General features: G+C 59.6%; 54 protein-coding genes, 2 pseudogenes and 1 other annotated feature (2 of these 57 running past the window's edge). Of the genes and pseudogenes, 36 read left to right on the top strand and 20 right to left on the bottom strand.

Going from position 1 to position 56,401, the window contains the following annotated elements:
* Positions 1–623, bottom strand: the 5' portion of a protein-coding gene (locus SBC1_RS21660; RefSeq protein WP_165096545.1) for a Crp/Fnr family transcriptional regulator. It extends 82 nt beyond the left edge of the window; 623 of the gene's 705 nt are visible here — the first part of the coding sequence; its start codon is at positions 621–623; its stop codon lies beyond the left edge, outside the window.
* 175 nt (positions 624–798) lie between these two features.
* On the opposite strand from SBC1_RS21660, the gene SBC1_RS21655 reads away from it, so the two are divergent.
* The 3 genes from SBC1_RS21655 (at position 799) to SBC1_RS21645 (ending at position 3,280) form a co-directional block, all read left to right on the top strand.
* Complete coding sequence (locus SBC1_RS21655; protein ID WP_165096548.1) at positions 799–1,563, top strand: class II aldolase/adducin family protein; 765 nt, start codon at positions 799–801, stop codon at positions 1,561–1,563.
* Positions 1,564–1,698: 135 nt separating this feature from the next.
* Positions 1,699–2,742 carry a 2-dehydropantoate 2-reductase gene (locus tag SBC1_RS21650; protein ID WP_165096551.1) on the top strand — a complete coding sequence of 348 codons (1,044 nt, stop codon included), beginning with the start codon at positions 1,699–1,701 and terminating at the stop codon, positions 2,740–2,742.
* 163 nt (positions 2,743–2,905) lie between these two features.
* Positions 2,906–3,280: a glutathione S-transferase N-terminal domain-containing protein gene (locus SBC1_RS21645; RefSeq protein WP_165096554.1), complete on the top strand. Its 375-nt coding sequence runs from the start codon at positions 2,906–2,908 to the stop codon at positions 3,278–3,280.
* Between the two features lie 118 nt (positions 3,281–3,398).
* On the opposite strand, the gene SBC1_RS21640 is transcribed toward SBC1_RS21645, so the two are convergent.
* Entirely contained in the window at positions 3,399–4,541 is a 1,143-nt protein-coding gene (locus SBC1_RS21640; protein WP_165096557.1) for a sterol desaturase family protein, read from the bottom strand.
* A gap of 648 nt (positions 4,542–5,189) precedes the next feature.
* Here SBC1_RS21640 and SBC1_RS21635 point away from each other — a divergent pair.
* The 3 genes and pseudogenes from SBC1_RS21635 to SBC1_RS21620 all read left to right on the top strand — a co-directional run.
* A complete protein-coding gene (locus SBC1_RS21635) occupies positions 5,190–6,608 on the top strand; it encodes a cytochrome P450 (RefSeq protein WP_165096560.1) in 1,419 nt (472 codons plus the stop codon).
* 223 nt (positions 6,609–6,831) lie between these two features.
* Positions 6,832–7,788: a phosphotransferase family protein gene (locus SBC1_RS21630; RefSeq protein ID WP_165096563.1), complete on the top strand. Its 957-nt coding sequence runs from the start codon at positions 6,832–6,834 to the stop codon at positions 7,786–7,788.
* Positions 7,789–8,629: 841 nt separating this feature from the next.
* A pseudogene (locus SBC1_RS21620) lies at positions 8,630–8,749 on the top strand (sugar O-acetyltransferase); the annotation flags it as partial.
* A gap of 54 nt (positions 8,750–8,803) precedes the next feature.
* Here the strand turns inward: SBC1_RS21620 and SBC1_RS21615 are convergent.
* Positions 8,804–9,715, bottom strand: a complete 912-nt coding sequence (locus SBC1_RS21615; protein WP_165101365.1) for a CHAD domain-containing protein — start codon at positions 9,713–9,715, stop codon at positions 8,804–8,806.
* 241 nt (positions 9,716–9,956) lie between these two features.
* On the opposite strand from SBC1_RS21615, the gene SBC1_RS21610 reads away from it, so the two are divergent.
* Positions 9,957–10,325: an NUDIX hydrolase gene (locus tag SBC1_RS21610; protein WP_165096569.1), complete on the top strand. Its 369-nt coding sequence runs from the start codon at positions 9,957–9,959 to the stop codon at positions 10,323–10,325.
* A 356-nt stretch (positions 10,326–10,681) separates the two neighbouring features.
* Here SBC1_RS21610 and SBC1_RS21605 read toward each other — a convergent pair whose 3' ends face one another.
* Together SBC1_RS21605 and SBC1_RS21600 are read right to left on the bottom strand one after the other, a co-directional pair.
* Positions 10,682–11,026, bottom strand: a complete 345-nt coding sequence (locus tag SBC1_RS21605) for a DoxX family protein (protein WP_165096572.1) — start codon at positions 11,024–11,026, stop codon at positions 10,682–10,684.
* 2 nt (positions 11,027–11,028) lie between these two features.
* Positions 11,029–11,952: an NAD-dependent epimerase/dehydratase family protein gene (locus SBC1_RS21600; protein WP_165096576.1), complete on the bottom strand. Its 924-nt coding sequence runs from the start codon at positions 11,950–11,952 to the stop codon at positions 11,029–11,031.
* 130 nt (positions 11,953–12,082) lie between these two features.
* On the opposite strand from SBC1_RS21600, the gene SBC1_RS21595 reads away from it, so the two are divergent.
* Together SBC1_RS21595 and SBC1_RS21590 are read left to right on the top strand one after the other, a co-directional pair.
* Positions 12,083–12,688 (top strand): TetR/AcrR family transcriptional regulator, encoded by a 606-nt coding sequence (locus SBC1_RS21595; RefSeq protein WP_165096579.1) that lies wholly within the window; start codon positions 12,083–12,085, stop codon positions 12,686–12,688.
* 577 nt (positions 12,689–13,265) lie between these two features.
* Positions 13,266–13,769 (top strand): lipocalin-like domain-containing protein, encoded by a 504-nt coding sequence (locus tag SBC1_RS21590; RefSeq protein WP_165096582.1) that lies wholly within the window; start codon positions 13,266–13,268, stop codon positions 13,767–13,769.
* Positions 13,770–13,954: 185 nt separating this feature from the next.
* On the opposite strand, the gene SBC1_RS21585 is transcribed toward SBC1_RS21590, so the two are convergent.
* Positions 13,955–14,713, bottom strand: a complete 759-nt coding sequence (locus SBC1_RS21585; protein WP_165096585.1) for an SDR family oxidoreductase — start codon at positions 14,711–14,713, stop codon at positions 13,955–13,957.
* Between the two features lie 75 nt (positions 14,714–14,788).
* Positions 14,789–15,538: an SDR family oxidoreductase gene (locus SBC1_RS21580; protein WP_165096588.1), complete on the bottom strand. Its 750-nt coding sequence runs from the start codon at positions 15,536–15,538 to the stop codon at positions 14,789–14,791.
* 103 nt (positions 15,539–15,641) lie between these two features.
* On the opposite strand from SBC1_RS21580, the gene SBC1_RS21575 reads away from it, so the two are divergent.
* The 3 genes from SBC1_RS21575 (at position 15,642) to istB (ending at position 19,813) form a co-directional block, all read left to right on the top strand.
* A complete protein-coding gene (locus tag SBC1_RS21575; RefSeq protein WP_165096592.1) occupies positions 15,642–16,559 on the top strand; it encodes an AraC family transcriptional regulator in 918 nt (305 codons plus the stop codon).
* Between the two features lie 997 nt (positions 16,560–17,556).
* Positions 17,557–19,059 (top strand): IS21 family transposase, encoded by a 1,503-nt coding sequence (istA, locus tag SBC1_RS21570; RefSeq protein WP_165989005.1) that lies wholly within the window; start codon positions 17,557–17,559, stop codon positions 19,057–19,059.
* The gene (gene istB, locus SBC1_RS21565) at positions 19,046–19,813 is read left to right on the top strand and encodes an IS21-like element helper ATPase IstB (protein ID WP_165989003.1); all 768 of its coding nucleotides are present in this window, start codon (positions 19,046–19,048) and stop codon (positions 19,811–19,813) included. The genes istA and istB overlap by 14 nt, the downstream gene beginning before the upstream one ends.
* An 11-nt stretch (positions 19,814–19,824) precedes the next feature.
* On the opposite strand, the gene SBC1_RS39650 is transcribed toward istB, so the two are convergent.
* Positions 19,825–20,001, bottom strand: coding sequence for a hypothetical protein (locus SBC1_RS39650; protein WP_207958446.1), 177 nt, complete (start codon positions 19,999–20,001; stop codon positions 19,825–19,827).
* Between the two features lie 693 nt (positions 20,002–20,694).
* Complete coding sequence (locus SBC1_RS21555; RefSeq protein ID WP_165101368.1) at positions 20,695–21,735, bottom strand: GlxA family transcriptional regulator; 1,041 nt, start codon at positions 21,733–21,735, stop codon at positions 20,695–20,697.
* 109 nt (positions 21,736–21,844) lie between these two features.
* Here SBC1_RS21555 and SBC1_RS21550 point away from each other — a divergent pair, with 109 nt between their 5' ends.
* The 8 genes from SBC1_RS21550 to SBC1_RS21515 all read left to right on the top strand — a co-directional run bounded on the left by SBC1_RS21550 (position 21,845) and on the right by SBC1_RS21515 (position 28,618).
* On the top strand, positions 21,845–22,378 hold the full coding sequence (locus tag SBC1_RS21550) for a tautomerase family protein (RefSeq protein ID WP_165096595.1): 534 nt from the start codon (positions 21,845–21,847) through the stop codon (positions 22,376–22,378).
* 85 nt (positions 22,379–22,463) lie between these two features.
* Entirely contained in the window at positions 22,464–22,886 is a 423-nt protein-coding gene (locus SBC1_RS21545) for a hypothetical protein (RefSeq protein ID WP_165096598.1), read from the top strand.
* Complete coding sequence (locus tag SBC1_RS21540) at positions 22,831–23,358, top strand: MarR family winged helix-turn-helix transcriptional regulator (RefSeq protein WP_241202240.1); 528 nt, start codon at positions 22,831–22,833, stop codon at positions 23,356–23,358. Before SBC1_RS21545 ends, SBC1_RS21540 begins: the two co-directional genes overlap by 56 nt.
* A 78-nt stretch (positions 23,359–23,436) precedes the next feature.
* Positions 23,437–24,429, top strand: coding sequence for a carbon-nitrogen hydrolase family protein (locus SBC1_RS21535; protein WP_165096601.1), 993 nt, complete (start codon positions 23,437–23,439; stop codon positions 24,427–24,429).
* 105 nt (positions 24,430–24,534) lie between these two features.
* Positions 24,535–25,560 carry an alpha/beta fold hydrolase gene (locus tag SBC1_RS21530; protein WP_243830315.1) on the top strand — a complete coding sequence of 342 codons (1,026 nt, stop codon included), beginning with the start codon at positions 24,535–24,537 and terminating at the stop codon, positions 25,558–25,560.
* An 86-nt stretch (positions 25,561–25,646) separates the two neighbouring features.
* Positions 25,647–26,582, top strand: a complete 936-nt coding sequence (locus tag SBC1_RS21525) for an NAD(P)H-binding protein (RefSeq protein WP_165096605.1) — start codon at positions 25,647–25,649, stop codon at positions 26,580–26,582.
* A 99-nt stretch (positions 26,583–26,681) separates the two neighbouring features.
* Entirely contained in the window at positions 26,682–28,034 is a 1,353-nt protein-coding gene (locus SBC1_RS21520; protein WP_165096608.1) for an epoxide hydrolase family protein, read from the top strand.
* Positions 28,035–28,279: 245 nt separating this feature from the next.
* Entirely contained in the window at positions 28,280–28,618 is a 339-nt protein-coding gene (locus SBC1_RS21515; protein ID WP_165096612.1) for a hypothetical protein, read from the top strand.
* Between the two features lie 144 nt (positions 28,619–28,762).
* Here the strand turns inward: SBC1_RS21515 and SBC1_RS21510 are convergent, their stop codons facing one another.
* Entirely contained in the window at positions 28,763–29,236 is a 474-nt protein-coding gene (locus SBC1_RS21510; RefSeq protein ID WP_165096616.1) for a DUF6130 family protein, read from the bottom strand.
* 721 nt (positions 29,237–29,957) lie between these two features.
* Here SBC1_RS21510 and SBC1_RS21505 point away from each other — a divergent pair.
* Both SBC1_RS21505 and SBC1_RS21500 read left to right on the top strand, forming a co-directional pair.
* Positions 29,958–31,181, top strand: coding sequence for an IS110 family transposase (locus SBC1_RS21505; protein ID WP_165988999.1), 1,224 nt, complete (start codon positions 29,958–29,960; stop codon positions 31,179–31,181).
* A gap of 23 nt (positions 31,182–31,204) precedes the next feature.
* Positions 31,205–32,436, top strand: a protein-coding gene (locus SBC1_RS21500; protein ID WP_370469656.1) for an IS3 family transposase whose coding sequence is annotated in 2 segments (ribosomal slippage) — positions 31,205–31,496 and positions 31,496–32,436 — 1,233 coding nt in all. Because the reading frame shifts where the segments join, the coding sequence is not laid out codon by codon here.
* Positions 31,483–31,599 (top strand) — a sequence feature (AL1L pseudoknot). (Overlaps the previous gene by 117 nt.)
* 525 nt (positions 32,437–32,961) lie before the next feature.
* Here the strand turns inward: SBC1_RS21500 and SBC1_RS21495 are convergent.
* Entirely contained in the window at positions 32,962–33,333 is a 372-nt protein-coding gene (locus SBC1_RS21495; protein ID WP_165096625.1) for a YciI family protein, read from the bottom strand.
* Between the two features lie 947 nt (positions 33,334–34,280).
* Here SBC1_RS21495 and SBC1_RS21490 point away from each other — a divergent pair.
* From SBC1_RS21490 to SBC1_RS21470, 5 genes are read left to right on the top strand one after another with little or no spacing between them, the layout of a single operon-like run.
* Positions 34,281–35,165, top strand: coding sequence for an oxaloacetate decarboxylase (locus SBC1_RS21490; RefSeq protein WP_165096633.1), 885 nt, complete (start codon positions 34,281–34,283; stop codon positions 35,163–35,165).
* The gene (gene leuC, locus SBC1_RS21485; RefSeq protein ID WP_165101377.1) at positions 35,165–36,571 is read left to right on the top strand and encodes a 3-isopropylmalate dehydratase large subunit; all 1,407 of its coding nucleotides are present in this window, start codon (positions 35,165–35,167) and stop codon (positions 36,569–36,571) included. The genes SBC1_RS21490 and leuC overlap by 1 nt, the downstream gene beginning before the upstream one ends.
* Complete coding sequence (gene leuD / locus SBC1_RS21480; RefSeq protein ID WP_165096638.1) at positions 36,564–37,184, top strand: 3-isopropylmalate dehydratase small subunit; 621 nt, start codon at positions 36,564–36,566, stop codon at positions 37,182–37,184. The genes leuC and leuD overlap by 8 nt, the downstream gene beginning before the upstream one ends.
* A 42-nt stretch (positions 37,185–37,226) precedes the next feature.
* The gene (locus SBC1_RS21475) at positions 37,227–38,693 is read left to right on the top strand and encodes an MmgE/PrpD family protein (protein ID WP_241202242.1); all 1,467 of its coding nucleotides are present in this window, start codon (positions 37,227–37,229) and stop codon (positions 38,691–38,693) included.
* A gap of 58 nt (positions 38,694–38,751) precedes the next feature.
* Positions 38,752–40,188, top strand: coding sequence for an MFS transporter (locus SBC1_RS21470; RefSeq protein WP_165096641.1), 1,437 nt, complete (start codon positions 38,752–38,754; stop codon positions 40,186–40,188).
* A gap of 28 nt (positions 40,189–40,216) precedes the next feature.
* On the opposite strand, the gene SBC1_RS21465 is transcribed toward SBC1_RS21470, so the two are convergent.
* Positions 40,217–40,801, bottom strand: a complete 585-nt coding sequence (locus tag SBC1_RS21465) for a YbhB/YbcL family Raf kinase inhibitor-like protein (protein ID WP_165096644.1) — start codon at positions 40,799–40,801, stop codon at positions 40,217–40,219.
* A gap of 36 nt (positions 40,802–40,837) precedes the next feature.
* Positions 40,838–41,698, bottom strand: coding sequence for a GntR family transcriptional regulator (locus SBC1_RS21460; protein WP_165096648.1), 861 nt, complete (start codon positions 41,696–41,698; stop codon positions 40,838–40,840).
* 239 nt (positions 41,699–41,937) lie between these two features.
* Here SBC1_RS21460 and SBC1_RS21455 point away from each other — a divergent pair.
* The 3 genes and pseudogenes from SBC1_RS21455 (at position 41,938) to SBC1_RS21445 (ending at position 43,894) form a co-directional block, all read left to right on the top strand.
* A pseudogene (locus tag SBC1_RS21455) lies at positions 41,938–42,488 on the top strand (tyrosine-type recombinase/integrase).
* A 111-nt stretch (positions 42,489–42,599) separates the two neighbouring features.
* Positions 42,600–43,334, top strand: coding sequence for a peptidase E (locus SBC1_RS21450; protein ID WP_165096653.1), 735 nt, complete (start codon positions 42,600–42,602; stop codon positions 43,332–43,334).
* Between the two features lie 188 nt (positions 43,335–43,522).
* Positions 43,523–43,894 carry a VOC family protein gene (locus SBC1_RS21445; RefSeq protein WP_165096656.1) on the top strand — a complete coding sequence of 124 codons (372 nt, stop codon included), beginning with the start codon at positions 43,523–43,525 and terminating at the stop codon, positions 43,892–43,894.
* Between the two features lie 451 nt (positions 43,895–44,345).
* Here the strand turns inward: SBC1_RS21445 and SBC1_RS21440 are convergent, their stop codons facing one another.
* From SBC1_RS21440 to metC, 4 genes are read right to left on the bottom strand one after another with little or no spacing between them, the layout of a single operon-like run.
* Positions 44,346–45,116, bottom strand: coding sequence for an amino acid ABC transporter ATP-binding protein (locus tag SBC1_RS21440; RefSeq protein WP_165096660.1), 771 nt, complete (start codon positions 45,114–45,116; stop codon positions 44,346–44,348).
* Positions 45,113–45,763: an amino acid ABC transporter permease gene (locus tag SBC1_RS21435; protein WP_165096664.1), complete on the bottom strand. Its 651-nt coding sequence runs from the start codon at positions 45,761–45,763 to the stop codon at positions 45,113–45,115. Before SBC1_RS21435 ends, SBC1_RS21440 begins: the two co-directional genes overlap by 4 nt.
* A gap of 2 nt (positions 45,764–45,765) precedes the next feature.
* Complete coding sequence (locus SBC1_RS21430; RefSeq protein ID WP_165096667.1) at positions 45,766–46,605, bottom strand: transporter substrate-binding domain-containing protein; 840 nt, start codon at positions 46,603–46,605, stop codon at positions 45,766–45,768.
* A 39-nt stretch (positions 46,606–46,644) separates the two neighbouring features.
* Positions 46,645–47,808, bottom strand: coding sequence for a cystathionine beta-lyase (metC, locus tag SBC1_RS21425; RefSeq protein WP_165101383.1), 1,164 nt, complete (start codon positions 47,806–47,808; stop codon positions 46,645–46,647).
* 101 nt (positions 47,809–47,909) lie between these two features.
* Here metC and SBC1_RS21420 point away from each other — a divergent pair, with 101 nt between their 5' ends.
* From SBC1_RS21420 to SBC1_RS21405, 4 genes are all read left to right on the top strand, one after another.
* Positions 47,910–48,902 (top strand): LysR substrate-binding domain-containing protein, encoded by a 993-nt coding sequence (locus tag SBC1_RS21420; protein WP_241202243.1) that lies wholly within the window; start codon positions 47,910–47,912, stop codon positions 48,900–48,902.
* Between the two features lie 419 nt (positions 48,903–49,321).
* Entirely contained in the window at positions 49,322–49,948 is a 627-nt protein-coding gene (locus tag SBC1_RS21415; RefSeq protein WP_165096670.1) for a tyrosine-type recombinase/integrase, read from the top strand.
* Between the two features lie 238 nt (positions 49,949–50,186).
* Positions 50,187–50,780 carry a TetR/AcrR family transcriptional regulator gene (locus SBC1_RS21410; protein ID WP_165096673.1) on the top strand — a complete coding sequence of 198 codons (594 nt, stop codon included), beginning with the start codon at positions 50,187–50,189 and terminating at the stop codon, positions 50,778–50,780.
* Positions 50,781–50,795: 15 nt separating this feature from the next.
* Positions 50,796–51,656 (top strand): SDR family oxidoreductase, encoded by an 861-nt coding sequence (locus tag SBC1_RS21405; RefSeq protein WP_165096676.1) that lies wholly within the window; start codon positions 50,796–50,798, stop codon positions 51,654–51,656.
* 174 nt (positions 51,657–51,830) lie between these two features.
* Here the strand turns inward: SBC1_RS21405 and SBC1_RS21400 are convergent, their stop codons facing one another.
* Complete coding sequence (locus SBC1_RS21400) at positions 51,831–52,436, bottom strand: TetR/AcrR family transcriptional regulator (RefSeq protein WP_165096679.1); 606 nt, start codon at positions 52,434–52,436, stop codon at positions 51,831–51,833.
* 171 nt (positions 52,437–52,607) lie between these two features.
* On the opposite strand from SBC1_RS21400, the gene SBC1_RS21395 reads away from it, so the two are divergent.
* Positions 52,608–53,378, top strand: a complete 771-nt coding sequence (locus SBC1_RS21395) for an alpha/beta hydrolase (protein WP_165096682.1) — start codon at positions 52,608–52,610, stop codon at positions 53,376–53,378.
* 507 nt (positions 53,379–53,885) lie between these two features.
* Here SBC1_RS21395 and SBC1_RS21390 read toward each other — a convergent pair.
* A complete protein-coding gene (locus tag SBC1_RS21390; protein WP_165096685.1) occupies positions 53,886–54,719 on the bottom strand; it encodes an oxidoreductase in 834 nt (277 codons plus the stop codon).
* 166 nt (positions 54,720–54,885) lie between these two features.
* Between SBC1_RS21390 and SBC1_RS21385 the strand changes: the two genes are divergently transcribed.
* Positions 54,886–55,797 carry an AraC family transcriptional regulator gene (locus SBC1_RS21385; RefSeq protein ID WP_165101386.1) on the top strand — a complete coding sequence of 304 codons (912 nt, stop codon included), beginning with the start codon at positions 54,886–54,888 and terminating at the stop codon, positions 55,795–55,797.
* A gap of 227 nt (positions 55,798–56,024) precedes the next feature.
* On the opposite strand, the gene SBC1_RS21380 is transcribed toward SBC1_RS21385, so the two are convergent.
* Positions 56,025–56,401: the 3' portion of an FMN-binding negative transcriptional regulator gene (locus SBC1_RS21380; RefSeq protein ID WP_165096688.1), read on the bottom strand. 268 nt of this gene lie beyond the right edge of the window; 377 of the gene's 645 nt are visible here — the last part of the coding sequence; its start codon lies off the right edge, out of view; the stop codon is at positions 56,025–56,027.

The raw sequence follows: 56,401 nt of genomic DNA, 5'->3' as shown, positions 1-56,401 counted from the left end.
ATGTGTTGATTTTCGAGGTTCCTGAGCAACTGGTTGGTGGTTTGCCGCGATAACGACACCATGGAAGCGAGGCTGTCCTGCGAGATCCTTATCTTGCTCTGCGCGGCATTGAGACCGCCATAACCTCCGGCGATCATGAGCAAACGGTTCGCCACGCGCTGTGCCGCGGGCAACAGCGTTATCGCTTCAGCGTTCTCGAACAAAACCCGGAGTCTTTGCGCCATCAACAACGCAAAATCGCGCCAATAGCGGGGCGTGGACTCGAGCAGGCTTTGCAGGGCGGCCTCGGGCACGTGCAGCAAAAGTGTCCTGCTGACGGCTGCAGCATTGTTCGGACGTGGCAGACCATCGAAAAGCGAAATCTCGCCCAACCACGCAGTCGGTCCGAGCACCGCGAGCAACGCCTCTTTCCCGTCCGCCCCGACGGTGCCAATTGCGAGTGCGCCACCCAGTACAGCGTACAGGCCATAAGACCGTTCGCCACGTCGATACAGGAACTCGCCCTTTTCCACCGTGACCAAAGTGGCATGGCTAATGAGGTAGTCCCCCAGCTCAACGGGCAGGCCCCGGAACCACGGAGTCGTTTCGAGCTGTGACCGGTAGCGGTGCTGGCTGGATTCCATTGGCGTGTCGGCTTGTCGGGTATCTGACAGATTTTAGGCAGGTTCGCGAACATCATGGGGACTCGCATCTGATCCGTGACGACTTTGGCCCTTGACGCACTCACCGTGTGAGTGATTCGCCAAGCGTTGTCTCAGTTATTCCATTGCATGAATCCATCGAATAAGGAGTGTTGACGTGGCCTCATCTGATATCAGTCTGAAGAATGACGTATCACTTGCCGAATGGGAAGCGCGAGTCAATCTCGCAGCGGCGTACCGTCTCACGGCGCTGTTTGGATGGGACGATCTGGTATTTACCCACATCTCGGCGCGCGTGCCCGGCCCCGAACACCATTTCCTGATCAACCCGTACGGTTTGATGTTCGACGAAATCACCGCGTCGTCACTGGTCAAGATCGACCTGCAAGGCCGCAAGGTTGCCGAATCGCCATATGACGTCAATCCGGCCGGCTTCACGATCCATAGCGCCGTGCATGCGGCACGTGAAGACGCCGGCTGCGTGATGCATGTTCACTCTATCAACGGTGTTGCCGTGTCGGCGCAGGAGAAGGGGTTGCTGCCGCTCTCCCAGCAATCACTCGGTGTGCTGGCGTCGCTCGGCTACCACGACTACGAGGGCATCGCACTCAATGAAGCCGAGAAGCCCCGTCTCGTTCAGGACTTGGGAAGCAACAATTATCTGATGCTGCGCAACCACGGCTTGCTGACGGTCGGCGAGACAGCGGCGGACGCCTTCGTTGCGATGTACTTCTTTGAAGCGTCTTGCATGATTCAGGTGCGTGCCCAGGCTGGTGGCGGCAAGCTGATTCCGATCGCGCAACCGATTCTCGACGGTATCAAGGATCAGATCCGGACCGTAACGAAAGGCTCTATTGGGAAGCTGGTGTGGCCCGGGCTGCTACGTCGGCTCGACCGACGCAATCCCGGATACGCTGACTAAGGCTGTCCGTTCGCAATATCCACGACGCACGACGCACGATGATATGTGCTGAGCGAACGGTGTTAAGCATCATGGGCCGCGTTGACCGATTCAACGCATCGCGGACGGAACTGGGTAGGTCACCTGAGAATCTGTATGGCAAAAATCTTTATCTATGGCGCCGGTTCGATCGGTTGCTATGTCGGCGGACGGCTTCTTGCCGGCGGCAGCGACGTCAGTTTTATTGGGCGTGCTCGCGTGGCTGACCAGTTACGAGATCGCGGCATCACGTTGTCGCGGCACGACGATAGCCGCTGGCATGCACCGGCAGAGCGTATTGACGTCTCGACGGATGCGGCGAGCGCCGCCGAAGCCGATCTCGTGCTCGTCACCGTCAAGTCTGCCGCGACGCCCGCGGCGGCGGCGGAACTGGCGAACGTGCTTCGCCCCGGTACGATCGTTGTGAGCTTCCAGAACGGCATTGGCAATGCGGACGTGCTGCGCGCCGCGCTGCCGCAGCACACGGTGCTGGAAGGGATGGTGCCATTCAATGTCGTCGAACGCGGCCCTGGGGCATTTCATCAGGGTTCAGCGGGCGAGCTGGAGATCAGGCGTGCGCCGGCCATGCAGCCGTTCGTCGAAGACTTCCGGAAAGCGGGCCTGCCGCTGATCCAGCACGCCGATATGTTGCCGGTGCAGTGGGCAAAGCTGTTGCTTAACCTCAACAATGCCATCAATGCCTTGGCGAATCGGCCGTTGAAAGAGGAGCTCTCGCAACGCGCCTACCGGCTCTGCCTTGCCATGGCGCAGAAAGAAGCGCTCGCGTTGTTGAAGCGAGCGGGCATACGGCCAGTCAAGGTGACGCCGCTTCCAGCCACGTGGATACCGCTTGTTCTCAGCGTACCCGACGGGTTATTCGAACGGCTGGGCCGCACGATGCTGACGATCGATCCGCTCGCGCGCTCGTCGATGTCCGACGATCTGGCGGCAGGGCGCGCCACCGAGATCGACTGGATCAACGGCGAGGTCGTGCGCCTCGCACAACGCCTTGGGCAAACGGCGCCGGTGAACCAGCGGCTATGCGAACTCGTGCGGGAAGCCGAACGAGCCGACGTGCGCCCGTCATGGTCGGGCGAAGCACTGCTGGCTGAGCTACGGGCTGCAACGGGTGCCTCGTTGCCTGTGCCCGCCGGAATCTGAACGGGCGATGATGCCCGTGGCCGGTTCCCGGCCACCACGGCCGGCCCGGCTTGCGTCGGGTCGCTCGCTTGGTTATCGCGATCGCCGTGGATGTGCCCGGCAGCAGTCGGATCTTGGAGAGAGTAGACTTGCGCGCTCCCATTCGCCGTTCAAGGTAGTCCCTATGTTGATGAAAGCCGTTCGTGTTGGTCTCGGCCAGTTGATTTTACTCAGCGACGCCGTTAGTCGCCCGCGCCCGCAACGTCGCGCAGCGCAAGGCCAGGCGATTGTAGAAAAAGAAGCGAAGGGGCTATCGCTGTATCAGTTCCACGCATGCCCCTTCTGCGTCAAGACCCGGCGCGCCCTGCATCGTCTGAATGTGCCGATGACTCTGCACGATGCCAAAAACGATCCCGTCGCACGGGACAGTTTGCTGGTTGGCGGTGGCAAGATTAAAGTGCCTTGCCTGCATATTCAGGAGGAGGGCGAGTCGCGCTGGTTGTACGACTCCAACGCCATCATCGCGTACCTGGAGCAACGTTTCGCCGGGATCGCGTGATCCGTCGCGCGGAGTCGTGAGGCGTTTATGAACCCGGAGTTGAACACCTCGTCATTGCGAAGCTAGCGGGCAAGCAAGCACTAGGGCATTCGCCTTTAAACCGCCGCGTACATGACACTCAAGGCCTGAACATCAGGACCGCGGCCGCAACGCCCGCAACGTCGACCAGAATGACCGGGATCATGCTCACACGGCCTTGCAAGTACGCGCCCAAAGCCCAAAGTCCTGCGACGATAACCGCGGTCAGCCCCAGCTCCGTTGGATATGAAAGTTCTTCCGCGTACCATAGATAACCCGCCGTCGCTGCCATCATCAGGGCGAATTGCACGACTGCAAATATCGCCGTGCTGCGGGAAAGTGGCTCTCCGTACCGCTGCCTCGCCGCCTCCAGGTCGAACATTGGCGCGGAGGTCTCTGCCTGAAGGTGCCCGCTGGAGTCGGCTGGTCGCCAGCCCGGAGGTTTGAGCCAGATGCGCCACTTGTCTGCCCACGATTTCGCTTGCCGCGTTGCCTGCACGAGCGACCAGTATTCCGCAAAGATTGCCCAGCCAGGATCCCAGCTTCGCAGAGGCGTCCTCGTTCCGTAGACGCAAGGCTCCTCTTCCTCGGCGAACGTTCCGAACATCCTGTCCCAGATCACAAACATGCCGCCATAGTTCTTGTTGATGTACTGGTCATTGACCGCATGATGCACACGGTGGTTTGAGGGCGAAGAAAACACGCGATCGAACCAGCCGAGTTTGCCGACGTGTTCAGTGTGAATCCAGAATTGATACAAGAGGACGATGAGCCCGGCAAGGCCAAACTGCTCGGGCGGAACACCTATCACCGCAATGGGCAGATAGAAGATCCAGCCAATAAGCACGACAGTACTTTCCTGCCTCAAGGCGGTCGAGAAATTGAAATGCTCGCTTTGATGATGCACGACATGGGCAGCCCACATGACAGCGCACTCATGCCCGGCGCGATGCAGCCAATAGTCGAAGAAGTCGAACAGGACGATGGCGATCAGCCAGCCGTACCAGGTGTCCCAAAACTTGACGTTGGGGGTTGGCATCAGCGCATTGAACACAATCACATACAAACCAATTTGAAACAGCTGCGTGACCAGCGCCAGCAACTGGCTTATTAAGCCTTGGCTAAGACTGCTCAGCGCATCGTTCAGTCGGTAGGTATTACGTTGCCTGAACCAGCCGTAAGCGAATTCGGCGCCGATCAGAACAACGAAAACAGGAAGTATGAAAACAATGATCTTGTCCATTCACAATCTCAGCAATGTGGTCCCGGCTATATGAAGCGTCGAGGTTTGTGCAGCCAATGATTCGATGGCAGCGTGAACAAGCGGTCAGGCACGTCGGCTTCGCAAGATCTTGCTGACGCATAACTTACATAAATACTACGTAATGCTTGCGTGATATGGTTTTGTCAGCGCTGGAGGTGACAGGGTAAGGCATAACGACGAAAACTCGAATTGCTTTATGACGGATGCTGGTCTCGAGCGACGGAAATAAGGAGGAGTTCGAGGGATCGGAGCGTTGCATTGCGCGTGAGGGGCGTTTCGCGGTAACGCTGGAGGAACTAACAAATGCAATACATTAGGATGCCTTATAAAGCTAGTGGATGGAACTGTGAGGCATCGGATGGCGGGACATTGCCCAGGCATTTCATCCCGTCTTTCTTGATAGTGTGCACAGTCTCAATCCTGCTGAGAATAACGCGTAAGGCGGCAACCGCTAAAACCTGCCCAAGGGTTGACGCGTGACCCGGTGCCGGAATGCACCGAATATTCGCCTTACGCGTGCAGAAGCAGCGGGTCGCAACCCGCGTTCCGTCATATATAGGTGGCCGCGCACGGTGGTATTCTTCAATGCATTCCGGGTCGCTGATGTTCGCCTCTGGAGGGTCCCAAATGGAAGTCCGATCGAGTACGTTTCCGGCACCGCCCATTGAGCGCGCGACAGGTTGCCGACCGCTGTTCGTGCCGCCATTGCCGGACTACCCTTCGCGGGACCTGTCGTCGCTCGCATTCGTGCATCGCGTCAGTCGAAACGGCTTGCGGGTGTGGTCGCATCGCACCTATGAGCTGGATTGGCTGGAGCAGGGATTCTTCGGCCGCAAACGCCTGTTGCTGAACAAACCCGAAATGATTCACCGCGTGTTGGTGGAGAACCATATCAACTATCGCCGCACAGACACCGCGATCCGGCTGCTCCGGCCATTGGTCGGAGACGGTTTGCTGTTGAGCACCGGCGAAAACTGGAAATACCAGCGGCGCACGATCGCGCCGGCCCTCGCTCCGAAAATGCTGCCGCTCCTTGCACGCCATGTAGCGGCTTGTGCGAATGAAGCCGTGCAGTCGCTGGCCTCGCGCAATGGGGCGCCTTTCAATCTCCTGGCCGAGATGCAATCGCTTGCGCTGAAGATCGCGGCGCGTTCAATGTTCTCGCTCGAAACGTGGGAATTCGGGCCTGCCGTACGCACCGAAATAACGCGCTTTTCGCAGCGGTACGGCCGCGCCCATCTACTCGACCTGATCACGCCGCTTCCCATTCCGACGCTTCACGATTTTGCACGGGCGCGCTTCCGTTCCAGATGGTCCTTGCTGCTGGATCGCATTATCGATGCACGCGAGCAGGTCCCCGATGAAGGCGGCCCCCGCGATCTGTTCGACCTGCTGCGCGCTGCACGCGACCCGGAAAGCGGGGCTGCTTTCAACCGGGCGGAGTTGCGCGACCAGGTTGGTACGATGATCGTCGCCGGCCACGAAACAACGGCGCTAACGCTGTTCTGGTCGCTCTATCTGCTAGCCAGTGCGCCCGAGGAACAGGCTGCTGTGGCGACGGAAGTGGCCGATGCCGACCTGAGTGCAGCGCATGCCGGCGAGACATTTGCGTCGTTGTCCTACACACGTGCCGTCGTCAGCGAAGCGTTGCGTCTTTACCCGCCGGCCTGGGTACTGTCGCGTCAATGTGTCGAGCCTGATCACGTGGAAGGGTTGACCATTGAGCGCGGCACGCTGGTGATGATCAGTCCGTGGGTGCTGCATCACCATCGGCTGCATTGGTCGAACCCGGACGCCTTCGATCCTTCGCGTTTCTTACCGGATGCGGCGCCGGCACCGCGTTTTACTTATCTGCCGTTCGGCACCGGGCCGCGCGTTTGTGTGGGCGCTCAGTTCGCGATGGCCGAAGCAACGCTGGTGCTCGCGCGTTTGATCCAGGCGTTCACCGTCGAACTCGCCGACGACGAACCCGTACGTCCGATGGCCATTGTGACGACCGCGCCAGATCGGGCCGTGCCGTTCTGGTTAAGGCCGCGTAAACACTAACGTTCGGCCTTGGAGCTGAGCTGCGCGCAACTCTTGTACTAAATACAGCCTCATTCCCTTCCAGGATATTTCCGTCGATTACGTTTCATGACGGCGCGGCGGTCCCGCGTTGCCTACGCTGCATTCCCGGTTACGCCGGAAACATTGCCCAATAATCGCTCAGTTGCCGCGCGCATTTCACCCTGCTGTAATCGGCCGCTGACGATATATAGCGGGTGGGCAGATGGGCGGGCAGGGCGGCAACGACGATGCGGCGATCGCGCAATGCATGGCGGATGTGATGTGCGAGCGGCCGCTGCAGCTCGAACGCCAGGCGTTCACCCATAGCGGCAACGCCGTGTACCGCGCACGCATGGCCGATGGTCGTTCGCTGGCGGTGCGTGTCAGCCCCGAAGCGCAAACGTTTTTGCACACCCGCTCGAATCTCGCCATGCTGCGCGACATCGGCCTGCCGGTGCAGAAGCTGCTCGCGCAAGGCGCGATGCCCGCAGGCGGCGATTTCGTGGTGCTCGATTGGCTTCCCGGCCGCGATCTCTTCTATGTCTTCGATTCGATAAACGATAGGCAGTCCGAACAGATTGCCGAAGCGGTGGTCGCATTCCAGTGCAGGGTAGCGCAGCGGCTGCCCGCTGCCACGCATGGCGGTTTCGGCTGGGGCGCGATTGGCGCTCACGCACCGCATGTGCGCTGGACTGACGTCTTTGGGGAACCTGTGCCCTCCGCGTTTCACGTCGCGACGCTCGCGCGCACGGACGCCTCCGCGCTCGAACGCTTTCGCGCGCGCCTCGGCCTCGCGCGTGCCTCGCTCGAGGATTACTTCAACACACTGCGTCCGGTCTGCTTTCTCCACGACCTGACCATCAAGAATGTGCTGGTGGACGAAGGAGAACTGAGCGGCCTGATCGATTTCGATACGGTGTGCTATGGCGATCCGCTGCTCGTGCTGGGCACGACGCTCGCGCATATCGACACTTTGGTGGGGGAGCGCGGCCGCCCCTATGCCGCGGCACTGCTGCGCTGTTGGGCGCCACAGGGCGAGCGCAGGCGCGCCACGGGCTTCTACGCATCACAGTGGATCATCGGCTTTCTGTCGGTCGCCATCGAACAGGGCAACGCCGCGAGCGTGCGCTTCCTCACGCCGGTTCTCGACCAGCTCTTGAGCGTGGCGGAACGCGCGTAAGCGGCGGCTAGGGCGGTGTATTTTCGGCCCTTAATCGGGGGGATATGACCGTTCGGCTTCGATAAAGCCGGCGGTCTGTTTGGTGTCGTCTCCGGTCCTGGCTTTCTCCCGGATGATCGCGCGGTACTGAATGAATCGACGCGATAAACGTGGCTCACGTAGGCGTGGTCTTCCTACGGCAAGCCGAAGAACCTGTGCGGCCTTGCACCGCTCTATATCCACCTACCGAGGATCAGCACGCAGGCAGCAGGCAGATCGGCAGTGTCATTCTTTTTTCGGCTTCGGTTGTTGGGGTCGCTGCTGCGGGTCAGATCCGCGTTGCGTCGGCTCCCTCGTACATGCGTCCGGAGGCGTTATATAGGGCACGTCTTCGCAGCAGCATGCATAAACCGGAAACCCGTACGCGTTCGTGCGGATGATCGTTGTTGGTCCGTGCAGCGGGCACACCGCTTTCATGGCGCTCCTGAAACTCGTTGGTTATCTGGTTCTATCGTACACGCGGCTCTCTAGTTCGACATGGCTAAATACCGGTTCGCGCGTGCGGCAACCGATTTGTCTGACACATTGTTTTTCGACGGTCGTTTCAAAACTTTGATCCCGGAATCCAATCACCAACTTAACGAGTGCCAGTGCAGCTATCGCTCGCAGTCAACGTGCGTGGTACCGCTAATCTCGATCAATCGACAGAGAGGGCTAGACCGTCGACAATAGGACCGGCCGCTTGGGTACTGGAGGCATTAGCCTTTGACCTGCATGAATACCTGGATACGGTTGGGGTTTCAACGCCATTCATCGCTGAAAGTCACGGGTAGCAACTGGAGGAAAATAACGAATGGCGAATGGCGTAACAGTAGGCGAGAACTCGGTTGTCGCGGCAGGGTCGGTAATCACCAAGGACGTTCCCCCGAATACTCTTGTCGGTGGCAATCCGGCGAGGGTCATTCGTTCGATTGCCGATTAACATGTATAGATGACTCAGTCACTGTTGCACTGGGTGCTGGCGGTCTCGCCAGGCTTAACTTGCGATGGCTCGAACACGCCGCGATGCTGCACGCATTCGCCGGCACTTCTGCTTTTCAAGCCATTGCAGCGACTCCTGCACCACTTCGGGTGGAACGTCGTTGAATGACGCGCCCCGAATCAAGGTCTCACTTGCGGCAATGTCGTTGAACTGGCCGAGCTTGTTCTGCACGGACGTCAACTCTTTTACGGTGCGGTCGTGTCCGCTCTTGATGACAGGTTGAAAAAACTCAAGCAGATACCTCAGCTTCTTGCCGGCCTTGCGAACATCGTGGAGATCTTCTTCGTGGGCAGTCTCGTTACGCGATGCATACCTGCTGCGCTTCTTCAGTGCGCGCTGCGCGCGACGAACGCGATCCTCGGCGAACTCCTGAATGGGAAGATCGTTGCAGCTGGACTCCAACGTCGCCTGCGCGTGAAGCAAGACGTCGTTCAAGAACGCCTCCACATCGTCGCTTTTTATCATCGTCTGGCTATGCACCACTGCCTGCGCGCGCTTTTCGCTCGCGGCGGCCACGAGCAGTCCCATTGATGCGCGCGACGCTTGTGCGGCTTTCAAAAGATCGCCAGCGATGTCCCAGTCACGCGTTCCGCCGGCTACCGCAGCAAGGCGCTTGAACTCTTCCGTGGCCTGCGCGGTCGCCTCTTCACCGAGGTAGGGGGAATAAGCCCAGTACAAGGCACGCAGCTTTCTGAATGCAACGCGAAGCTGGTGGAATCCTTCAGCATCGCAATTTGTAGCCAGCTCTCGCGCACGCCGCACAGCCTCGGCGACAACGGGAGTCGCCAGTGATGAGAAGGTGCTTGCGATTGAACCAGTTCTGGATGGCGTTGAAACAGCTGGCCGCCGATCTTCCTTAAAGAAATTGATTGGCCGCGGCAAGGGCCAGTCAGCATCCATATCCACCATTGAAGCCTCGAGTCGGACAAAAATATGTTTCGCCCCGACATTACCACAGTGATATTCTCGGTTCCCAATTTCTGTGACGATTTGATGAACGGCTTTCAAGTTGTCGCATGTAGACCGCTCTCACGTCGAGACGTTGCCGAGCATCGACGCTTTTGTATTAGCATGCTCCGTTATATCAAACATTGCGCAATACGCTGGCGCATCGAAGATACCTAGAAGAGATAAGTGGGAGTTCAGTTTGAAGACACGCGCCACCGTTATCTGTCGCCGAGGTAAGCGAATTCTCCTGGTCTCACGTAGTCAGTCGAAGTGGGCTTTGCCGGGCGGGATCCTGAAGCGCGGGGAGCATCTCTCGGCCGCCGCACTTCGGGAGCTCAAGGAAGAGACGCGGCTTTCCGGAAAGTCAGCCAGATATCTCTTCGACTTTCGTGGCAAGCAAAAGCACCATCACGTGTTCTCCTGTGAAATCTCGAATCGCGCCAAGGCTCGCCCAAGCAACGAGATCTCCAAATGCCGCTGGGTCCACCTCGAAGACATCCCTCGCCTCTTAACCAGTGCGCCGACGACCGACATCGTGAAGCTCATGGGTCAACGGCGTAAAAAGTAGCTGCGCCGGGTTGGCGCAGGCACGAGTCGTCGATTTAGCGAGGGCACCTCAGCCTGACGTCGGTGTCGCGCCGGTCATTCGTGCTGCCAGCGAACCACGGTACGGGACAGGCCTAGACGGTTGAAAGTATTGCGCGCCTACCGCGATCCTGGGCATCGATTCCCGCAATGGCCGCAGTGATGCGCTGACGATTCAGTTGAAACGCAAGATAGAGTTACGACGCTGACAGATCCTTGGCGCCGAGGCGCTGCATGGCCACTCCAGCTATCCATATGCGTATTTCAAGGACTTGCAGAACAGATTACCCGCGCGGCATGTTAGCGTCCCGGGCTCACTCGCCTGGTGGCGAGCAAGCCTCAACCGCGAAGCGCCACCGTAGCCACAACGAGAGCCGAGAAGATCAGCGCCGGGGCGAGATGCTGGAACGGCTCCCGATTTCGTAGCAATGTGAAGAGCGCGCCAATCATGATCGCACCGGCCAGCGTCAGGCCTAAAACTCTGGTTTGTTGTCCAAGAAGAAGTGCAGCGCTGAGCAGCTCGAGAGCGCCACAGAGCAACCGAAACCATGCCGGGTAACCCCAGCGTGCGAAGTCGCGCTTCGCCGCGCCGCGTCCTGCAAGATTGACCACCCCAGCAACCGCGAACAGAACCGCTACGATCGTCGCGAGAATCGATTCGAAAGATGCAGTGTCTATCGCCATCGTCATGCTCCGTTGTTTTGCTGAAAGTGCTTCTGTTCAGAGAGGTCCGCAATCAGGCCGGGGCCATGGGGCTTCCACGCAAGAACTTCCCGGGCATGCTGGCCGCTTACCGTCTGGTCGAGCGCCAGTGCGTCAGCGAATGGCCCAAGCGATTGGCGAGCATCGTCGAGCGGCCAAAATTCGACGCGGCCGGCCCCAACGGAGGCCCGAATCGCTTCACTCATTCCGGCAATGGCAACGGCGTCTTCCGCGACCACGTTGAAGATCTGTCCCGCGACTCGACCGTCCCCGCTTGCCGCCCGCTCCACCGCGCTCAGGTAGGCCGTGGCGAGATCATCGACGTGAACGGCAGGCCAGTGGTTGCCACCATCGCCGACGACCCTCACGCTGCCTGTCTGACGGACCATGCCGGCAAGCATGCCGAAGATGCCGCCGCCGTAGCCGTGCACCATCGCCGGCCTGAGGATCACCGCGGCAATCGAGCGGCGTGCTGCCAGCGCCAGCACTTGTTGCTCCACTGCGGGACGCCAGGCGACAAGTGGTGTCGGGTTCAGCGCCGATGCTTCAGTCGCGGGCTCGCCCTCCGTATTGCCGTAGACCCACGTGCCCGACGTATAGATAAACGCCGCGCCCGGATGCAAATGCGAAAGCATCGCTACAACCGCAGCCTCATCGGCAGCAGCGGCGGAAGCATCGTTGGTCGACGCCATGTGCATCACGCCATCGGCTGCACCGGCCGTCGCAGCGAAGGACTGTGGCTCGCGCAAGTCGCCGACATGCAGTTTCACTCCGAGACGTGCCAGCGCGCTCGCCGCCGCCGAGCTGTCCTGACGCACCAGCGCCGTCACCTGATGGCCCAGGCTGATTGCCTTGCGCGCGACCGCTTGCCCGATGTAGCCCGTACCACCTGTAATGAATAGTTCCATAGCGTTTTCCTCGATGATTGCCTGCGAAGTTGATAAGTCACACAAACGAGACTCATCGGTCTCGTTATGGCAAATCTAAACGAGACTGACCAGTCTTGTCAACTACCTGGCGATCTGTTATTTATCTGGCATGAACACTTCCTCTCTCCCCGGCCTGAGCCCGTTGCAACGCCGTAAGCGGTCCGCCATCCTCGACGGCGCGAAAACCGTTTTTTTAAGCCAGGGTTTCGGCCTGGCAACGATGGACGACGTCGCCGCGGCCGCTGGCGTCGGCAAACAGACGGTCTACCGCCACTTCAAGTCGAAGGAGGCGCTCTTCTTTGGTCTGGTCAGCGAGATGTGCGCTCAGGTGGGCGCGCTGCTTGCCAGCGCTCAGGGCGAGCAAAACGATGGCGCACCCGAAGTCGAGTTGCGCGAGTTGGGATGGTCACTGGCACGAAGCCTTATCACGCTGGATAATCTGCGGCTTTACCGGGCCATCGTTGCTGAGGCCGAACGTCTCCCGGAACTGGGCCAGGTGTTTTACGAAAATGGTGCAAAGGTCGTGCGTGCCTTCGCCGCAAAAATTCTGCTAAAGCGATTTGACAAATCGACTGCTGCATTGCGGGCAGCGACATTCGTTCAGTTGGTGCTTGGCGACGCGTATCTGGAACTGTCAATTGGCTTTACGGTGCCCAATGTTGAAGCGCGCTTTGCGCTGCAGATTGACGAGGCGGTGGCGGCTGCACTTCGCTAAGGAGCGCCGCATAAGATGTCGAGCCACTGCATCCGGAGCGCCGCCGCATGTAGCGCGGGAAGCAAGACACCGCGCTTCCCATTCCAAACGTATTTGCGCGCCGGTTTCTGCACGATCCAAAATGGAACGGTCGGCATGATCGGCAGTTGCTCGGCCGCGTCCGGCAAATTTCGACCTTGAGCGACATTCGTCCTCACTCTCATCGATCGTCCTTTCTCGCACATACCGAGGAAATATCAGGTTCGGCATCCATGCAAATTGGAAGTCGTGCCTGAGAAAGCTATCCTATAAGCATGTCTTCTGTTGGTCGAAGGCGAACCATGCATCGCACGCCGACGATAGAGGGAAATAGTTCCCATACCGTCAATCTGCCGCAATTCCCGGCGTGGATTACGGCACAACCGTGTACCTATGCGGAGAGCCTGCAGCGGACCTGACAGGGTAGTGGGAAGACAAAGAAAGGAAAACGATCTGTTGGGGAATCAGTTTCTCCCAGGCGAATTCGAGTGGATCGGGGAAAGTGCGCCGAGGTGTTTTGCCTTCGCACCATCGCGCGCTCACTTTGTTGGAGAACGCCATGAAGTCCATGCTCCAAACCCTGCCGGTCGCCGCGCTGGTGGTCCTTGCACTAGGTCCTGGCACCCCAAAGACGTTTGCCCAGGCGGCGCCCGACTTGGTGGGTTCGTGGTCTTTGGTCTCGTTGACCGTCACGACAAGCGGCAGCGAAGTCGAGGTGCTCGGTCCACATCCGCACGGCCAACTCATCTTCGGTAGCGACGGCCGCTACGATCTGGTCGGAGTTCGTGCCGATTTGCCGAAGTTTGCAGCGGATAGCCGGTTGTCGGGTACCGCCGAAGAGAACAAACGCATCGCCCAGGGTAACTTCGCGCATTTCGGTACTTATACCGTCGATCCAGCCGGACAAGTGATCGTTTTCCACATTCAGAACAGTACCTTTCCGAACTGGGATGGCGATGTTCAACGGCGCCCATACACCCTTGATGGCGATCGGCTGACTTACATCACGCCCGGAAGCTTTGGATATGGGGCTTCGAAAGTTGTGTGGCAACGGATGAAGTAAGCACCTTGCTGCCGCGCCGCCGTCAGCCACGAGTACGCTACGCAATCGTTGGCTATCGCCTTGTCGGATACCCATTTCAACAACGGTGAAATTTAACGCCATTACCAAGGCTCAGGCGAACCGTCTGGTCTCACGCGCTCGGACCCAATCCATCTATCCCTCCGAACGCGCGCATTCGACTTAAATCACCATGGGATCGTTTCACCGTTCCAGCGCGTGAACGTCCCTGTGGGGCCGTCCGGACCCAGCAACGCAACGCGCACCGCTTCGCGAGCGCCTTCCTCGACGGTCTCGGTGCCCGCATATCCATTGAGGTTCGTCCTGGTAAAACCCGGCGAGACGGCATTGACCTTGATACCTTCTGACTCAAGTTCGATAGCCATAGCGACAGTCAAAGCGTTCAGAGCCGTCTTGGACGCCGGATAGACCGGGCTGAAGATCGCGCGGTAGGGGAAGGCCAAGTCCGAGTTCGTCGTCAACGAGCCGACGCCACTCGATACATTGACGATGCGGGAGCCCGGCGTCTTGCGCAAGAGTGGCAGCATCGCCTGGTACACAGCGAGCACGCCAAACACGTTGGTGTCCCATACCGCGCGCATTTCATCGAGAGCCACGTTGCTCGGGCGCGTTGTCTTTGTGTACTCCTCGACGGACTGACCGGGCTGCCTCTTCGTATTCGAGATGGCCGCGTTCTGGATGAGCACATCAAGGCGGCCAAACTCGTTTCGAATGCGCTCCGCCGCAGATGTGATCGAAGCCTGATCCGTCACGTCGAGTTGGAGCGCGAACGCACCCAGCCCAACTTCCCTGGCTGCAACCTCGCCGCGTTCGAGGCTGCGCGACCCTACCAACACAGTCAAGCCGCGTGCCGCGAGATCCTTTGCAATCTGAAGACCGATTCCTTGATTAGCCCCAGTGACGAGAGCAACGGGTTTGTCCTGCATAGCAACCTCCTTATCGTAGTGCGCACCGTAGTGCGCTCGCGCGCGTACAAGACATGTTCAATCCGTGTCGCCCGGTCAGCGAACCTCAGCCGCCCATGCTTGGGCATCAGCGCCGGCCGGGATGCGCATTGGCGATGACGGGTCCGTCGCCGCGCGCCACACGGCTTCCGCGACATCCTGTGCCCGGGTGATTGGTGCAGAGGTGTCCTGGAGCCGCGCGAAGACATCCTTGACGAGGCCCGCGTAGGCCTCATGGTCGAGGCCTTGCATTCGGGCACGGGCGTTTTCTCCGAACCGGGTGTCGGGCGCGCGGCCCGGCAGCACCAGGCGCGCTCGCACGCCGAACTGTTCGAGTTCCAGCGCCATTGACTCGGTAAATGCGTTCACCGCCGCCTTGCTGGCGCGGTAAGCGGCGATCAGAGGCAGCGCCTTCAGCGTGACGCTCGACGTGACATTCACTACGACGCCGGCTTTACGCTGCCGAAACTGGGGCAACACCGCCTGCGTCAATGCGATCGTGCCAAAGGTGTTGGTCTCGAAAATCTCGCGCACCGTCGTCATCGGGACCCGTTCCGCGGGGGAAGCCGCGCCGAAGCCCGCGTTATTGACAAGCACGTCGATCGGGCCGGCCGCCTCGACAGCCTTGCGGATGCTTTCCGGATCCGTGACGTCGAGCGCCAGCACGCGCAAGCGCTCTGAAGGCGGCAGCACGCTGGCGCTCGGCGTGCGCATTGTCGCGACGACTTGCCAGTCGCGGGCCAGAAAGTAGCGGGCGATCTCGAGGCCAAATCCGGAAGAACAGCCGGTGATCAGCACGGTCTTCATGGGAACTCCTATGTGAGGTGGTTTGTGTGTACCCCCACGATAGACCGCGAAGATCGTACTTACTACAATCTAGAATCCAAATTTCATTTGCGAGAGTCCGGCTATGATTGATCCGTTGGCTGAAGTCGTGACGCTGCTGCAGCCAAGCGCGCGGTTTTCCAAACTGGTTCTGGGCACGGGCCCATGGCGCGTTCACCGCTCGGATGCCGGTCAGCCGCTGTACTACGTGGTCCTCGAGGGCGCGTGCCGCATGGCGATCGACGGACACGAGCCCATCGAGCTTGTCTCGGGAGACTTCGTGCTGATTCCCGCGGCCTACGGCGTGGCGATGTCAAGCCTCGTGCCGCCACCGCCGGGTGTTGAGACGCTGGCGCCGACTGCGCTCGGCAACAATGAATTCAGAATTGGGGAGCCGGACAGCCCGGTCGATTTGCGAATGATGGTCGGCCACTGCAGCTTCGGTTCACCCGATGCATCCCTGCTGGTCTCGTTGCTACCGCAAATCGTGCATGTCCGCGGCGTAGAGCGGCTGGCCACCCTCGTGCAACTTGTACGAGATGAATCACGCGAGCAGCGGCCTGCGCGCGAGGTCGTGCTGTCACGACTGCTGGAAGTGCTGCTCATAGAGGCGCTGCGGTCCACGGCGGAAACGACTGCGTCACCGGGCCTGGTTCGCGGGCTGTCCGATGCCCGCCTCGCGGCCGCGATCCGCGTGATGCACGAACACCCCACACGCGCGTGGACGGTTGCTGAACTCGCAAAAGAGGCCGCACTGTCGCGCTCAACCTTCTTTGAACGCTTCAACCGCGCGGTCGGCGTGGCACCCATGGAATATTTGCTCACTTGGCGCATGGCGCTCGCCAAGGACCTGCTGCGCCGTAATGAAGGCCGCGTCGCCGAGGTTGCACAGCGCGTTGGCTACAGCTCCGCCAGCACCTTCAGCGTCGCCTTCACGCGGCACGTCGGGCGGCCGCCTTCACAATACGCGCGCGAGGAGCAGGTGGCCGCCGACGACACGTAAGGCATTGGAAACACGCTGTCTCCGATGGCGCTAACGCCAGCGACTCCGGTGGCTCAAGATAACTCGCCAACAGCCAAGCAGCACTCTGAATGTCCAAGCGGCGGGATAAACGAGTGACGCTTCGTATGCCGCTGCTGATCCATGCAGTCGGCATACGCAGCCTGAACCTCGCAAGGCTGCATCCGGCTTGTGAATGGCGGTCAGAAAGCGCGTTTAAACGGCGGCGGCCCGCTTTAACACTGACTGAGACGTATTTCGAACTTTTGTGAGGATGTCGGGTATTTCGGTTGAGCGAGATGATATCGGCGCGTCGAAGGGAGCCCGGAGGGCGAGTAAAGACGCGCCCGGCGATGTTGCGTACGGCTGATGTTTGGGTGACGCGAGAATACGAAGGGGGTAAAACAAGAGCTTACCGCCGGAGAAACGGCCTGACACCGGTTCAAACCGCCAAGTTCCCACCGATGTCAGACCCCACGCGTGCACGGAGCAAGGGTGTGCAATGAGTATTGCACGCTCGGCCGGCTCTGTCGATATCGCCTCGGCATTGACGGAATTTTGCGATGCCGGCGACGGGCCGCTTTTACGTTTGTGCGCGCTGCCGTGCGCAGGTGGTCATCTGCCGCTACTGCGATCGCGGCCAGATTTACTGCGATGGCGACTGCTCGGGCGCGGCCCGTCAGAACGGGGTCCGGGAAGCCGGAAGTCGCTACCAGCGCAGCCGCAATGGACGCCTCGCGCATGCCGAGCGAATGCGCCGCTATCGCGCGCGTCTAAATAAAGTGACACATCAGGGTTCCCCATCGGCTGCCGCCGGTGCTCTACTGCAAGCGAACCCGGCAACGGCGGCCAAAGCAACCGCGCCCGACATTCGGAGGCGTTTGCCTGCGCAGTGCCACTTCTGTCAACGCGCTTGCTCGACATTGGTACGCCTTGGAGCATTGCATGGTCGGGTTCCTCGATATGTTCGTACTACTACAGACATAACTGGAGAAGACCCATGAGCATCACCGCGGAGCTCGAAGCACAAATCCTGCGCTATTACCACGTTGAGAAATGGCGTGCTGGCACCATCGGGCGCCAATTGCATGTACACCACGGTACGGTTCACCGGGTGCTCGCGCAGGCCGGACTGCCCAGAACGGGTGGCCTGCTGCGGCCTTCGCAGATCGACGCATACTTGCCGTTCATTCACGAAACGCTCAAGAAGTTTCCGTCGCTCACGGCGAGCCGCCTTTATGCGATGGTGTGTGAGCGCGGCTACCGCGGTAATCATCATCACTTCCGGCATTTGATCTCGGTGCACCGTCCCCGACCGATCACTGAGGCTTATTTGCGTCTTCGGACTCTGCCGGGTGAGCAAGGACAGGTCGATTGGGCACATTTCGATCACCTGCAAATTGGTCGCGCGCGTCGACCACTGATGGCCTTCGTAATGGTCCTGTCGTGGTCGCGCCAAATTTACTTGCACTTCTTTCTCGATGCCCGCATGGACAGCTTCCTTGCGGGCCATGCGGGCGCTTTCGAAGCATGGTCCGGTCTGCCACGAGTGCTGCTCTACGATAATTTAAAGAGCGCTGTTCTTGAGCGTCAAGGCGACGCGATCCGTTTCAATCCCCAGCTTCTTGCGTTCGCCGCCCATCATCGCTATGAACCCCGCCCGGTCGCGGTCGCACGGGGCAATGAGAAGGGACGGGTTGAACGCGCTATACGCTATGTTCGCGAGAACTTCTTTGCGGCCCGCAAGTTCACCGATATTGACGATCTGAATGCTCAGGCCACGCTCTGGTGCGCCGGTCCTGCTGCAAATCGTCCTTGCCGCGAGGACCCGACGATGACCGTGCGTGAAGCCTTCGAGCGTGAGCAGCCAAGTCTGCTCGGCCTGCCCGACAATCCTTATCCGTGTGAGCTGCAGCTGGAGGTGAGCGTTGGCAAGACCCCTTACGTGCGCTTCGATCTGAACGACTACACCATCCCGCATACGCACGTACGCCGCACACTGACGGTGCGCGCCGATCCTCGTCAGGTACGCATCCTTGATGGCATCACGCTACTCGCTACCCACGAGCGCAGTTACGATCGCGGCGCACAGGTTGAGATTGCCGCGCATATTGAACAGCTGGTTCAGATCAAACGCCAGGCCCGTCATCACCGCGGCCTCGATCATCTAAGTCAAGCAGCGCCTGCCAGCCACGTGCTCATGCAACGCGCCGCTGAACTCGGTGGAAATCTGGGCAACATTACATCGCATTTGCTGCAGCTGCTTGACCGCTATGGCGCCGCCGAACTTCAGGCGGCAATTGAAGAAACACTCGCCAGCGATGCGGCACCTCATCCAAACCCGGTGCGTCTCGCGTTGGAGCGCCGGCGAGAGACGCGCCAGGCACCGCCGCCTGTCGTCATTGATTTGCCCGAACACGTGCGCAAGAAAGACACGCTGGTGACACCTCACCGGCTCGACACCTACGATCAAATCTCCGGAGACGCTGATGAACACGCCTGATGAATTGCAAACTCGCGCGAACGCACTGCGCCTTTATGGCCTTCTGACGCATTGGTCCGACGTTGCCGCCCAGCCGTGGGTCGCGCCGCTCGTGCAGTGGGAGGAGGACGAGCGCTCCCGCCGTTCTCTGGAGCGGCGCATCCGCGATGCGCACCTGGGCAGCTTCAAACCGCTTTGCGACTTCAATTGGACGTGGCCTAAGCGGTGCGATCGCGCCGTCGTCGAAGAATTAATGACGATGGAGTTCGTCAAGGACCAAACAAACGTCGTATTGATCGGGCCGAACGGCGTTGGCAAATCAACACTTGCGCTCAATCTAGCCCATCAGGCAATCGTTCACGGTCACACGGCTTTATTCACTACAGCGGGCCAAATGCTCGGCGAACTAGCCGCACTTGACAGTGACTCGACTTTGCGTCGCAGGCTTAACCGTTACGCTTCGCCCGATATATTGGTCATCGACGAAGTCGGCTACCTCTCCTACTCAAACCGCCACGCCGATTTGCTATTTGAGCTCATTAGTCGCAGATATGGGACCGCCAGCACAGTGGTCACGACAAACAGGCCATTCAAGGAATGGGCGGAAGTATTCCCTAACGCTGCTTGCGTCGTCTCCCTGGTCGATCGACTCGTACATCGAGCCGAAGTCGTCGTCATCGAAGGCGAATCCTATCGTGTGAAGGAGGCACGCGAACGCGCGGAAGAACTCGCCAAAAAACGCACTGCAGCGAAAGCCGCGAAGAAAAAACCATGACGCGAGTTCATTTACCGTCCGGGATCATAAAAGGGCTCAACTTCTTGATCCCCGAGAACTGGTCCGCTGATCAGGCGCTCGCCGTCGTAGAACTGCTGGATGACCTGCGCGAGCGTATCTGTATGCACTACCAGCTTGAGCTTTTTGAACTGCAACATCAACAACGCGCTGACCTCAGAAACGCTCATCCCGCCGACGCAGACGACCCATTTTAAGGTGGCGGCGAAACGGTCGGCGGCGAACGTTTCTCATCGCCCGCCGCCATCTATATGCGCTTTTACACCGCCGCTAACACGGCTGCACGCAACCCGGAGCGGCCGTTCGTCACCGAATGCACGCGATGTCTGCTTACAAGGTAAAACAGCCGCCCGCTTTTCCGGTCTGTCCGGCGGATCATCGGCCTTTGCGGTCGTTGGCGAGCTCGTCCCAGTCTTCGCGAATGTCGGCTTCAGGCGCATTAGTTGAACTGACGCTATCGGCCATGAAGAGTCATTCGCTTGCACCGTCATCAGGACACCGGAGCGACTTCTTCATGCTAGACAACGGACCATCGCGCGTTGACCAGATCAAAGCGACTGCGCTTGCAGGCGCGCTCATCCACGCAACGCGCAGCGACTACGTCGGCTGAAGATGAAAGATGCTATTGCTACTGAAGGAACGGACAAGATTCAGTTGGTTAAACCGTAAAACCTCGAAGTTTCGCAACGCGCGCATACCGTGCTGAAATTAGTGGATTCCTACTGCAGGCGTTGCTCGTCCCTGGCGTTCAGCTCCAGCCGATCTGCCAAACACTTCGAGATAGACCTCGCCTTTGACGTGTGCGGGCGACTGCATGCAGATGCGGCACAACGGAAATTCGATCTCTTTGATTTTCCAGACTATCAATCAACCGTGTCATGCGACTCGCGTTCCGAACCGCCCGCCGCAGAAGCGCGCGCAAAGCGCATTTGATACTCGCTCGGCGAAAGTCCGGTTTTGCGCTTGAACAACTCTCGAAACGTACTGATGTCTCCATAGCCAACACGCTGGCTGACTATCTCAAGCCCGATGGGCCTCGACTCCAGCAACTGTTTGGCTACTTCTATGCGCAGGTTCTGCAGATACGTTAGTGGCGCAAGGCCTACTGCCTGCTTGAAACGCCGGTTAAGCGTCCGTTCGCTGACAGCAAGCCAGGCAGCGAGCTCGCTCAGCCGGAACCCCTCCTGAAGTGTCGCCTCCATGCGCTGTTGAGCTCGCGCGACGAGCGAGTCGACATGTCCGTGGTCGTCGAGCAATTTCGCGTAAGACGCTTGAGAAGTCCGGTTCATATCGATCAGTAGCGACTTGGCGGTCATCGCCGCAAGTTTGTCGCCAGCGAACATCTCTACCAGCCGTACGGCGAGATTGAGATACGACGTCACCGAACCGCCCGAGACAATGCCGTCCTGCCAGGTCAGGACCTCCCGGGCGCGGAGTTCGACACGCGGATACCGTCGGGCGAAGTCAGCCGCGTTGGCCCAGTGTGTGGTGGCGACCCGGCCGTCCAGCAAACCCGCCTCGGCAAGCAGATAGTTGCCAGTGCAGTACGCAGCCAGCACGGCGCCTGCCTTGCGCTGGCGCCGTAGCGCGGAAGAGAGCGCATTCATGTGCTCGCGGCGGCCGATGAACTCGTCCATGTTGGAAAAAAACGGGGCCGTTAGCAGGATGGCATCTGCACGTTTGCGCGGATCGATTTTGCCGTCCACCGGAATGCTCTGGCCCGACGCAGCCGTGACGGGCTGTCCGTCCAGCGATTCCACGCGCCACGCGAACATGGGTAAAGGTTTGGCCCCACGCGCGGCTAACTTGCCGTTCAGGTAGTTGGCGGCGCTCAGGACGTCAATGGGTCCCGCGACGCCCGACGCCAGAATTCCGTCATAGACCCAGATCCTGATCGTGATCATTTGCGCATGTGTCTGATATTCCTCGAATAATGGCAATGCTGCCACTTCCAGGTGTGTCCGTAAAGGCCGATTATCGCCCCATCGAAACACCTGAAGAGGGAACGACATCATGCCAATGATCGACGCACTGTGGCCGGACGACGCCTTGACGCCTGAAGCGGAAGCACGTCTGGTTAAAGAACTGACCGACATCCTGATCAAGGCGGAAGGCTATGACGCGGCTAATCCGATTGCGCAAAGCGTGACGGTGCTTCATCTCCATCGGCCGGCCGCAGTATTCGTCGCAGGAGAACGTTCGAAGGCGGCGCGCTACCGGATCATTCCGTCGGCGCCAGAGGGGCAATACACGGCCGAGTCACGCAACGCGTTGGTTAAAGCGGTGACGGAAGCGGTGGCCCGCGCCGAGAACCGACCGTTCGACGAGGTCTCGCCGCGCGTCTGGGTTTTTCCGACGGAGATTCCGGACGGCACCTGGGGCAGTCGCGGTGCCATCTGGACGCTCTCCGACATTCACGCAATTCTGGCCGGTGAGTCCGAACGAAGCGTCGGCGAGGATCGACTCGCCCGCAGACGACGGGAAAAGGCGCGCATCACGCTGGTAGCCGCAGTCGATGCCGCTAGCGTTGCGACTTCCATGTCCTAGCAGCGTCTCTCGCGTTCTGTTCAGCGAGACGGCAGAGGGTGTCGCGCTCGCTAACTATTTCGATACTACCGGTGGAGAAGCCGATATGAGATTCAACGATACCGCGCCAGTTCTTGAGCCTGCCGGCGGCCTGCCGTTCTGGCTGGCAAAGCTGGCCGAAAATGCGACGCTTGAGGCGACTGTCCTGAAGCGTCCGGTGGAAGGGCGAGCGGACATCCTGGCGGTGATCAGGCACGCTGTCGCGCTCTACGAGTTCCAGCATCACAGCTACAAGGGCGAGATCGGCAACGGACTCTACCTGGAGTCCTACCGTTCGCAAATTCAGGGCGTGCCGATCGAGACTCTGCTCGTGGCGCACATAAATGAACAGGGTGAAGCTGATTCTGTGGTGATCAACCATCGTCCGATGAATGCGGCGATTCTGTTTTCAAAACTGATGCGGGAGCGGGTCGATGAACGGTTCCGCGACCTCTATCTGGCAGGGCCGGAAGCCGACACCGAAACATAAGCCGATCATGTCTTTAGATATTCAAAACAAAGCAGGTCATGACGTCAGCGGTGAGATTGCGCAGAACTGTCTGCTGACGTGCACGCGGCAGATCTCCAGAGTTTTGACTGCGATCTACGACGAGGCGCTACGGCCGTTCGGCATTAACGCCTCTCAATTCAGCCTGCTTGTCCTCATTGTTGCGCTTGGACCCATTAGCCGCGCGGATCTGGGGCGCAAGAATCATCACGATCGGTCGACGCTGACAAGGAATTTGCAGCCCCTCATCTCTCGGGAGTGGGTTTTCGAAGGTGCCCCTGAAAGCAATGGCCGCAGTCGGCCCCTTGCGCTGACAGGACAAGGCAAAACATTGCTCGGCAACGCTGCGTCTGCGTGGTCGACTGCGCAGGCAAGAGCCAGATTGCTTGTCGGAGAGGGCGGGGCTAACGCGCTCATGGGCATCGCGGGCAAGTTACCGCAGCGCATGCGCTAATTTTTCTAATCGTCAATGTTGCATATGCAATATCGCAAGGGCGCTCTGTGCCCGTTCTTATGAATCAAGGAGTTTGCAATGAAAGTCGTCAAAGCCGCAGCAGTCCAGATCAGCCCGGTGCTTTACAGCCGTGAGGCCACCGTCGCAAAGGTCGTGCAGAAGATCCACGAACTCGGCCAGCAGGGCGTGCAGTTCGCTACGTTTCCGGAAACTGTGGTGCCTTATTACCCGTACTTTGCAGCGGTCCAGACGGGCATTCAGCTTTTGTCTGGAAAAGAGCATCTGAGGCTGCTCGAGCAGTCCGTGACGGTGCCCTCTCCCGCGACAGACGCAATTGGCGAGGCGGCCCGCAAGGCAGGCATGGTGGTGTCGATCGGCGTCAACGAGCGTGATGGCGGAACCATCTACAACACTCAGCTGCTCTTCGATGCCGATGGCACCTTGATCCAGCGCCGGCGCAAGATTACCCCTACGCATTTCGAGCGGATGATCTGGGGGCAGGGCGACGGGTCGGGTCTGCGCGCCGTCGATAGCAAGGTCGGGCGCATTGGTCAGTTGGCATGCTTTGAGCACAACAATCCGCTGGCGCGCTACGCGATGATGGCCGACGGCGAGCAGATCCATTCGGCGATGTATCCGGGTTCCGCTTTCGGCGAGGGATTTGCGCAAAGGATGGAAATCAATATCCGTCAGCACGCACTGGAGTCCGGCTGTTTTGTCGTCAACGCGACGGCGTGGCTGGATGCCGATCAGCAGGCGCAAATCATGAAGGACACCGGCTGCGAAGTTGGTCCGATCTCGGGTGGTTGCTTCACCACCATTGTGACGCCCGAGGGCATGCTGATCGGCGAACCTCTCCGCTCGGGCGAGGGCGAGGTCATTGCCGATCTCGACTTCACGATGATCGACCGACGCAAGCTGTTGATGGACTCGGCCGGTCACTACAACCGGCCGGAACTGCTGAGTCTGATGATCGACCGTACCCCGACTGCGCACATTCACGAACGCGGCCTCCACGGCAAATCGATCGCAGAACAAGGCTCGGACGATGTGAGCATCACGGCTGCCTGAGCATGTCGAATCGACCGCGGCACATGCCTTCTTTTAACTAACTCTCTAAATGTAGGGAGACATACTTTGAAAGTCATATCGAGAATTGTCACTGCCAGCGCAGCGTTGGCAGCGCTGATGTTGCCCCTTGCGCCCAGTTACGCGCAGCCACTGTCCGACGTCGGCACTGATGCGACGATCGTGCATAAGGCGACCGCCGGGAAGAACACCAACGTATCCGATCCGGCGCTGGTGAAGTCGTTGCCCGGATTCAGGAACGGCTACGCCGAGGTGGATGGCGTACGGCTGCATTACGTCGTGGGCGGCAAAGGCGAACCATTGGTTCTGCTGCCGGGCTGGCCCGAGACCTGGTGGACGTTCCACAAGATCATGCCGGCGCTGGCCGAGCAGCACACCGTCATCGCCGTGGACCTGCGTGGCATGGGTTCATCGTCGAGACCCGCCGATGGTTACGACAAGAAGACCATGGCCAGAGACGTCTACGAACTGGTCAAATCATTGGGCTATGACAAGGCCAGTGTTGCCGGACATGACATCGGTTCGGCTGTGGCGTTCGCATATGGCGAGAACTATCCGCAGGCCACCGACAAACTTGTGATGATGGAGTTGCCACACCCGGACGACAGCCTGATGTCGTTTCCGCTGCTACCGGCGCAAGGCGCCTTCAGCGACAAGCTGGGCGCGGCGCGTCCTCACCTGTGGTGGTTCGCGTTCAATCAGGTGCAGGGGCTGCCGGAGAAGCTTCTGGCCGGTCACATTCGGGTGGAACAGGACTGGATCTTCAACTACTTTTTAGAGGACGCGAGCACAGTAGACGCGCGCGACCGCGCCGTGTACGAGCGGGCGTACAACACGGCCGACGCGATTCGTGCAAGCAACGCGTGGTATCAGGCCTTCCCCCAGGATGTGATCGACAACAAGGGGTACGGCACGCTGCAGATGCCCGTCCTTGCATTAGGTGGCCCGGCGTACGGATGGATGAAGAAGGTCGTCGCGCAGAAAGCGGCGAATCTGACCGCGGTGAAGGTGGAGAACAGCGGCCACTTCATTCAGGAAGAGCAGTCGGAACTCGTGGCCAGAACGATGATTGATTTCCTGCAAGACGATCATCAACCGGCACTGAAACTCTGATCCGACAGCCACTCCGTCGGGATTCATTTCGTCCTTAAGTGTGCATATGCATAAATGCATGGGTACTTATCGAAGAGGTTAAAGATATGAAGATTCAAACTACACAGGATCGGCCGATTCTGGTCACGGGAGCCGCCGGCGCGATTGGTGGCATCGGCCGCAACGTCACCGAAATGCTCCTCGCCAAGGGGCATAAGGTGCGCGCTCTGGTTCGCCGTGAGGATAAACGCGCGGAAGAATTGCGTCGGCTCGGCGCCGAGGTCGTGCTGGGCGACCTGACTGATCTCGCTTCGATGCATCGTGCGATAGAAGGGTGCTCGGGCGTTTATTTCGGCATGTCGATCTCGGCGAATTACCTGGAAGCCACGGTCAACGTCGCTGCAGTGGCGCGTCACCATGGCGTCGAAGGCCTCGTGAACATGTCGCAGATGACGGTCACGGAAATGAGCATCACGGAGACCACCGGCAGCCCTCAGCACAAGCTGCACTGGCTTGCCGAGCAGGTCCTGGCATGGTCAGGGCTGCCTGTCGTCACGGTGCGGCCCACGGTCTTTCTCGAAGGCTTCTTTCTGCGTCTCGCCGACGCAGGCGTGCGTGATCGCGATGAACTGGTGTTGCCGCTAGGCAGCAGCCGCACTTCGCCGATCTCTGCTGTCGACGTGGCGCGTGCCGTATCCGTCATCCTCGACGATCCGGCGCCGCACATCGGCCATGTCTATAACCTGACGGGGCCCGAGTCCGCTGATCTTGAGCACTATGCGCGTGCTTTTTCCGACGCACTCGGCCGGACGATCCATTACCGCGACGTGCCGCTTTCTGCGTGGACCAACACGCTCCGGGAAGTGGGCGTGCCAACGCATCTCGTCGATCACCTCGCCGTGATGGCTGAACTTCACACGCAGGGAAGATACGACCGCATGACGGACGATCTGTTCGAGCTCACCGGTAAGGCACCGACGAACATGCACGAATTCGTGACGCTCCACGCCGCTGAGTTCACTCGCGGTGAAACGACCATTTGATGCCTTCGTCTTCTGCAGACGCCGGCTTATCGCAATCGTAAGCGCGTGAGGTCACGCTGCTACTAACCGAGGACCTGGCCCATCGCCAACCGGAAACTTATGTCAGACAACACCTCCCCCCAATCACCATCGCGCCGTCGCTTTGTTGGTGTGGCAGCGGCAGCCGTTGCTGCCGGCTCCTTGAGTCAGCTCGCGTTCGCGCAGACGAATCAAACCATCACTGACGCTGCCTCGTCGACCGGTGCCGACAAGACCGCTGTTCGTCCGCTTCGTATCCATGTGCCCGAGTCGCAACTGACCGACTTGCGGCGACGCATCAAGGCGACGAGGTGGCCGGATCGGGAAGTAGTCACCGATGACTCGCAAGGCGTGCCGCTCGCGATGATTCAGGAACTCGCGCGTCATTGGTCAACCGATTACGACTGGCGCAAGGTCGAGGCGAAACTGAACGCGCTGCCGAATTTCGTGACTGAGATCGACGGCGTGGACATCCATTTCATCCACGTCCGTTCTAAGCATGACAACGCGATGCCGCTCGTGGTCACGCACGGATGGCCCGGCTCCGTCATCGAGCAACTCAAGATCATCGATCCGTTGGTCAATCCGACCGCGTATGGCGCGAGCGCATCGGATGCATTCCATCTGGTGATTCCGTCGTTACCGGGTTATGGATTTTCGGGCAAGCCTAGAGAAGTCGGCTGGGGTCCGGAACGCACCGCACGTGCCTGGGTCGTAATGATGAAGCGCCTGGGTTATTCGAAATTCGCGGCGCAGGGCGGCGATCTCGGCGGCATTGTGGCCAACGTGATGGCCAAGCAGGCCCCGCCGGAGTTGATTGGTATTCATGTGAACTTCCCCGCGACGATTCCACCAGCGATCGCAAAGGCACTTCAAGTCGGCGATCCGGCGCCAGCTAGCCTGTCGGCTGACGAAAGACTCGCGTACGACCAACTCAGCGCCCTGTCCAAGCGCCGCGCCTACGCATTGGAACAGGGCACACGTCCGCAAACCCTCTACGGACTGGCGGACTCACCCGTTGCATTGGCGAGCTGGATGCTGGATCACCCGGACGGTTACGGCCAGCCCGCAGCGGCACTCACCTCAGCCGTGTTCGGGCGCACGATCAACGGACACTCTGCGGGCGACGTGACACGAGACGACGTTCTCGACGACATCACGCTTTACTGGTTGACGAATACAGGGGTTTCCGCGGCTCGCTTCTATTGGGAATCTCACTTCAACTTTTATGCAGCCGCCGACGTCTCCGTCCCGGCTGCCGTGAGTGCCTTTCCTGGTGAGAATTATCAGGCCCCGCGGAGTTGGTCGGAGCAGGCGTATCACAACCTCATTTACTACAACCGACCCGAAAAAGGCGGCCATTTTGCGGCGTGGGAGCAGCCGATGTTGTTTGTGGAAGAGGTGCGCGCGGGTCTGAGACCGCTGCGCACGTAATGGGTCTAAGGAGGTTCCGGCCTCCTTTTCACGTGTCTCTTGAATTTGACCCGTCAGGTGCCGGTAGTGGCACGGACCTTTTCTGGGTTCCACACATGTCTGGAAACATCTACATCTCGACAAACCTGCTGCTTGCCTAAGCAGCGTATTTCGTTGGCACCGCGAGTCTAGCTCGTTTCGGTAACTTTGCTTGTCGAATTTCGTAAACAACAGCCTCTGTGCTGATCACTTCTGCTGGAGTTTCCATGTCGCAAACCACCCCGATGCCAACCACGCTAACCACGAAGATATTGGCGATTGGCACCCTTCCGCCGGGCACGGACATGCAACTTGTCCAACACATTCTTTCGACCGAAGTTCGCGAGACGGCGCAGCTCTACCTCGAGGGCAAGATTGACCAGTGGTATTCACTGCAAGACCGAGCCGGGGTGGCGTTCATCCTGAACGTTACAGACGTAAATCAAGCCCATGAAATGCTTGAGGCACTTCCATTGGGGAAGGCGCACTTAATGTCATTCTCGCTCCTCCCAATAGGCCCACTGAAACCGTTGAGCAAGCTTTTGAATCCACCCCCTCTTCAGTAGAAAGCGCTAGAGCGTACTGGGCTACTGTTAATGGGTAGCGTCGGTTCAACGTTCAATGAACCTGTTGGCCGAAAGTTTTATACCGTTGACGTGCGCAGTTCAGCGTTACATGAACATCGACCGTTGAGGCTCTTCTCATCACCTTCAGTGTGAGTGAGGCGTGCCCTCTGGGACCGTGAACGTCACCGTTTGCCTGCACTCAGCACACCCAGCGAATACGTGGTGTTGAGCGTCGACCAACTCGACAAGCATTTTGTGCTGACCGGGCGGCAGACCCGCCACGCTGATTGTATTGACGTCATTCGCTTCTACCCAACCCCAGGGCAGATCGTCGATGTGTACGTGCAGATGCCCGATTCGTGGAGACACGTTGAGCGCGGCTGCCCCGAACACCGGTACGATATGCACGTTCTCCACCCGATATTGGATCCAGACGATGCCGTGGGCCAGACCTGCGGCAAGCGGGGTGGGATCCACAATCAGTTTGGGTGGGGGCTCGTTATCGATGGCGACGTACGGTGAGGCCACGCCGACCTTTCCTGTGCTCTGGGCGAAGGCGGTCGTTGCGAGCACGGTACCAGCCGCGACGGCGGCAAGCGTCTTGATCAGCATGTTCATTTGCGTTCTGACTATTTGATTCCCAAGGGGAAAAGTTTCGATTAGCTTGGCCCGGAATCGCCGGGCCGTGTCATGGCAGTTGCACGAATGTGACCTCCCAGGCTCTCCGACAATCAGCCACCGGTTATCAATTCGATCCATTGAGCGGCCGTCGTTACAAAATGACCCGGCACGAAGAACACGCCCAACCGATAGTGCGGCAGCAACCTGATATCCGAAGCAAGCCCAGTTTTTGAGGCGCGCTGTTCTGCTCGCGATGGGCGTATTTGAGCAGGTGAGTGTATCCCGCTTGTGTTCGAAAGTCAGTTGTGTGTAAGCGCGTGTATCTCTTTCTGTCTGGAGATACGTTGGAATACAAAAGGACAGTGCGGGTTAGGAGGGAAGCCAGCGCTGAGAATCAGTTGCTGTTCGAACTTGAACCGCCCCGGATTTGGTGGAGGCTCCAACTCTTGAGAGTGATTCATCGGGTTTTGCCCGACCCCGAAGGATGAAGCGCGCGACTGCTGCAGGCGGATCTGGGAAGGAATACGATTACGAGGCAGCGGTGGTCGAGGTCGGCCCATTATCTGGTGCACTGAGCCCGTTTGAGAGTTGGACCCGCAACCCTGCGAGCACCCCGAATTGTGACCGAGGGCAAATGTCGCCCTGCCGGAGCACGCTTACCAGAATCCGATAACGAGGGTTGTCGCCGCTGCCATTCTCTATCTTGCAGGAGGGCAGCATGCAGGTACTCTATCCGCGCTGTGCCGGGCTGGACATACATAAGGACATCATCGTCGCCTGCGTCCGTTGTGTGTCAGCGCCGGAGCACCGTGAAGTGCAGAGATTTTACAGTACCACTAAGGGATTGCTGGCGCTGTCGGACTGGCTGGCCGTCCATGGCTGTTCCCACGTGGCAATGGAAGCCACCGGCGTTTACTGGAAGCCAGTGTGGCACGTTCTCGAGGGCTCCTTCGAACTCGTGCTGGGCAACGCTGCGCATATTCGGAACGTGCCTGGCCGCAAAACCGATGTGAACGATGCGACGTGGATCGCAGACCTGCTCGCACACGGGCTGATCCGCTCCAGCTTCGTCCCGCCGGCCGCGATCCAGGAGTTACGTGATCTGACACGCACACGCAAACAGCTGACGCGCGAGATCGCCCAGCATTGTCTGCGTGTCCAGAAGGTGCTCGAGGATGCCAATCTCAAACTGGGCAGTGTCCTTTCTGACGTACTTGGCGGCAGCGGACGCGCGATTCTGAAGGCCATCATCTCGGGCGAGAACGATCCGGTGCTGCTCGCGGCACTGGCGCAAGGTCACGCGCGCAAGAAGACGAGTGAACTACGCGAAGCATTGCGCGGCCGCATAACTTCACATCACCGTACGATGCTCGCGCTGCATTTGCAGCTCATCGACGCCCTTGAGCACGCGCTGACTGAACTGGATGCCGCCGTGGGACTTGCTCTGACGCCAATCCGGCAGCACGTTCAACTGCTAAGAACCATTCCCGGCGTCGGTGACCTGACCGCGCGGGTCCTGGTGGCCGAGATTGGGGTCGACATGACGCGCTTTCCCGATTCCGCTCACCTCATATCGTGGGCCGGACTGTGTCCCCGCAATGATGAGAGCGCCGGTAAGCGCCGCAGTACGCGTGTCCGCAAGAGCGGCACATGGCTCAAGACGGCACTCGTGACTGCCGCATGGGCCGCAGTACGTACGAAGAACAGCTACCTGTTCGCCCAGTTCACTCGCGTCAAGGCGCGGCGCGGTTCAAAGAAAGCAATCATCGCAGTGGCTGCGTCGATGCTCACCGCAGCGTGGCACATGCTTCGCAATGGCGTGGAATACGCAGATCTCGGTGCAGACTATTTCACCCGGCACGACATGCAGAGCACCGTTAAGCGATTACTAAAACGCCTCACGGATCTTGGATATCCGGTGCAGCCAGCTTCCCCGTCATAACGGCTTCTTACCAGAATGGAGCCATGAGCAAGCCAAGCCAATTTTCCCCTGAAGTCCGAGAGCGCGCCGTTCGTCTGGTGCGCGAGCAGCGTGGCGAGCACCCGTCACTGTGGGCAGCTGTTGAAACCATTGCGCCGATGATCGGTTGTTCGAGCCAGACCCTATTGGGCTGGGTCAAGCGTGAGCAGATCGACAGCGGCGAGCGCGAAGGCGTGACCACGTCGGAGCGTGAACGCCTCAAGACGCTGGAACGTGAGAACAAGGAACTGCGCCGCGCCAACGAGATTCTGAAGTTGGCGAGCGCGTTTTTCGCCCAGGCGGAGCTCGACCGCCGTCTGAAGTCCTGAAGGCCTTCGTCGATCAGCATCGCGACACCTTCGGGGTCGAGTCGATCTGCAAGGTCTTGCGGATTGCCCCGTCGGGCTATCGGCGTCATGCCGCGCAACTTCGCGATCCGTCGCGGCGCTGTGCTCGCGCGATACGCGATGAACTTCTGCAACCCGAGATCAAGCGTGTCTGGCAGGCCAACATGCAAGTGTACGGCGCGGATAAGGTCTGGAAGCAGATGAACCGGGAGCGCATCGAGGTGGCTCGCTGCACCGTTGAACGATTGATGAGGCGACTGGGTTTGCGTGGCGTGATGCGAGGCAAGCGTGTTCGCACGACCGTCCCCAATGCCTGCGCCCCGCGCCCGCTGGATCGGGTCAATCGCCAGTTCAACGCTTCGCGGCCAAACCAGCTTTGGGTCTCGGACTTCACCTACGTCTCGACGTGGCAGGGCTGGTTGTACGTCGCGTTCGTGATCGACGTGTTCGCTCGGCGGATCGTTGGTTGGCGCGTCAGCACGTCGATGACCACGGACTTCGTTCTGGATGCGCTTGAACAGGCACTTTACGCACGGCGACCAGGCGGCGACGGAATGCTGATACACCACTCCGACAGAGGTTCGCAATACGTCAGCGTTCGCTATAGCGAGCGGCTCGCCGAAGCGGGCATCGAACCGTCGGTCGGCAGTCGGGGCGATAGCTACGATAATGCCCTCGCTGAAACGATCAACGGCTTGTACAAGGCTGAACTGATTCATCGCCGCACCTGGAAAACACGTGAGTCCGTCGAGTTGGCAACGCTGGAATGGGTGGCCTGGTTCAATCACCATCGGCTGATGGAACCGCTTGGCTATATCCCGCCCGCTGAAGCTGAGGCAAACTACTACCGGCAACTTGAAACATCCGCCGTTGAACCCGTATTAACTTAAACCAAGCAGCCTCCACGATTCCCGGGGCGGTTCAACTGATGCTCAGATTGCCGGTCATGGACAAGACCATGACGGTCCTCGACGACGCAGGCGGAGTATTGGGGGAATGACCAGGGCGGTAGCGCGATGATCTCGCGAGATCTCCGTCACCGGTGCTGTGTGACTCGGCTTCTACATTCTGCTTTGGATCTTCTACAGCAACTGCAGATATCTCCGCTAGCTGCGCGACCGTGGATGGACCAATGGCGGAGCGGTTACAGCAACAGCCTGACGTAGCGCACATCTATCTACCCGTGAGCGAAGGTCGGTTGAGGCTCTGACAACAGCCCGTTGCGAAGGAACGACTCCAATGGCAGCGAAGGGTCGCGTGCTGCCGACCGCAGCCGTGCGGGGCTCAAGCAGGTGTGCCAATCGCATAAGGCAGTACCCGGCCAGGAGCGTACATCGCCGCGATGACTCCCGACGCAGTGAAGGTGTCTGCGGTAAAAGGAACGCCAACGCCTTCTGAGACAGGCGTCCAAATCCTCATCGCGCCAGATAGAAGTCCAAGGGGATAAGCTCGACGGCCCATCCGCCTTCTTCGCCCAGTGTGGCAGCCGGGTGCATGGACGCGATGCGTAACGCCCCGTCAAGGCTGTCCGCCTCGATGATGAATAGGCCGCCCACGACTTCCTTCGACTCGGTGTAAGGCCCATCGGTGATGCGCGTCTCTCCAGTGCGCGGGCGAAGCGTCCTCCACTTGTCCAGATCGCCAAGGGAGGCGGAAATCAGAACCTTGCCGGTAGCGCGCATCTTCTCGTCCAATGCCGGGCACTGGCTCACCAATTCCTTGATTTCGTCTGGCGCCATCGCGGCGAATTTTTCGGGGGAGAAGTAGGCCAGGCCGAGGTATTTCATGGGAAATCCTTTGAATGGGGTTCACTAACGACGAATATGATGATCGGAAATCGACAATCCTCTGGCTAGTTTGTAGCGGGTCTCACCAGCCTGTCCGCTTCGGGTCCCCTCCTGCCCGACGTAGACGGACGGATGGGGAAAGACTTCAAGATTCGAGAGGACGGGGTTCGGCCACTTTGAGTCATCCAGTCAAACTTTGCGAATGTCCGTTTGCAGTTTGTTGGCAGCCAAATTTCTGCTTAACTCTGCGACGGCGGCAGCGGTCAAGAGGCTATGAGGCATGAACTGCCTTCGCTTTCGTGTGCCAGTACGCCGCCGTACCGAATTCCCGTCGCAGGCGGAACACTGTCATCGCAAGCCGCCTATTTTTCGCGCCCGTCGCGATCAAAAACGCAGTTGCGTCTGGGAATGTCATTGGCGATCTGAAAGTCGTCAAAAACTGACGGCGTGAAAGTGCTTTTTCTTCCGGCATTTTCTTCAAGTTCATCCCTCTAGAACCTGGCTTTTCTTCGGTTCTTCTTCGGTCCTTTCTGTCGCTGGGCGGTGGTGTTGTGCCTGATTCTTCGCGCACGAGCCGGGTCGGCTCAGCTCGCGCGCGAAGGCACATGATCTGGCCCCATGGCGGGCCAGTCCATGAAACGCCAACGACAGCGTAAGTGCCTGGGGTGCGGGTTGTTGTTCCGGTGACCCGCGCAATGTGCGGCACCTCGAAGCGTTACAAGAGATTATCGACGCAAACACTACTTGAAATTATGTTGTTATACAGTTATAACAACATTCAAGACGTTCCAGTCAAGTTCGCCGCGCTGATCTGGCGAACGGTCAAACCAGCGCATGCACTTGATGCCTGATCTGATGATCGAGCTTCGCGGCTTCGCGTGAATATCGAACCCAGCGGGAGCGTCCCCGTATTCGTCGGTTGGTCCCTTAAATAACGAGCTACTCATATGACACATGCGTCTATCCTGCGTGAACATCTAAGCAATCGCGAACTTGTCGTTGCTCCTGGCGTCTTTGACGGATTGACCGCGCGCCTCGCCGAACAGGCTGGTTTCACCACGCTGTACATGACTGGCGCAGGCACCGCAGCCGCGCGCGGATATCCCGACTACGGGCTGTTGACGATGACCGAGATGGTCGAGAACGCCGGCGTGATCGCACGCAGCGTGTCCGTACCGCTGATCGCCGATGCGGACACTGGCTTCGGCAACGAGCTGAACGTCACGCGAACCGTACGCGAATATGCGCAGCGCGGTGTCGCCGGCATTCATATCGAAGATCAGCTCGCGCCCAAGCGCTGTGGCCATCTCGACGGCAAGGAACTGGTGTCGCGCGAAGAATTCATTGCAAAAATCCGCGCCGCGGTGGGCGCGCGCCCCGATCCCGATTTCGTGCTGATCGCGCGCACCGACGCGCGCGCTGTCGTGGGTCTGGATGAAGCGATCTGGCGCGCGAACGCCGCGCTCGATGCAGGCGCCGATATTGCATTCGTCGAAGCCGCGCAAGGGCTCGACGAAGTCGCGGCGGTGCCGCGCCTAGTCGACGGGCCGTGTCTGTTGAACATTGTGCGCGGCGGCAAGACGCCGGACATCGGCCTGCGAGAAATCGGCGAGATGGGCTATCGGGTTGCGATCCTGCCGAGCCTGCTGCTCGGCGCGGTGATCGAAAGTTGCGACAGCGTGCTCAAAGGACTGCGCGACACGCAGATGCCGCCTGCATCGGCCGGTCATGCGTCGGTGCGCGAACGCTTCCGCCGGCTCGGCTCTGACGAGTGGGACGCGATCCGCACACGCTTTCGCGACGAAGCCGTCGCCGACGGGAGCACATCGTGATTGCTTCGACGTTATTCGACAAAGTGTGGCAGCGCCATGTGATCGCGAAAGCCGGCGACGACTGGGCGCTGCTGCATATCGACCGCCTGCTGCTGCACGATCTGTCCGGCACTGCAGCATTGAATGCGATGACTGAACGCGGTCTTGCGATCGCTCATCCCGAACTGTCGTTCGCCACGCCGGATCACGCGGTCTCGACGCAGCCCGGCCGCACCGGCGAAACCTTCGCAGGCGGCGCCCGCCTGTGGGCCGGACTGAAGAAGCTGTCATCGCACAACGGGATCCGTTTCTTCGATCTAGGCGAAACCGGCCAGGGCATCGTGCACGTGATGGCCCCCGAGCTTGGCGTCGTTCAACCAGGCAGCACGCTCGTCTGCGGGGACAGCCATACGTGCACGAACGGTGGCGTCGGCGCGCTCGCGTTCGGCATCGGCTCGTCCGAACTCACGCATGCGCTTGCGACGCAAACGCTATGGCAACGCAAGCCAGCCACGATGCGCGTCCGCTTCGAGGGCCGGCTGCTCAACGGCGTGTTCGCGAAGGACCTGGTGATGTATCTGATCGGCAAGCTCGGCGCGCGCGCCGGCATCGGCTACGCGGTCGAATATGCGGGGCCGGCGATCCGGCAGCTTGGTGTCGAAGCGCGGCTGACCATCTGCAACCTGTCGATCGAAATGGGCGCGAAGTTCGGCATGATCGCGCCCGACGATACGACATTCGCGTATCTGGAAGGCCGCGAGTTTTCGCCGCGCGGCGAGCTGTTCGCGCGGGCGGTGGCGGACTGGCGCACGCTGCCGTCCGACGACGACGCGCAGTTCGCCCGTGAAGTGTCGTTCGATGCCGCCGACGTGCGCCCGATGCTCACGTGGGGTACGAGCCCCGAGCATGCGATGCCGATCGACGAGCGCATTCCCGATCCGAACGACGCCCCCGACGCGGCACGCCGCGACGCATGGCGCAACGCGCTCGACTACATGGGCCTGAAACCCGGCGAGCATCTCGCTGGCACGCCGGTCGACTGGGTGTTCATCGGCTCGTGCACGAACTCGCGGCTTTCGGATTTGCGCGAAGCGGCTAGCATCGCGCGCGGCCGGCGCGTCGCACCCGGCGTGCGCGCGTGGGTCGTGCCGGGCTCCGAGCAGGTCAAACGCGACGCGCAGGCCGAGGGGCTCGACCGCGTATTCAGGGAGGCCGGCTTCGAATGGCGCGAGCCCGGTTGCAGCATGTGCGTTGCGGCGAACGGCGAGACCGTGCCTGCGGGCGCGCGCTCGGTGTCGACGTCGAACCGCAATTTCGTCGGCCGCCAGGGGCCGGGCGCACGCACCCATCTCGCCAGTCCGCAAAGCGCGGCCGCCGCTGCGGTGATGGGCGTGATCGCCGATCCGAGGAGGCTCGCTGATGGATAAGGTCACCACCATTACGGGCGCCGCCGCGCCGTTGCTGAGACCGAATATCGATACCGACACCGTGATCCGCATCGAGCGGCTCACACAGAAGCCGCGTCACGAGCTAGGGCAGTACGCGCTCGAAGCGCTGCGCCTGCGTCCCGACGGTAGCGAGGATCCGGAATTCGTGCTGAACCGGCCTTCGTGGCGGCACGCGCCGATCCTGCTGACAGGTGCGAATTTCGGCTGCGGGTCGTCGCGCGAAGGCGCGGTGTGGGCGCTGATGGCGGCAGGGATTCGCTGCGTGATCGCCGAGAGCTTCGGCGAAATCTTCTACAACAACTGCTTCCAGAACGGCCTGCTGCCGGTGCAGCTCGATGCCGCGCTGATTCAGCTGCTTGCCGGCCTGTCGAGCGCGGGCACGACAGTGACCGTCGACCTGGTGACGCAGCGGATCATCGCGGGCGACGCCGAGTTCGGGTTTGAAATCGAGGCGCTTCGCCGCGACGCACTGCTCGAAGGTCTCGACGAGATCACACAGACATTGCGCCAGCGCGAGCGGATCGAAGCGTGGCAAAGCGCGGACCGCGAGCAGCGGCCCTGGATCTGGCAGAGCGTTCAGGCGCGCGCGTGACGCACGGCGAACCTCGACATCCTTCTTAACTTTCAGGAAATCATGATGACGATGGCCGCAAGCGCTTCACTGGAAACGGCCGCATCCATAGCCGGCGCGCCGACCGATCCGTCCGGCCCGACCGGGCGGCTCGCGAACTGGCTCGCGACGGTGCGGTTCGACGACATTCCCGCCGCCGCGCTTGAGCGCGGCAAATATCTGACCCTCGACGGCATCGGCTGTGCGCTCGTCGGCGCGCAACTTGCGTGGTCGCGCAAGGCGGTCGAACTGGTTTGCGCACTCGAAGGTGAGGGACGCGCAAGCCTGATCGGCTGGGGTACCAGGACCAGCGCGCCGGCGGCGGCGCTGCTCAACGGCACCTTTATTCAAGGCTTCGAACTCGACGACTTTCATCCGCTCGCGCCGTTGCATGGTGCATCGGTCGTGTTGCCTTCGCTGTTTGCGAGCACGGAGCTGCTCGGCGGTGTGAACGGCGCACATTTCCTGCTTGCGGCGATGTGCGGCTACGAGGTCGGACCGCGCGTGGGTCTCGCGCTGCATGGTTCGCAGATGCTGTCGCGCGGTTGGCATTCGGGCGCGGTGTTCGGCACGCACGCGAGCGCCGCGGCCGCAGGCAAACTGCACCAGCTTGACGCCGCTGCCTTCGAAGATGCGCTGGGGCTTGCCGGCACCCAATCCGGCGGACTGATGGCCGCGCAGTTCGAGGCGATGTCCAAACGGATGCACCACGGTTTCGCGTCGCGTGCGGGACTTTACGCGGCGGCGCTCGCCAAGGGCGGTTACACGGGTATCAAGCGCGTGTTCGAGCGCGATTACGGCGGGTTCCTGTCGACTTTCGGCGAAGGTCATGCGCCGGACGCGTCGCAGATCGCCGCGAATCTCGGCACGACGTGGGAGACCGAAAAAATCATTATCAAGCGCTATCCGGCAATGGGCGCGTTGCTCGCGCCGATCGAAGCGGTGTTGCGGATCCGCGCGGAACGGCCATTCGCCGCCGACGATATCGAACGGATCGAACTCGATCTGGCGAGCGCCGCATTTCATCACGGCGGTTGGCAGCCGACCCGGCCGCTCACGCCGATCGGCGCGCAGATGAATCTCGCTTACGCAGTTGCGGTCGCGGCGATCGACGGCGAAGCGCGCATGAAACAGTTCAGCCCCGCTCGCATCGACCAGGATGATGTCTGGGCGCTGATGAAGCGCATCACCGTGCGCCACGACAGGTCGTTCGATGCCGACGGCCCGCTCGCTCGCGGCGCCACCCGCTTACGGATGTTCTTCAACGATGGCCGAAACGAAGACCAGTTGCTGCGTCATCCGCGCGGACGGCCGATTCCGCTGCTGTCGAACGACGAGATTCGCGACAAGTTCCGTTCGCTGACGAGCGAGGTAATCGATCGCGCGCGGCAGTCGCGCATTGAAGAACTCGTGCTGCGCATCGAGCAACTCGGCGACGTGCGTGAACTGATCGCCGAGCTTGCGCCGCCGGTGAAAGACGCGCTCGCCTGAGCGCAGACGTTGCCGCTGCAATGGCGGCTATAAACAATCCCTTTGTGGAGGAGAGCACATGTCATCGTTATTCAAAACGGTGGGCGACGTCGCCTGCGAGCCAGCCCAGGCCGCCTCGGTCGCCACCACCGGCACCATCGGTGCGCGCCTTGACAGGTTGCCGCCGAGCCGCACGATCTGGACGTTCGTCGTGCTGATCTCGCTCGGCGGTTTCTTCGAGTTCTACGAGCTGTTTTCGACCGCTTATCTCGCGCCGGGCATTGTCCGTTCGGGGATCCTCACTGAGACCACGCGCGGCTTCTTCGGCATGACCGGCATCGCCAGTTTCATCGCGGCGGCGTTCGCGGGGTTGCTGGTCGGCACGCTGCTGTTCAGCGCGATCGCCGATCGGTTCGGCCGGCGCTCGGTGTTCACGTTCGCGTTGCTGTGGTACACGGCGTCGGCGGCGGTGATGGCCTTTCAGACGACCGCGTGGGGCCTGAATTTCTGGAGGTTCATGGTCGGGATCGGTCTCGGCGTCGAACTGGTAACGATCGATAGTTACCTGAGCGAGCTCGTGCCGCGGCAGATGCGAGGCCGCGCGTTCGCGCTCAATCAGGTGATCACGTATCTGTCGGTACCGACGATTGCGCTGCTCGCGTGGCAACTGGTGCCGCTCGCGCCACTCGGACTCGACGGTTGGAGATGGGTCGTGCTCGCAGGCTCGATCGCCGCGATCCTCGTGTGGGGGATCCGCACGCGGATTCCCGAAAGTCCGCGCTGGCTCGCGTCGCACGGCGAACAGGGGCGGGCCGACGCGGTGCTCACCGCGCTCGAGCAACGTGTCGAACGCGAAACGGGGCGGCCATTGCCGAAGCCGGAACCCAGCGTGGGCGAAGTGATCGAGCACGGCCGTTTAAGCGAAATCTTCAGCCGGCGCTATCTGTCACGCACGGTGATGCTGAGTACATTCCACGTGTTTCAGACCATCGGCCTGTACGGTTTTTCGAACTGGGTGCCGACTTTTCTCGTGCACCAGGGAATCGAGGTGACGGCGAGTCTCGCCTACACGATGGGCATTACGCTCGTGATGCCGTGCGGTCCGCTGCTCGCGCTGCTGTACGCGGATCGCTTCGAGCGCAAGTGGCAGATCGTGACATCGTCGGTAGTGGTGGCCGTTGCGGGGCTGCTGTTCGCGGCGACGCGCAACCCGGCGCTCATCGTGCTGACTGGCGGCCTCGTGACGCTGGGCGCGACCACGCTCTCGTACAACTTTCACGCCTATCAATCTGAGCTATATCCGACGAGAATTCGGGCGCGCGCGGTCGGCTTTGTTTATTCGTGGAGCCGCCTCTCCGGCGTATTCAGCGGCTTTCTCGTGTCGTGGGCGCTGAGCCGGGCAGGGGTGTCTGGTGCGCTGTTGCTGATTGCGGCGAGCATGGCGATGGTGGCGATCTCGATCGGGCTGCTTGGGCCGCGCACCAACGGGCGGTCGCTGGAATCGCTCACCCAGTGAGCGAGGGAAGGCGCCATTGACGTTGTGCTCAACGGCGCGTTCCGCTGACTCTTTCAAAGAAACCGTCGAGGCGCCCCCAGCCGATCACCGAACCTTCGAGCGCCGTCAGCAGACGGCGCTTGTTGTATGGGTGGCTAGCTGGCAAGCGGCGCGCGAGTGCAAAAATGGTGAACACGTAACGATGCGGCCCGTGATCGGGCAGCGCACGCGGGCCCGCATATTCGCGACGGCCAAACGTGTTGCGTCCGAGCGCGATGCCGCGTGCTGCCGCAACGTCAGCGGATAACGCGTTGCGCGCAAAAGACCGGATTTGAGGCGCAATGCCGGTTGCGATCAGGTGCACGAATGGGCGCGGCAACGGTGCGTCCGGATCTTCGACGACCAACACGAGCTCCGCGGTTCTGTCGGGAACGCCCGACCAATGTAGCGGGGGCGATTCGTTCGTGCCGACGCCGTGACCTGCATATTCGGCCGGGATCGAGCCGCCGTCGACGAACGCACTGCTGCCCAACACGACGGACGGGCGCACCGACACGATTTCCTCTTGCCGGCACAATAGATGCGCTTCGCCCGCGCGCACGTTTTTCAACATACGTCCGATGCTCAATGCCATAAGAATCCTCGTGAAGCCGGCCAAGCCCGCGTTGCGCTACGCGCGACGCTTTGTTTGGCCTGGCGCGCGCGGCGCGCCGCTGTTCTGTGCAGGAAGCGGATGGACGTCGTGGACGATCTGGCCGGTGCTCAGCGCATTGATCCGGTCGACCGACATATCGGTCACGATGCGACTGTGTTCCGGCGAGACCGTAAGCGTCAGATGCTGCACCGGCTCACGCGATGCGTCGTAGACGATGCGCGTCACCTTCAGCAGCGGCATGCCGACGTCGGTGTTGAGCCAGCGCGCGAATGTCGGATCGGCGGCGACTGCGGTGACTTCCTGTATCACGCGGCCGAATTCGACGCCCTGGCTCATCAGGATTTCGTACAGCGCCTGCTTCTTCAGACGGCTCGCGGTGAGGGTCTTGCCGTACCGCTCGGGGATCCACGCGTCGGACACCATCAACGTCACGTCGCCCGTCTTGCGCAGACGCAGTGCATGCAGCGCCTGCTCGTCCGGCGCGAGTTGCAGCAACGCGCCGATCGAGGCAGGCACGCTTTCGACACCAACACTCAACACTTCGACTTTGGTTTCGGTCGCGGTCTTGTGGAGGGCATCGACAAAACCCAGCGTTGCCGCAGGTCGCACCACCGGAAGATCGGGGCGCACGAACGTGCCGAGCCCTTGGCGACGCTGTACGAAGCCCTGCGCTTCGAGGTCCGCCAGCGCGCGGCGCGCGGTAATCCGCGAGACGCCAAAGTGCTCGCACAAATCTTCTTCTCTCGGCAGCACCGAACCAGCAGCATAACGACCGGTAACTATGCGCTCGCGCAGCACCACGAAGATCTGACGATGTAGCGAGGTGCCGCGAGAACGCGGAAGCGAAGTGGAAGAAGATCCAGGGCGAAGTGTCATGACGGTGGCGCGCGGCGATATGCTGTTTATATTAACATAACTACACTATAACAAACGCCCAGGCTCGGCCGACGGTATAGGGTTGAAAAGCTCAAAAAACGTCACGCGCTGTGACCGGCCGAAATGTCCCCGGTTGAGGACATTCGCTTGCGCCAGACGACCGGCCGCAACGGGTCGGGTATCGCCCCAACGGCAGTCGACGCAGACTAACTCTCCCTTTAACTTAAAGGAGAGTTGTCATGGAAGCGACTGCTAACAACTCCGCGGCGCGCGTGCCGTGGAACAAAGACAAGCTAACCGGGCAAAAAAGTTCAATCTGGCGCTCGACAGCAAGCTTCGAGCGTGCGATCTGACGAAGCTTCGGGTGCGCGACGTCTGCTTGGGCACCCGCGTAGTACCCCGGGCAATCGTCATGCAACAGAAAACGCAGCGGCCCGTGCAATTCGAAATCACGGAGCAAACACGGGACAGCGTGGAATGCTGGATTGCGGCAGCAGGGCCGGCTCCTTCAGACTTTCTGTTCCCGGGTCGCATTCACGGCTCTCCCCATATCTCGACCCGCCAGTACGCGAGGATCGTCCATCGATGGATAAAATCGATAGGGCTCGACGACACGGCCTATGGGACCCACACGATGCGCCGGACGAAGGCTTCGCTGAGTTACCGCCGTACAAAAAACCTTCGTGCGGTACAACTGCTGCTTGGTCACACCAAACTTGAAAGTACAGTCCGATACCTCGGCATCGAGGTCGATGATGCCCTTGAGATGGCGGAACAGACCGAGATCTGAGTAGCAAGCGGCCGGACGGCCGTCGATCACTGTCCGGCCAAAACCGGCCAATCGACTTTGGCACGTAGATCGCCGACAATGCATGCACCTGTCCATTGGAGGCGAGACAAGATGCGGCGGATTCTTGCAATCGGCGGCGGTGGATTTACGACTGAAAAGGAAGCATCGCCCATCGACGCGTACATCCAGGAGTTGATGGGAAAGTCCCGCCCCCGAATCTGTTTCATTCCAACTCCTAGCGGAGATAACACCGCGCAAATCGACAAGTTCCATGCTGCCTATGGAACTCTCGGCTTCGAAACGGCAACACTCTCGTTCTTTAACGGATGGGGTTCCAACGTAATTCCCTACACCGACTACAAGCAACGGCTTCTGAGTCAAGACGCGATATTCGTTGGTGGTGGACATCTTAAGTCCGCGCTGGCGGTGTGGCGGGAGTGGGGCTTAGATGAGACTCTTTCGGAAGCGTGGAACCGGGGTGTTCTCCTCGCCGGTATGAGCGCCGGTGCCATGTGTTGGTTCGAGACAGGCTTAGGCGGGCCGTTTGAACAGGGGAATTACGGTTTGCAGCGCGGTTTGGGCTTTATTTCAGGAGCCTGTGCAGCCCACTACAGCAACGTTAATATTCCAGAGAGGCGCGTAAATTTTTTATCGGAAATGCGTCTTGGAAGGATGCCGCGCACCGTTGCTATTGACGATCGCGCTGCCGTTCTTTTTGCGGATCGCGAGATCGAGAAGGTCGTTTCTTGGGCACCCGTTTCGACCGCTTATCGTGTCGAGAAGGTTGACGATGAGATTCTTGAGACGCCGCTTGTCGCTGTTCAATTAGATGGTGCCGCGGGCTGATGATGATCGACGCGGTGCGCTGAACCACCTATTTAGATGTTTAGTTTTGGAGGTGTAAAACATCCTTCGGGGTGCGAGCTGCCGATCCGCGTCAGGCTGGCAGCGGCCAGGAGCGGTCCGTCGACTGCTCGATCAAAATCGACGACAATCCGGGCAAGTCACCAGTCTCACCATATTCGGAGAGTCCAATGCCGGTTCTCATGTCCAGGTTGATACTTTACGTCCGTGATGTTGAGTTGCTGAAGTCGTTCTATCAGACCCATTTCGGGTTTCGGGTCGCCGAAGAAATCGAGAACGAATGGGTTGTGCTGAAGGCCGGTTCAATTGAGATTACTTTCCACAGAGTTGGCGAGCCCTATCGCGAGCTACCAAAGCAAGCCAATACTTCGAACGCGAAAATCGTCTTTTCGGTGGAGTCTGGGCTATCAGCGTTGCGCGAGAAACTGTTGAGCGCGGGTGTTCGAATGCGTGACTTGAAACGCTACGAGGGCTTCGCCCAATTGATGTGCGACGGAGAGGACCCTGAGGGAAACGTCTTTCAGCTTTCCCAGTCCGATTAGATGACGAACTTCCGCTTCGCTGGAGGTCAGAGATGTCGAACGCATCGCCCCTAATCAATGCTCACCTCATCCGTCTGAATGCCCGGTATCGAGCGACTCGACCGTCCCATGCGGGTCTTGGTCCATGCCTTTCGCATATCTGCTGCGATCAGCGATCCTGCGAGGTTTGCGTCGGCCCGGGTTCGGCCATAAACAGTCTTTCGCAGTCGCATGGCGAATGTCTCCTGATCAGCGACGAGTCGCCATTTGGTAAAGCGACGGCGGCCTTCGATTCATCGGGCGAGCCAACTTCGTTTTCACGCGCTTTGTACAGCGGCTTAGATTCAAATGGAGATTCTCGCCGACGACGCCTTCCGCTCGAGCAATCCGTCCCTGCACCACGGGCTATCCGGATGGAAACGGTGCGCGACCGGCAGTACGCAGGGACGATTTTTCTCGGCGGACTCAACGCTCAGGTCTCGATCAGATGAAGGAACTGCCTTACGCGTGGACTGATGCCCTCACCAAAGAAGGCTTGCGGTGTCTTGTCTTCAGCAACCACGCCGCCGTCCATGAAAACGACCCGATCCGCAACATCTCGCGCAAACCGCACTTCGTGCGTGACGATCAGCATTGTCATGCCCAGTTTGGCGACATCGCGCATTACGTTTAGGACATCCTCTCGCAGCGCTGGATCGAGAGCGGAAGTGGGCTCGTCGAAGAGTATGACTTCCGGATCCATCGCGAGCGCCCGCGCGATCGCTACGCGCTGCTTCTGACCGCCGGACAGCCGTCCCGGATACTCGTTGGCTTTTGCCGCCAGGCCAACCTGTGTCAGCAGGTGCATTGCGCGCTCCGATGCCTGCGCGCGGGGAACGCCCTTGACGCTGACCGGACCTTCCATCACGTTTTCCAGTGCTGTCCTGTGCGGAAACAGGTTGAACGACTGGAACACCATTGCCGTGCGCTGACGGATCGCGCGGATTTTCTTCTGATGCTCGCGAGACGGTTTCGATGAACCGGCGCATTCAACATCTATGCCGCACACAGTCACGGTGCCGGCATCCGGCATTTCGAGGAAATTCAGTGAACGCAGCAGCGTGGTCTTGCCCGACCCGGACGGACCCATCACCACTACAACTTCGCCTTTCGATACGCTGAAGTCGACACCGCGCAACACCTGGTTGTTGCCGAAGGCCTTCGAAAGCCCACGAACTTCGATTGTCCTGATATTCGTATTCATACAAAACGCCTCGACAAGCGATTCTCGAGGATCGTCTGGACTATCGTGAGAATCTGGTTGATGCCCCAGTAGATGATGCCGACCATCAGGAACATTTCCATGTAGCGGAAGGTGGATGCGCCGACCTGGTCGGCCACGCGGGTTAGTTCTACGACCGTGATGGTCGAAGCGAGCGACGTATCTTTGATTAGTGCAATCAGGCGGCTGCCGACGGGCGGAATGGCGATGCGCAAGCCCTGAGGGAGGATGACCCGCAACATGGCTTTCCAGTAACCCATGCCCAGCGACATCGCCGCTTCCCACTGGCCCTTGTCCACCGCGTTGATGCCGGAGCGGAAGTTCTCGCTCAGATACGCTGCTGAGAACAGCGTTAGCGCGAGAAGCGCAGCGGGAACCGGGTCAAGTGTCAGACCATACCGGGGCAAGCCGAAATAGATAAGCAGTATCTGCACCAGTAGCGGCGTGCCACGGAAGACGGAAACGTATGCGAATGCGAGCGCGCGCAGTACGCCCATGCTCGAGACCCGGGCCAGCGCGACGAGCAACCCCAGCGTCGAGCCAAGCACGAAAGACGTTAAGCCGAGAAAGATCGTCATCAGCACCGCGCTCCTCAACAGCGGCAGCGAGCGCATGAAAAGTTCGGTCATGACTACTCCTTTTGCGCCTTGGCTTTCGCGATCATGCCGGCCATATCGTAATCGCTCCCAACCCACTTCTTCGCAATAGCCTCAATCGTCCCGTCAGCCATCATTTCCGCGATCGCCCTATTGACTGATGTGCGCAGGGCCGGTTGGCCTTTCACGATAGCCGGTGCTGACAGCTGATAGATCAAGGGTTCGCCTACTTCCTTCACGGGTAAGTGGTTGACGTTGGCGTACTTCATGCCGCCAAAGTGAGAAATGATTACCGCGTCGATCCGCCCACTGCCCAGATCGTTGAAGATGAGCGCCCCATTGTCGTAGGAACGGATATCGGAATCTTTCAGATGTGCTCGTGCCCATGTTTCATTGCTCGAGCCGGTGACCACGCCCACCCGCTTGCCTTTAAGCGTGTCTTTGCCCTTAATGTCCGTGTTGCCGGCAGGTACGAAAATACGGAAATCCTCCACGCCGTATGGATCGCCGAAATCAACCTGTTGCTCGCGTGCAGGCGTAGGCGTGAGATCGTTCATCACGAGGTCGTACTTGCCCGTCTTTAGCCCCTCCACGAAGTTCTTGAACGAATCGGCGATGAATACTACATTCGGCACGCCAATGCGCTTGCCGACTTCCTTTGCAATCGCGACGTCATAGCCGACAGGATTATTGCTTTCGTCAAGCATGCTCCACGGCGGACTGCTCTGAGTGTTGGCCACGCGCAGTGTGCCGCTCGCCTTCGCCTGCGCAAGCAGGTCTGCCGCTTGCACAGTAGCGGGAAAGCTGAACGCCGTGCAAAGTGCCACGAAACTCACTGCCGTGAGAGCGCGTCTCCATCCATTGATTGTTTTCATCTCGTACTCACTAGTCCAGGTCAGTTGAACGGAAAAATACTAGGTACCGGCTACGCGGGTTCGTTTGAATGCGTCGAGACCGGCAAACAAGTCTTCAAGTAGCATCGCCGGGTCCTCCAACCCGATCGAAAGGCGCACAATAGCCTGGTCGGTCAGCGGGAATGCGCGCTCGGCCTGCAACGGGGCCGGATAGAAGGCAGCGAGGCTATGCACGCCCCCCCAGCTCGCACCGATGGCGAAATGCTGGAGCGCATCGAAGAACGCGCTGAACGCAGCCTCCGGAGCAGGCTGGAGAATCAGGGAGAAGAGACACCCACTGCTCGAAAAGTCCCGCTTCCAGATGGCGTGGCCGGCGTCGGACAGTAGCGCCGGGAACAGCACCTTGCTCACTTCCGGGTGGCGTTCAAGTTCCCTCGCAATCTGCAGCGTCCCGGCGCTCTGGGCGGCGAAGCGGACCTTCAGGGTTTCCAGACCGCGCATCACGAGGAAGCAGTCGTCGGGGCTGGTCTGCTGGCCGAGAACGCTCTGCGTCTCGCGCACGGTCGCGTAGTAATCCGTGTCGTTCATGCTGATGCAGCCCACCAGCAAATCAGAATGGCCGCCGAAGAATTTTGTCGCGGCTTCGACGCTGAAGTCCACACCGTGTTCGAGCGGTTTGAAAGCGAGCGGGCTTCCCCAGGTGTTGTCCATCATTGTCAATACGCCGTGGCGTTTCGCGACTTCGACGATCGCCGGGATGTCGGGCATCTCCATCGTCACCGTGCCCGGCGACTCCATGCAGATCATGCGGGTGTTGGGCTTGATGTACTTATTAATCTCAGCCCCGATTGCTGGCGGATACAGTTCGACTTCGACGTTGAAGTGCGCCAGCCACTTATCCGCGAACGTCTTCAGCGCGCCGTAGCAGGCAGCAGACACGAGCAGGTGATCGCCACCGCGCACGAAACCCATGACGGTCGTCATCAGCGCGGACTGACCAGAGGGTGTTACCACGCAATGCGCACCGCCTTCGAGTTCGGCGATGCGATGCTCCAGTTGGCGAGCCGTTGGCGTCCCGGTGATGCCATAGCTGTAACCGTCCGGTTGCCGTTCCTTACGGCACGTAAACTCGGCGAGAGAATCGAATACGACCGTGGATGCCCGTACGACGGCGGGCGAGAGGCTGCGGAACGGCGGCGGCGCTTTCTGGGTATGACTTGTCATCATGCTCTCGGTGATTGCGAGGTGGTGTATCGACGACTGCAGTTTACTTTCGCCCGGCTTTGCATCAACATCGGAAATAATTAGGTCAATAAGGGCAGGTTATGAGAATCCGGGATATTGAGGTGTTCAGGGCGGTCATGAATGCGGGAAGCACGAGCAAGGCGGCAGCCCTGCTCGGCATCTCGCAACCGGCTGTGAGCCAGGCCATCAGGCGTCTGGAAACCATGGCGGACTTCGGGCTGTTCGAGCGGGTACGCAGCCGGCTCGTCCCTACCCAGGAAGCCGTCGCCCTGATGCGAGAGGTAGACCAGTACTTCCGCGGCTTCGAGGTCATCGAGCATCGAATCCGTAGTTTGCGGTCTTACGGATTGGGGCGGTTGGCGATCGCCTGTCTGCCGGCACTGGGCACGGGCTTTCTGCCTCGCGTCATCGCGGCGTTCGATGCTTCGTCCAGAGATGTGCAAATATCGCTACAGGTAATGAGCTCGCGCGAAGTACATGAGAAGGTCTCGGCGGGACAGGTGGATTTCGGCCTGATGTCCGACGAGATGTCGATGGCCGGCCTGGAGCACTCGGTATTCGTGCGTATGCCGGCTGTAGCAGTGATGAACCAGCATCACCCTTTGGCCGCGCGTCCTTTCATCGCCGTCGCCGATCTGCCTGAATTTCCCTTCATCGCGCTGAATCCCGAAGACAGCACCAGGTTGCGCCTGGATACGCAGCTCACGGCGCGCGAAATCCGCCTCAAGACGGTCGTCGAAACGCCGTATTCGCACACGGTATGCGAACTGGCGCTCGCGGGAGTCGGTATAGGAATCGCTCATCCGCTCGTGACGTTGGACTTCGCAGAGCGAGGGCTCGTCGTGAAGCCGATTGACGTCGAGGTAATGTTCACGGGAGTGCTCGTGTTTCGCCCCGGCACCCCACACACCGAGACCGCGAGGCAGTTCATGCGGCACATGAGAATGCAGCTTGAACGTGACCAGAAGGCGCTCAAACTGGCGCTAGGCGCTGCGGCGACAGAGGAGGACGAAGCTGCCGTTCGCAAGCGTAGTCGCCGTCCGGCAGGGGAGCGTGTTTGCCAAAGCCGCTAGTGCTCTGCTTCTCAGACTATCGGCGGTCACTATGCACTGCTATCTAACGCAACCAATCTTCACATTACACAAACGACAGCGTGCGTCCATTGCGCACCGTCGACAGGTGTGCGTCGCACCCGTGAACGATCTTTCAATCAAGGAAAGCCTGGCGTCGACAAAAGCCTCGAGGAGTCGCGGATGCGTCGACGACCTGCCAGTGCAAAGTGTGCCGAATAGTCCCTCGTGAGCGTGGATGAGGGCGAACACGAACCGGCGGTCTCCAGCTACGTCCAACGCCGGCGGCGTACGGCAAACGGCCGCTTTGGAACTCGGTGGTGACATTCGCAGAAGCTAACTGAGAGGCAAGAATGGGGTCGGGCAGCGACCACCGGCAGCCGGCGCAGACTAACGTTCCCTTCATTCGAAAGGAGAACGTCATGGAGACGACCGCGATCAACACACCCGGGCGTGTCCCGTGGAACAAGAGCAAGTTCACAGGACAGAAGCCGCCGTTGAAACTGAAGGAGATCTGGGCAATCCGGATTCGCCTGCAACTTTCGGCGCGGACACGGGATCTCGCGATTTTCAACCTAGCCATCGACAGCAAGTTGAGAGCGTGCGATCTGACCAAGCTACGAGTGCGTAATATTTGCCACGGCCAACACGTTGCATCACGGGCAACGGTCATGCAGCAGAAAACGCAGCGTCCGGTCCAGTTCGAGCTTACCGAGCAGACCCGGGATAGCGCGGAAGCGTGGATCAGGACCGCGGGACTGTCGCAGTCAGACTTTCTGTTCCCGAGCAGGATTCACGAGTCGCCACACCTTTCAACGCGCCAATACGCCCGCCTCGTGCATCGCTGGATCGCGTCGATTGGTCTCGACGACACGGCGTACGGAACCCATACAATGCGTCGGACAAAGGCATCGCTGATCTACCGGCGCACAAAGAACCTGAGGGCGGTCCAGTTGTTACTTGGCCATTCCAAACTTGAAAGCACAGTCCGATATCTCGGCATTGAGGTCGACGATGCACTTGAGATGGCCGAACAGACTGAGGTCTGAACCAAGGCATGCCGGACGGCGGTCGGTCGCTGTCCGGCCAAAACAAAACGAGACATTCGAGTGCGAGCAGGTTAAGACACGCGAGCGACCGTTCCGCACCACTCTCCTGCCATCGAGCGCCTCAACGATACAGTTTGAGAGAGCGAGGTGCTACGTGCGCGCCGGCGAGCGACATGGCGCTTGCATAAACCACCAAATTCTATTTGGACTGTTCAGTCAAGCAGTGTTAGCATGAGCCATGGTTAGAAAGAAATCCTTTGATCGAGACGCGGCTCTCGTCGTCGCGATGCATGTTTTTTGGGAACGCGGCTACGAGGCTACGTCGACCGACGTATTGACCGAGGCTATGGGCATTGGGCGCCAAAGCCTGTATGACACCTTTGGCGACAAGCGAAAGCTTTATCTCGAGGCACTTCGTTTGTATAGCGCGCAGAGTGTGTCTGAACTCGTTGCCCGGGTTCGTGGCGAGGCGTCCCCGTTGGATGCCCTGCGCACCGTCCTTTCGCAGCCCGGCGTCCTCCCGGTGGACCGCAGAAAGCTCGGCTGCATGGGAGTCAACGCGATTGGCGAGTTTGGGCAGAGTTCAAATGACGTGTTGCAAGCAATGGATGGCAGCGGGTCAGTGCTGGGTCTGGTGCTGGAAAGTCTCGTCCGAGAGGGAATTGCGGCTGGCGAAATTCTGGATTCTGTCAAACCGGAGACGGCTGTCCGGTATTTGCTTAGCGTGCGTTCCGGCCTAATGATTTCGGCGCGCGGAGGTGCGGCGGCCGAGCACCTGCTTGAGGTCGCAGACATGGCATTGAATGCCTTTCGTACAAAGACGAGTGCCTGACGAGGTATCCAGAACATGAGAGGAAATGGATCAATCGTTCCAGATAATCGGCGACAACGGGTCGTACTCGTCACCGGTGCGTCCGGAGGGCTAGGCAAGGCGACGGTAGACCATTTCCATTCGAGAGGCTGGTCCGTAGCAGCAGCGGCGCGTGATCCGCGGAATCTGCATCTCTGGAGAAGCGACGGCGATGTCTTTGGCGTTCGCCTCGACCTCTTGGACCAGGCGTCGGTAAAGGCCGCGGTCGCTGAGGTGGAGGAACGGTTTGGCCACATCGACGTACTGGTCAACAATGCGGGAACGGGGCTCGCGGGGCCGCTTGAGGCGATGGAGATCCCGACATTGCAAAAGCATTTTGAAACGAACGTGATGGGTGCAATCTCGGTCACGAAGGCAGTGCTACCGGGGATGCGGCGTAAGCGGACGGGGACAATTGTCAACGTCACCTCGATTGCCGGTCGGCTTGGGTTGCCATTCATGGCACCGTACGTAGCGGCGAAGTTCGCGCTGGAAGGCCTCGCCGAATCATTGCGGTATGAGTTGGCACCGTTCGGCATCAAGATGAGGCTCGTCGAACCGTCTGGCATAAGGACCAGCTTTCAGCATGAGTGGATCTCGGATGCACCCTATGAGCGCGAGATAGCAATGCTCCGCCAACATATGGCCGATGGCATGGCCAAATCGTTGTTGCCGGAAAAAGTAGCCAGTGTGATTTACCGGGCGGCGGTCAGCACCGGTTCGACATTGCGATTTCCGACCCGGGATGCGGGTCTGTTGATGTTGATAAAGTCTTTGCTACCGGACTCGATCCTTCAGGCGCTGATTCGCGTCGCGTTCCTGAAAGAGTATCCGACCGGTTATGAGGACCATGGTTGAGAATAGTGGGTACAGGTTGCAGCTATTGGTCATATCCATAAACATTAGCATTCCATATCATTTTATTCGGGAGCGAAGAATGCGCAATCAGTTTGCGGAGTTCTTCGGAAAGCAGGAGCCAATGGGACGAGTCAGACATTGCACCCGGTCAGACACGTCCAGGCGCGCCAATCTTCAGGCGGATCGGGTGCGTTTGTGCGGTTTGACAAGTCTCCCCACTGCGCTGTCCGTGACATGTTTGAAGAGTGCGGCGTTGCCATAGGCCCGCGCAGCCAGCATTGCACCGTAGACCAGCGACAGGAGCGTTGCGGCTTCGGTTTGAACCGACGACTTCAGTTCGATGAGGTTGTCTTTCGCAGCTGATTCAAGTACGGGTTCAAGCCACGCGGTGAGGTCCTCGAAGTGCGCCTTCACTTCTTGCGCCACTTCGTCGGGAAGCGCCGGGAGTTCGGCGCCGAGCATACCAGCAACGCAGAACGGGGCGCTGTCGTCCGTAATACAGCGTTCCCAGTGATCGATATAGGCGCGCAACTGCGCAAGACCGTCTGCACCACTCACCTGAAGTGCCGCCATGTCTGCGTCAAACCTTGCCCGCTGCTGTTGCAGCACAGCGATCGCCAGATCTGTCTTCGAGGGGAAGTGGTGGTGAATACTCGCCTTACGTATATCTATCGCATCAGCGACGTCCGCGTAGCTAAATCCGCTGTAGCCACGGCGCATGATGAATTGCCGCGCGGCTTCAACAATTCTGGTCGCGGTCGCTTCTCCGGTCGCAGTCATTTTTACCTACCATCTAGTCGGTTGAATAGTGCATCAGTTTACACGGGGAGCACCGCAATCCCAAGCTCTGAAAAATTTCTTGCGATTTTGCCATCCTACTAGTAGGATGGCAAAATCGACGAGAGATACTCGTCGACATTCTCTAGTCACTCAACCTCTTGGAGCATGAAAATGAAGCTTTCCTCTACCGTAGGCCGTGTCGCGGCCGCAATCGCCTTTTCCGCCGCAGCCCTCGGCTCACACGCAGCGGTGGCCGCGCCCGTCAAAAACATCGTCCTGGTTCATGGTTATTTCGCGGATGGCTCAGGCTGGCAGGCCGTATCGAAGATCCTCACGCGCGATGGCTACAAGGTCTCCGTGGTGCAGGAGCCGGAGACCTCATTCGACGATGACGTGAAGGCAACCACCCGGGTTATCGATGCGCAGGACGGCCCGAGCATCCTCGTCGGCCACAGCTACGGCGGTGCGGTCGTGACCGAGGCCGGCAACGACGACAAGGTCGCCGGCCTCGTTTACGTGGCAGCATTCCAGCCGGACACGGGAGAAAGCCCTCTCGATCTGACCAAAAAGACGCCGCCCGCGACTAAAGCCATCAAGGCTACTGCAGATGGCCACCTGTACATCGAACAGGCAATGTTCCATGCAGACTTTGCGGCCGATGTGCCCGCCGCAGAAGCAAACTTCATGGCCGTCTCGCAGGTGACGCCGGCGGCGCAGTCGTTTGGCGTTCCGATCACGCACGCCGCATGGAGGACGAAGCCGAGCTGGGCAGTTGTCGCGACGGCGGATCGCGCGATCAATCCCGATCTGGAACGTTTCATGACCTCGCGCGCCGGGAGCAAGACCATCGAGGTCAACTCGAGCCACGTGGCTTATATCTCGCATCCGGCCGAAGTCGCGAAGCTGATCGAGCAAGCGGCAACGCAGTCCGTCAAGGACTGATGAGACGTGAGGCGCCGCCTTCGATCACGCTGCTGGTCGAGGCGGCATGTAGCACCAGCTCGGGCGAATGCGACGATCGCGAATTCGCTTTGGACGACCATTGCGGCGCAGAGTTGGTAGCCCGCTATCGATGTCCGCTCAGCATCCGAAAACGGCCGCCAGGAGAGCATGAAGCGAATGGCCGTGATGGGTCGAGAAAACTCACTCGATGTTCATGTCAGCGGACATTCGTAGCACCACAACCACGAGGCATCCCGAACGACCGCATAGGCCGATCTTCAGCCATCCGAGAGCGCTGCACTGACGGACAGGTCTTCGGTTGAAGCGGCCACTGGCAGTCCACCGTCGAGCGGCCGGGCTGGGGTCACCGGAATGAGAAGGGCCGTTCTTCGCAACTTCGCGACCTGGCAAGGAGAGGCCCTCTTTGGATCGGCTCAAATTCATCCGACGCTCTCTGTTGCTATTGAGCTGTTTCACACCGTTCCTTAATACGGTCGCTGGGCGCATTCATCCGTCCGTCGATCTCGTCACACTTTCCCACGCGTCAAATTCCGCACTGAGCAACGAGAGCTTTTCCCGGACCAAACCGAGCGCATCACTTCCTAGCAGAAGATGCGATGGCGGCTCATCGTTTTCGATAACGGACAGCATGGCGCGCGCAGCTTTCACAGGATCCCCGAGTTGCCTACCGCTTTTCTCTTCCCGTCCTTTTCTAATCGGGTCGAACAGAGAATCGTAGTCCGCGATCGAGCGCGGCGTTCGAACCATCGAACGACCGGCCCACTCAGTGCGAAAAGATCCCGGCGCTACAGCGGTCACGTGGATGCCGAACGGCTTGACTTCTTTGCCGAGGACCTCGGAGATTCCCTCCAATGCGAATTTACTGCCGCAGTAGTAGGCGATTCCCGGCATGGTGATAAAGCCGCCCATTGATGTGATGTTGAGAATATGTCCGCGTCGTCGCTCGCGCATATACGGCAACACACTCTTCATGACGGCAACAGCACCGAACACGTTTACGTCGAATTGCCGACGCATTTCGTCGAGCGGTGACTCTTCCATTAAGCCCTCGTGACCGTAGCCTGCGTTGTTCACCAGCACGTCCAATGGTCCGACGCTCGCCTCAATTCCGGCCACAACATGTTCGACAGACTCAAAGTCGGTAACGTCCAGTACGCGACCGAACGCATTAGTAGAGCTAAGCGCTTCGAACGTCTGCTTTGCATGCTCGCTTCGTACCGTGCCGACGACCCGATACCCTGCGGCGAGCGCTTCTTCGGCCAATGCGCGTCCGAAGCCGCTACTGACGCCCGTGATAAGGATGGTTTTGGTTGATGGCATTGCAAACACTCCTGGGCTGGTTTCGAGAGTTACATGTTATTCTGAATAAGCCCCAAAAATCAGACCTGATTCTTCGTTTTTATTGCCTATTTCTATGAGCAAATCGGTTCACGAGAAAAGCATTAACCACCGTGTTTCCGCTGCCGGCGCACGTGAACAACACCGGATGGTGGCCTTGCTGACTGCGCTGGCTCCGCAGGAAGGCTACAACCTGACCGCGTTGCGCGATGTGCGTGTCCTGCGTTCGGACCGGGCGCTGTCTCGCACTCCGGTGCTATACGATCCCGGCATTGTGATCGTCTGCCAAGGTGCAAAACGCGGATTTTTTGGTGACCGGGTTTATCTGTATGACGAGCAGCATTATCTGGCTATTGCGGTGCCGGTCCCCTTCACAATGGAGACCGACGCGACGCCCGAGTGTCCGCTACTCGCCCTGTACCTGCATCTGGACTTTCAGGTGGCGGCCGAGCTCATGATTCAGATAGATCATCATGGTTTGCCATCGGCAGGCGAGGTGCCGGAGACTATGATGTCGAGTCCAATGGATGCGGCCATGCGAGCGTCTGTACTACGCTTTCTGGAGGCAATGAACCAGCCACTTGACGCTTCAATCCTTGGCCCGGGACTGGTACGCGAATTGTATTTCCGTGTTCTTACCGGCGCACAAGGCCACGCAATGCGGGCGGCTTTAGCCATGCAAGGGCAATTCGGCAAGATTGGGAGAGCGCTTGAGCGTATCCACGCGACCTATGCGGAGCATCTGGACCTTCCGGAATTGGCAAGCCAGGCCGGGATGAGCGTGCCAACGTTCCACAGTCATTTCAAGGCCATCACGAGTACTTCGCCTATGCAGTACGTGAAATCCACTCGATTGCATCAGGCTCGCTTGCTGATGGTGCGCCAGGGGATCACTGCTGAGGCGGCGTGTCATGCTGTCGGCTATGCCAGCCCCTCTCAATTCAACCGGGAATTCAAGCGACTCTTTGGCCTGACGCCTGCCGCAGAGACGAAACGCCTGCGCGACAGCTTCGCGTTGCCTCCGGCCTTTCCAGAGTCAAAGTTCGTCTCGTCACATTGAGGGGCAGCGATAGCGAAAAGCTGCCTCGCGGCGTGCGTCCGGCGATACGTCGCCCGTGTCGCTCAAGCAGCGGTTGCCCGAAGAAAACCTTCGAGGTTGCTAAGTTGCCTACTGAGGCCGGACTGACTCAGGCTAAAACCATCCGTGGTTTTGACTACGACTTGCATTGAGCGATTTCGAGAAACAGGCGAAGTTTTCACGAGCATCACGTGGATAATCGCCGGCCTTTACTGTGCCTTTTGTTTTATTTCGGCGTACTCAAGCATGGCGCTACCAATCACGTGTTCCCCTTGATCGCTGAGGGCAGATCCGGCCCCTCGTATATCCCGCACTTCCTTGTTCTGGCTGAGCTTGATCTTCCCGACCAGCCGGGTGATTTCGATCTCGACCCCGACGATCGCTTTGAGCATCGTATCGATGTAGTCGCTGGCGCTGTCCGTCATTTTCCACGGACGGGGCTGGGAGGCTTCATGAGTACGCGTGAGGCGAGCGACCAGCCCTCGAACGTAGCGTTCGTCATCGCGAATGGTCACCCGGCCATGGGCGTGGACCACCCGGTAATTCCATGTCGGCACCTGCTTGTGAAACTCGTGCTTGCTCGGAT

This window comes from Caballeronia sp. SBC1, from assembly GCF_011493005.1.
In the GTDB taxonomy this organism is placed as follows: Bacteria; Pseudomonadota; Gammaproteobacteria; order Burkholderiales; family Burkholderiaceae; genus Caballeronia.
Note: the sequence above shows the minus strand (reverse complement) of the source record. Positions and strands in the feature narration are given on the sequence as shown.

Bases quoted from the DNA above. Each gene is read 5' to 3' on its own strand.
- SBC1_RS21650 (WP_165096551.1), top strand. From the start codon at position 1,699: ATGGCAAAAATCTTTATCTATGGCGCCGGTTCGATCGGTTGCTATGTC.
- SBC1_RS21645 (WP_165096554.1), top strand. From the start codon at position 2,906: ATGTTGATGAAAGCCGTTCGTGTTGGTCTCGGCCAGTTGATTTTACTC.
- SBC1_RS21640 (WP_165096557.1), bottom strand. From the start codon at position 4,541: ATGGACAAGATCATTGTTTTCATACTTCCTGTTTTCGTTGTTCTGATC.
- SBC1_RS21635 (WP_165096560.1), top strand. From the start codon at position 5,190: ATGGAAGTCCGATCGAGTACGTTTCCGGCACCGCCCATTGAGCGCGCG.
- SBC1_RS21630 (WP_165096563.1), top strand. From the start codon at position 6,832: ATGGGCGGGCAGGGCGGCAACGACGATGCGGCGATCGCGCAATGCATG.
- SBC1_RS21605 (WP_165096572.1), bottom strand. From the start codon at position 11,026: ATGGCGATAGACACTGCATCTTTCGAATCGATTCTCGCGACGATCGTA.
- SBC1_RS21600 (WP_165096576.1), bottom strand. From the start codon at position 11,952: ATGGAACTATTCATTACAGGTGGTACGGGCTACATCGGGCAAGCGGTC.
- SBC1_RS21595 (WP_165096579.1), top strand. From the start codon at position 12,083: ATGAACACTTCCTCTCTCCCCGGCCTGAGCCCGTTGCAACGCCGTAAG.
- SBC1_RS21590 (WP_165096582.1), top strand. From the start codon at position 13,266: ATGAAGTCCATGCTCCAAACCCTGCCGGTCGCCGCGCTGGTGGTCCTT.
- SBC1_RS21585 (WP_165096585.1), bottom strand. From the start codon at position 14,713: ATGCAGGACAAACCCGTTGCTCTCGTCACTGGGGCTAATCAAGGAATC.
- SBC1_RS21580 (WP_165096588.1), bottom strand. From the start codon at position 15,538: ATGAAGACCGTGCTGATCACCGGCTGTTCTTCCGGATTTGGCCTCGAG.
- SBC1_RS21575 (WP_165096592.1), top strand. From the start codon at position 15,642: ATGATTGATCCGTTGGCTGAAGTCGTGACGCTGCTGCAGCCAAGCGCG.
- istA (WP_165989005.1), top strand. From the start codon at position 17,557: ATGAGCATCACCGCGGAGCTCGAAGCACAAATCCTGCGCTATTACCAC.
- istB (WP_165989003.1), top strand. From the start codon at position 19,046: ATGAACACGCCTGATGAATTGCAAACTCGCGCGAACGCACTGCGCCTT.
- SBC1_RS39650 (WP_207958446.1), bottom strand. From the start codon at position 20,001: ATGAGCGTTTCTGAGGTCAGCGCGTTGTTGATGTTGCAGTTCAAAAAG.
- SBC1_RS21555 (WP_165101368.1), bottom strand. From the start codon at position 21,735: ATGATCACGATCAGGATCTGGGTCTATGACGGAATTCTGGCGTCGGGC.
- SBC1_RS21550 (WP_165096595.1), top strand. From the start codon at position 21,845: ATGCCAATGATCGACGCACTGTGGCCGGACGACGCCTTGACGCCTGAA.
- SBC1_RS21545 (WP_165096598.1), top strand. From the start codon at position 22,464: ATGAGATTCAACGATACCGCGCCAGTTCTTGAGCCTGCCGGCGGCCTG.
- SBC1_RS21540 (WP_241202240.1), top strand. From the start codon at position 22,831: ATGAACGGTTCCGCGACCTCTATCTGGCAGGGCCGGAAGCCGACACCG.
- SBC1_RS21535 (WP_165096601.1), top strand. From the start codon at position 23,437: ATGAAAGTCGTCAAAGCCGCAGCAGTCCAGATCAGCCCGGTGCTTTAC.
- SBC1_RS21525 (WP_165096605.1), top strand. From the start codon at position 25,647: ATGAAGATTCAAACTACACAGGATCGGCCGATTCTGGTCACGGGAGCC.
- SBC1_RS21520 (WP_165096608.1), top strand. From the start codon at position 26,682: ATGTCAGACAACACCTCCCCCCAATCACCATCGCGCCGTCGCTTTGTT.
- SBC1_RS21515 (WP_165096612.1), top strand. From the start codon at position 28,280: ATGTCGCAAACCACCCCGATGCCAACCACGCTAACCACGAAGATATTG.
- SBC1_RS21510 (WP_165096616.1), bottom strand. From the start codon at position 29,236: ATGAACATGCTGATCAAGACGCTTGCCGCCGTCGCGGCTGGTACCGTG.
- SBC1_RS21505 (WP_165988999.1), top strand. From the start codon at position 29,958: ATGCAGGTACTCTATCCGCGCTGTGCCGGGCTGGACATACATAAGGAC.
- SBC1_RS21495 (WP_165096625.1), bottom strand. From the start codon at position 33,333: ATGAAATACCTCGGCCTGGCCTACTTCTCCCCCGAAAAATTCGCCGCG.
- SBC1_RS21490 (WP_165096633.1), top strand. From the start codon at position 34,281: ATGACACATGCGTCTATCCTGCGTGAACATCTAAGCAATCGCGAACTT.
- leuD (WP_165096638.1), top strand. From the start codon at position 36,564: ATGGATAAGGTCACCACCATTACGGGCGCCGCCGCGCCGTTGCTGAGA.
- SBC1_RS21475 (WP_241202242.1), top strand. From the start codon at position 37,227: ATGATGACGATGGCCGCAAGCGCTTCACTGGAAACGGCCGCATCCATA.
- SBC1_RS21470 (WP_165096641.1), top strand. From the start codon at position 38,752: ATGTCATCGTTATTCAAAACGGTGGGCGACGTCGCCTGCGAGCCAGCC.
- SBC1_RS21465 (WP_165096644.1), bottom strand. From the start codon at position 40,801: ATGGCATTGAGCATCGGACGTATGTTGAAAAACGTGCGCGCGGGCGAA.
- SBC1_RS21460 (WP_165096648.1), bottom strand. From the start codon at position 41,698: ATGACACTTCGCCCTGGATCTTCTTCCACTTCGCTTCCGCGTTCTCGC.
- SBC1_RS21450 (WP_165096653.1), top strand. From the start codon at position 42,600: ATGCGGCGGATTCTTGCAATCGGCGGCGGTGGATTTACGACTGAAAAG.
- SBC1_RS21445 (WP_165096656.1), top strand. From the start codon at position 43,523: ATGCCGGTTCTCATGTCCAGGTTGATACTTTACGTCCGTGATGTTGAG.
- SBC1_RS21440 (WP_165096660.1), bottom strand. From the start codon at position 45,116: ATGAATACGAATATCAGGACAATCGAAGTTCGTGGGCTTTCGAAGGCC.
- SBC1_RS21435 (WP_165096664.1), bottom strand. From the start codon at position 45,763: ATGACCGAACTTTTCATGCGCTCGCTGCCGCTGTTGAGGAGCGCGGTG.
- SBC1_RS21430 (WP_165096667.1), bottom strand. From the start codon at position 46,605: ATGAAAACAATCAATGGATGGAGACGCGCTCTCACGGCAGTGAGTTTC.
- metC (WP_165101383.1), bottom strand. From the start codon at position 47,808: ATGACAAGTCATACCCAGAAAGCGCCGCCGCCGTTCCGCAGCCTCTCG.
- SBC1_RS21420 (WP_241202243.1), top strand. From the start codon at position 47,910: ATGAGAATCCGGGATATTGAGGTGTTCAGGGCGGTCATGAATGCGGGA.
- SBC1_RS21415 (WP_165096670.1), top strand. From the start codon at position 49,322: ATGGAGACGACCGCGATCAACACACCCGGGCGTGTCCCGTGGAACAAG.
- SBC1_RS21410 (WP_165096673.1), top strand. From the start codon at position 50,187: ATGGTTAGAAAGAAATCCTTTGATCGAGACGCGGCTCTCGTCGTCGCG.
- SBC1_RS21405 (WP_165096676.1), top strand. From the start codon at position 50,796: ATGAGAGGAAATGGATCAATCGTTCCAGATAATCGGCGACAACGGGTC.
- SBC1_RS21400 (WP_165096679.1), bottom strand. From the start codon at position 52,436: ATGACTGCGACCGGAGAAGCGACCGCGACCAGAATTGTTGAAGCCGCG.
- SBC1_RS21395 (WP_165096682.1), top strand. From the start codon at position 52,608: ATGAAGCTTTCCTCTACCGTAGGCCGTGTCGCGGCCGCAATCGCCTTT.
- SBC1_RS21390 (WP_165096685.1), bottom strand. From the start codon at position 54,719: ATGCCATCAACCAAAACCATCCTTATCACGGGCGTCAGTAGCGGCTTC.
- SBC1_RS21385 (WP_165101386.1), top strand. From the start codon at position 54,886: ATGGTGGCCTTGCTGACTGCGCTGGCTCCGCAGGAAGGCTACAACCTG.